Below are 57,495 nucleotides of genomic sequence, written 5' to 3'. Positions count from 1 at the left end.
GACGTTGCCTGCTAAGTCAACCGCTTCAATCGTAAACGAGTTTTGGCCGGATGAGACAGGTACTGTCACGCTTACAGTTTTTGATGATGCTCTCATCTCATAAGGCTCTTTGAGCGCTTGGCTATGGAGGAGATCACCATTTAAGAATAACTTAAGGTCGTCAAAATTATCTTTCACGGTCACATCGAAGGAGACTGTCTTTTGCTTTTTAGTGATTTTCTTAGGCAGTTTCCCGATGCTCAATGTGGCAGGCGTCGCATCGACGAAGATGACCCGTTGGAAGTTCGTAACATTGCCGGCAGCGTCTTCGGCGACAAACCGAACTTTATGGACGCCGTCCGTGTACGTACGCGTCGTGTTGAAGACGTATCGCTTCGTCTCCGCGTTCCATGTGAGCGGTACATCGATGTTGTCGACAGTGAACGATTGAATCGCCGATTGATCATCAACCGATCCGTTGATCGGAATGACTGACGTGTTGTAAGGCGTCAGCGCGAGCGGGGCGTCAACGAACACACCTGGTTTGTTTGCATCATTCGTAGTCGGGATGATACGGGTTTGGCTGTTACCTGCTTGGTCGGTCACACGAACACTCACTTCATCTGTATCGCTCAGCGGCGCCTCCAATGCAAACGTTGCGGCTTGACCGCCTTGTTTACCCATTGAGTTACCATTGAGGAAGTATTCGATCGAATAAATACCAGAGAAGTCGTCGGTCGCCTGGACCGTTAATTGATCCTCATTCCAGCGTGAGTTGAACGCCGGGTCCGTATAATCGACTTTGACCGGAATTCGTAGCGCTTGCGCTTGTTTTTTCGCATAGTCGATACCAGCCTCGATTTCATAGAAGTATTTGCCGGCAGGGGCAGGTTGTCCATTAATGTTTCCATCCCATGCATAATCTGCAGAGTAGTAGTACGGGTTATCGCTCCCGCCATCAAAGAAGTTCTTGCGCAGTTCCTCATCAAGACGGAGTGTGCGGACGACGTCACCGTTTTCATTCACAATTCGGAACTTGATGTCTTTGGCGTTGCGTAATAGCGAGAAGACAGGTGCAACGACATCTTTTGAGCCGTCCGCATCCGGTGAGAAGGCGACAGCGTCCGCATCAATCGATTCATCTAAGTTCAGACCAAGATAGTTACCGGTCTGATCGACCAGTCCTGCCACGTCGTAGAAAGATCCGTCTACATAAATCGTTTCGTCAAAAATCGGTGCTTGTCCCCAATCGCCTTCAAATCCTACGAAAGGAACGACGAGCGCAGGGTTGCCCTCTTGGCTCGTGCTATCAGTCAAGCGAATGAAGCCATCGACGAAGTACCCGTTTGTGAAGACGCTGTTCGCTGCCACGAGCCCCTCTAACGTTTGAGGATCGAGTACTTTTGCTTTTGAGACGTCAAGTTTGATGGTCAATTCAATTTTCTGTTTTGCCTTCAAATTAACTTTGTTTGTCTTTTTCCCATTGATCGTCAATATGGCCTCTTGCAGAGCTTGTGCTTCCATCGCATTTTGTACGACTCCGTCCGCGTTTTCGACCGCTAAGTCTGTTTGCAATGATGAGGCCACATTGTAGGATACGGGCTTAGTAGACAGATTCTCGACGACGATTTTAAATGTGGCCTTGCTTCGATCGAGTTCTTTCAAGGCGACTTTTGCTTCTTTTGAATCCTTCTCATAGGCGACGGCCGGCGAGGACACTGCCGCATGAAGTTGCATGAGCCCGGCTCCGCCGCGGCGAGGCGAGTAAGGAAGCGACTGTTTGAGTTGTAAGTTGTAAGGTCCGATGTCGGTGATCGATTTAGACGTATTCAACAACAGGTTTTTGGCCATCGTCACCCGTTGTTTTCCGCTCAGATTAAACTCTTGATCGACACGTTGCAAAACTAGCGCCGCGCCACCGGCGACGTGCGGGGCGGCCATCGATGTCCCGCTCATCAATCCGTACTGGTCGTCGTTGAGCGTCGAGAAGATTTGTCCGCCCGGGGCCGACAGTTCAGGTTTGAAGTCTAAGTTTGGTGTCACACCCCAAGACGTGAAAGCAGATAAGGCGCCGGCTGAACGATTGGCGACGCTGATCCGGTCACCTTTGAAATGGACAGACAGCGAAGTGGCAGCGTCTAACCGCTCTTTTAAATCATTGCCATCTTTAATGCTAAGCGAAGCCATCGGGAGGGACGGATTATCAAGCGCCATACTGACGTAATCCCCATGACCGACAGCGCCACGGACGATGACGCCTGCGGCACCATTTGCTTCGGCTGTCTTTTGAATGTTCGAATAGAAGTATCCTCCATCGCGGACCGCGAAAACGAGTTTTCCTTTCACATCTTTGCCCTCATAGTTCGCAGGTTGACCGTCTCCTACAGACACAATCTCAAATTCTCCTTGCTTGAAAGCGGGACCGTCTTGTTTTTTCCAGCCGATTTTTTTGGCGTCATCGCCTGCGCCCAGTGTGAAAGCGTCCAATTGGATTTGGTCGTTTTCAAGTGAAGCGACAGAAGTCGAAGCCGGACTGACACTTGGCGCACCGACAACACCTGTATCAGGATTCGAAGCATGCGGTAAGTCAAACCCGCTCCCGAAATAAGCCGAGTTTCCTGCAGAGATTGACATGAAAATACCGTTGTCGACCGCGCGTTGGACTGCTTGTTGTTCAGGTGATTCTGCATCGACAAAGCCTGCAGTGGAGCCCAAACTCATATTGATGACATCCGCGCCGAGCTTGATGGCGTCGTCAATTGCTTTAATATAAATGTCGCCATAAGTAGACGCATAGTTCGGGTCGTTGCTGAATACTTTCATACCGAGAACTTGCGCTTCAGGGGCGACTCCTTTTAGACCGCCAGTCGTCTCGTCACCGTTGGCCGCGACCGTGCCGGATACGTGCATGCCGTGCATCGAGGCCCCGGGTGAGTCGTCTCGGATGTCTGAGTTTTCATCAAAGTAGTTATATGCGTATGGGACTTTATCATTTATGTATGCACCAGGAAGGCCGAAAGTTTGAACGACTGTGTCGACTTCGCTCTTAGACAACTCTGCCTTGTCTTGTTCACTTAATTTGAAGTCACGATGTGTCGCGTCGATTCCGCTATCAATGACGGCAACGATCGTCCCTTCACCGGTATATCCATAATCGCCCCATGTCTGTTGGGACTGGACCATATCATTACTTGTGACCATATCTGGTTTTACTTCAGGTCGATCATACTCGTTGACAATATGGACGCTAGCGACCTCTGGGAGGGCTTCGACTGTACGAATGTCTGCCGGAGACAAAAATGTACTGAAGCCGTTGTAAACGGTTGTGAACTCTTCAATTGGTGTGGCGCTGACGCCTTCGTCTTTGATTGCGGATTTAGCTTTGGCTTGCTCGGACTTGACGAGTCGTTGCGCCCCGTCTTGCTCAGATTTAGACAGCTCGTTAAATTTTTTTCCTTTCTGTTCTGCTTTCACAATTGCCGGTTCCCCGACGAGTTCGACGACGACACGGACTTTTTTCTGTTTCTTCTCCGTGACCATCTTTGGTTTAGCAGGCGATTCAGCAGACACCGGAGCGGCACTGAGACCGATGAGCCCGGGGGTAAGTGCCAAACAGGCGGCAAGGGAGACGTTCGTATAAAGTTTCAGTCGTGACATGACAAAATTTCCTCCTCGATTGTTTAAAAATGTAAAAAAGTAACGATTAAAGAGAATGATAACGAAGACTAACGTAAAACTCCCTAGTTTTTTTAAAAATAAGGGTAATAAATTTGAACAAATTTAAAAATTCTGACAATTACCTTTGACCTATATTCCGTGAACCATATTGGTCCTATTCTCATCGGTTCCACTCAGATTTTAATTATTTGATTGAATGAGATGAGATAGAGTCGAGCAATCGAAACAATTCACTTGAGATTTTTTTTAAAAGTTGATATGGTCTGAATAGATAAAACATATAAAACTTATCGACATAGTCGGAATAAAGTGATGGGGTGGAGCAATGGGATTACAGTTCATGGACATTTTTAAGGAATGGGCAACGCAATACGACACGACCGTGGCCGGACATGACGAGCAATATAAAGAAGTGTTCGCAGGTTATGAGGAGATGTTGAGCGAAGTCGTGGATCATCTCGAAGGGAAGGTCATGGAGTTCGGAGTCGGGACCGGAAACTTAAGTATGAAGATTTTAGAACGTCACGAGCTGGTTGCGGTCGAACCGTCACCGGAGATGAGGGCAGTCGCCGCCGAGAAACTTGAGATTGATATTATCGACGGTGACTTTTTAAACTACCCGACGACAGAGCAGATAGATACGATCGTGTCGTCGTACGCGTTTCACCATCTGACGGATGAAGAGAAACGGACAGCGATTCAAGGTTACGTCGAGCAGCTCGATTCACCGCGATTCGTCTTACTCGACACGATGTTCGCCTCGCAAAAGGCGAAGCGAGACATTCTCGACTGGGCGAGCGTGAACGGTTACGACGATTTAATCGAAGACTTGAACCGTGAGTTTTATCCTTACACGCAAACAATCCAAGCAATGCTCGAAGCGAACGGCTATACGGTCTCGCTGACACAAAAAAATAAATTCGTCTGGCTCGTCGTGGCCACGAAACAATCTGGAGGAACTCAACCATGAAAAGTTACAAAGTCGAAAGTTTTAATTTGGACCATACAAAAGTACAAGCTCCTTACGTCCGTTTAGCGGGTGTGAAAAAAGGGACGGCCGATACGATCTATAAATACGACATTCGCTTCATCCAACCGAACGAGGGACTCATGCCGATGCGGGCCGTCCACTCGCTCGAACACTTGATCGCTGAAAATAGCCGCAGTCACTCGGAGCAAATCGTCGACGTCTCGCCGATGGGTTGCCAGACTGGTTTTTACTGGACGATGTTGAACGATGGAGACTACGAAGCGATGCTCAGCCTCGTCGAAGCGACGTTGCGTGATGCGGTCGCTGCTGAAGAGTTGCCGGCGCAAAACCCGATCCAATGCGGAAGTGCCAACCACCACGACTTCGAGGGCGCTAAAAAACTAGCGGCTGATATGCTCGCGAAACGTGACGAGTGGCACATCATCTTTAAGGACGAAGCGTAATATGCTCGTCAATAACGTCTATGAACTGATTGGGGACACGCCGCTGCTTGAGTTACGGACGTTGCCTGTCCCCAAAGGCGTTAAAATATACGGCAAGCTCGAGATGATGAATCCAGGCGGGAGTGTGAAAGACCGGCTCGGGCTTCATTTGATTGAACAAGCGCTTGAACGCGGCCAACTTGAACGAGGCGGTACGGTCGTTGAGCCGACGGCCGGAAATACTGGTATCGGACTCGCCCTCGCCTGTCAGCGATATGGGGTGAACTTGATGACGGTCACGCCTGAAAAGTTTAGTCAAGAAAAGCAAGCGCTCATGTCATTGCTCGGCGCGACTGTCATCAACACGCCGACGGAACTCGGGATGCATGGTGCGATCGAGCGGGCCAAAGAGTTGGCGGTTGAACATAACGCCTACTTACCTGAACAGTTTTCAAACCCCGATAATCCTGGTACGTACGTGGACTCACTCGCGCAAGAGTTGCTCCGCGACGTGCCGAACATCGATGTCTTCATCGCCGGCGCGGGCTCGGGTGGCACGTTCACCGGGGTCGCCGCGGTTTTAAAAAAACACGGCACACGCAACGTCGTTGTCGAGCCTGAAGGGTCCATCTTGAATGGCGGGCAACCAGGTCCCCATAAAACAGAAGGAATCGGTGTCGAGAAGTGGCCTCCGTTTTTAGATCGCGAACTTGTCGACGGGATCTATACGATCTCTGACGATGACGCGTTTTACTACGTCGCTCATTTGGCGAAGCAAGAAGGACTGCTCGTCGGAAGTTCATCAGGCGCGGCCATCGCCGCCTGTGTGCAAGAAGCAAATCGGATGACCGAAGGTGTCATCGTCACGATTTTACCAGACAGTGTCGAACGTTATTTAAGTCAAGGAATAGTCAAGGAGGCAGACCATGCGTACAAAAACAGCACTCATTCACGGCGGTAAGACAACAGATCCATTGACCGGTGCCGTGACACCGGCCATCTACCAAACGAGTACTTATAAACAAGATGGAATCGGCAATTTGCGGGACGGGTATGAGTATTCGCGGACGGCCAATCCGACGCGGACGGCGCTTGAGACGCTGATCGCCGACATCGAAGGCGGGGCGCGTGGTTTTGCGTTCGCTTCAGGGATGGCGGCCATCTCGACGATTCTCATGTTAATGAAATCAGGGGACCACGTCATCGTCGGTTCTGACGTATATGGGGGAACGTACCGTGTATTCAATCGAGTATTTCAATCACTTGGCTTGGAAGCATCTTTTGTCGATACGTCTGACGCGGCGGCAGTCCGCGAAGCCGTTCAACCGAACACGAAAATGATTTACGTCGAAACGCCGACGAATCCGCTCTTGAACGTCACGGACATGCGCAGTGTGCGTGACATTGCGACCGAGGCCGACGTCTTGTTCGTCGTTGACAACACGTTCATGACACCATATTTCCAAAATCCGATTGAGTTCGGTGCGGACTACGTCTTGCATAGCGCCACGAAATATTTAGGTGGACACAGTGACGTCGTCGCCGGTCTTGTCGTCGCCCGGACCGAAGAACTTGGGGAACGCTTGGCGTTCCTGCAAAACTCGGTCGGAGCCGTGCTCGGGCCGCAAGACAGCTTCCTCGTCGTGCGCGGCATCAAGACACTCGCCGTTCGGATGGAAGAGATCGAGACGAACGCGCTCGCACTCGTCGAGTTCTTGACGTCTCACGAGGCGATCAGCCGGGTGTTGCACCCGAGCATTGCCAGCGAGACGGCGAAACAAGTCCATCTGTCGCAAGCCCGTGGGTTTGGCGGGATGATCGCTTTTGACGTCGGATCGGCCGAAGCGGCAGAGACAGTCGTTGCGAAAACGAACTACTTCACGCTCGCTGAAAGTCTCGGTGCGGTCGAGAGCTTGATCAGCGTGCCGGCACGGATGACACATGCCTCGATTCCGGCCGAACGTCGGGCAGAACTCGGCATCACGGACGGGCTCGTCCGTATCTCTGTCGGACTTGAAGACGTGAACGATTTGATTGAAGACTTGGAGCAAGCACTTGCGGCCTTGACGACAATCACGAGCTGAATGAACGTGTGACACGAGGTGCGCTCTCAGAGCGCGCCTCTTTTGTCGTGTAGGGTGCTAGAAAAAATCGCTTGAATGTCCGAAACGCATCGACTAAACTGACGATAATTGATGAAGAGAGCGGGTGAACGGATTGAATAAAGGAGTCATGCCCACAATCGGTGCGTACGTCATGTGGGGCATCCTGCCGATCTATTGGAAATTTCTACAGGAAATACCGAGCAGTCAAATCCTCGCCCACCGTATCGTCTGGTCGTTTCTATTCATTTTACTCGTCTTGAAATGGACGAAACAGTGGACTGAATTCAATTATGCGCTCAGACATCGGGCGACGCGGAACGCCTTTATGTTGAACGGCTTTATCGTCAGTGCGAACTGGTTTGTCTACATATGGGCGGTCAATCACGGCTATATCATCGAGGCATCGCTCGGATATTATATCAATCCGCTCGTCAGCATGGTGTTAGGTGTCCTCGTTTTTCGGGAATCATTAAATCGAGTCCAATGGCTCGCGGTCGGTGTCGCGACGATCGGGGTGCTCGTCTTGACGTTCGGTTATGGGTCGTTTCCGTGGATCGCTTTCATATTGGCGAGTACGTTCGGGTTTTACGGGATGGTCAAAAAACGGCGGCCGCTTGCGTCGACGGTCAGTCTAGGCATCGAGACGCTCGCGGTCGTTCCGGTCGCGGTCATCTTCCTCGCTTTCGAAACGTCGCGCGGCGGGCTCACGATGACGGGCGAACCGATTGTTTGGGCCGCGCTCTTAGGCACGGGCGTCATGACGGCGTTGCCGCTCCTGTTGTTCGGTTACGGGGCGCAACATATCCCGTTCACGCTCGTCGGTTTTTTACAGTTCATCGCCCCGACGCTCAGTCTGGCGATCGGTGTCATCTTGTACGACGAACCGTTCACGACGTATCATATCTTCGCGTTCACGTGCATCTGGATCGCCATCTTTTTCTTCAGTTGGAACAGCTGGGTCCAAACGCGAAAACGCCGTCAACTTGCATGAAGTGAAAGCTGTTACATTTCTCAAAAACATGATAATATGTTAGATGTCAGACCTATATGTCAGAGGAGGAATTTATTATGGAATTAGCACGTTATATCGACCACACGGCCTTGAAGGCAGAAACAACGAAAGATCAAGTCACAAAACTATGTGCAGAGGCACTTGAGTACAAATTCGCGAGCGTTTGTGTCAACCCGACATGGGTCGCTTACGCTGCCGAGCAACTTAAATTAGATGAGGACGTCAAAGTTTGTACGGTCATCGGATTCCCGCTCGGTGCGAACACACCTGAAGTGAAAGCGTTCGAAACGAAAGATGCGATTGCTAACGGCGCAGACGAAGTCGACATGGTCATCAACATCAGCGCGATGAAAGACGGCGATTTCGATCTCGTCGAACGCGACATCCGTGCCGTCGTCGAAGCAGCGAACGGGACGCTCGTCAAAGTCATCTTTGAAACGTGCTTGCTTACTAAAGAAGAAATCAAAAAAGCGGCTGAGCTGTCAGTCAAAGCGGGTGCAGACTTCGTGAAAACGTCGACTGGATTCTCAACTGGCGGCGCTACCGTCGAAGACATCCGACTCATGCGTGAGACGGTCGGACCGGATCTTGGCGTCAAAGCATCGGGCGGCGTCCGTGATTTCGCAGGCGCACAAGCGATGATCGATGCGGGTGCAACGCGCATTGGCGCTTCTGCAGGAATTGCCATCGTCACAGGCGGGCGTTCGGACAGCGATTATTAATTGAAGTAGTAGTTGACCACACGACTTAATTTCACTATAATGTGGTATGACGTGTGAAACACGTTTCCTTAGTCGTGTAATTCGGAGGGAGGGAAAACTAGTGGAAACTCGTGTCCGTAAAAACGAATCGCTTGAAGACGCTCTTCGTCGTTTCAAACGCGGTGTTGCGAAAGATGGCACTCTTGCCGAAGTTCGCAAACGTCGTCACTACGAAAAGCCAAGCGTAAAACGTAAATTGAAATCAGAAGCTGCTCGCAAGAACAAGAAATTCTGATTGAAGTTTCTTTTGTAGAGAGGGTGTTGGCTCATGAGTCTGCAAGAACGCTTGACGGACGACATGAAGCAAGCCATGCGCGCTAAACAGAAAGATCGTCTCACGACGATCCGGATGGTCAAAGCGTCGCTCCAGAACGAGGCCATCAAACTTGGTCGACAAGATCTTACTGAGGAAGAGGAGCTCACGGTGCTCAACCGAGAGATGAAACAGCGCAGAGACTCCCTCCGAGAATTCGAAAGCGCTGGTCGTGAAGACCTTGCTTCTAAAGTAGCTGATGAAATTGTCGTACTAGAGGTCTACATGCCTAAGCAACTCTCTGAAGATGAAGTCACAGCAATCGTCGAGGCGGCAATTGCCGAGACGAACGCTGCGGGTCCGTCCGATATGGGTAAGGTGATGGGCGTCGTCATGCCACAAGTTAAAGGCAAGGCTGACGGTGGTCTTGTGAACCGAATTGTCAAACAACAATTGACGAATTAATGATAAAAGGCAGGGAACTTTGGAGAAATCCAAAAGTTTCTGCCTTTTTTTGCGTATTATGAAACCACATTCAATCTTGTTTCGTATACACTAGAGATAAGAGGTAGCTTTGGATTTGGAAGGGGGTAGCAATACGATGACATTTGGTCTCGGAGTGATTCTGACGGTGTTTTTCGTCGGGATTGTCCTTCTTGGAATTGAAGTGTTCGTTGCCGGTTTTGGATTGTTCGGGGTCCTCGGGATAGGCGCCGTCGTGGCGAGTTTGATTATGGCAGGTGCCACGATCGGGCAGCTTTGGCTGTCACTTGGTTTAGCGACGGCGCTTGTTGCGGGACTCGGGTTTTGGGCGTACCGTCGACTGCAGTCGAATCGCTCACTCATGTATAAAGGCTTGATTTTGACTGATTCGACGTCGACTGATAAGGGGTATTTGTCTCATGACGACCGGAAACGGTTGCTTGGGAAAGTCGGTGTCACATTGACGCCGCTTCGTCCAGCAGGTACTGCTGAGATTGAAGGCGAACGAATCGACGTCGTGGCAGAAGGTAGCTATCTCGATGAACAAACAAAAATTGAGGTGTATAAAGTCGACTCAGGACGCGTTGTCGTCCGACGCTTTGTAGAACCGAAGGAGGATGTAACAGAATGACACCAGAACTATTAAGCACGTTACTCATCACAGGTGGGGGATTGATCGCGCTCGCCGTGTTCTTCACGTTTGTACCGGTCGGCCTGTGGATTAGCTCGTTTGCTTCAGGCGTCCACGTCTCCATCTTCACATTGATCGGGATGCGACTTCGTCGTGTCGTCCCGTCTAAAATTATCAACCCACTCATCAAAGCCGTCAAAGCGGGTATCGGTTTGAACACGAACCAGCTCGAGAGTCACTTTTTAGCCGGTGGTAACGTCGATCGTGTCGTCAACGCTTTGATCGCGGCGCACCGTGCCGATATTGAGTTATCGTTCGAACGTGCCGCTGCTATCGACCTTGCCGGCCGGAACGTGTTAGAAGCCGTTCAGATGTCGGTTAACCCGAAAGTCATCGAGACACCGTTCATCGCGGGTGTGGCGATGGATGGGATTGAAGTGAAAGCGAAAGCCCGGATCACGGTTCGTGCCAACATCGACCGCCTCGTCGGGGGTGCCGGTGAAGAAACGATCATCGCCCGTGTCGGTGAAGGGGTCGTTTCGACGATCGGTTCGCAACATAATCATAAGCACGTGCTTGAGAACCCGGATATGATTTCACGTACCGTATTGACGAAAGGTCTCGATTCAGGGACGGCGTTTGAAATCTTGTCGATCGACATCGCCGACATTGATATCGGTAAAAACATCGGCGCGGTGCTTCAAACCGACCAAGCCGAGGCAGATAAGAAAATTGCGCAGGCGAAAGCCGAGGAACGTCGCGCAATGGCGATCGCCCGCGAGCAAGAGATGAAGTCGTCGGTCGAAGAAATGCGCGCCAAAGTCGTCGCGGCCGAGGCGGAAGTACCGCTCGCGATGGCAGATGCGCTCCGTAACGGCAAGCTTGGGGTCATGGATTACGTCAACTACTTGAACGTCCAAGCGGATACGCAAATGCGTAATGCGATCGGTCATCCAGTCGAATCTGATAGAGAGTAATCGATATGGATGGATTATGGATCTTACTATTAGCCGCCTTCGGGATCGCTTCTGCGGTCATGAAGCGACTCGAGAAATCGTCATCTACCGGAGAAAAGCCGCCGAGCACGGATTTGAAGCGGTATCTTGATACGGTCGGTGACATGATGAAAGAAGTCGATGGGCAACTGAACGATCCGCGAGATGAGCGGCAGAGCAAAGTACCGCAAAAAGTTCGTCGTCGTGTCGCGATTCCGGTCGAAAATTCAGACCGGCACGAGTTTGACCCAAATCGACACGCACCAAAGTCACGTGAGCCGCTCCCGAAAGTGAGCGCTGCGTTCGAACAGGCAGTCAAAATCCCTCCGATATCGGAAGCGACCGATTCACGACAGAAAGCGCAAACGCGCATTTCGATGAAGGAAGCGCGTCAAGCCATCGTCTGGAGTGAGATTCTTCAGCCGCCGGTCTCGAAACGCCGCCGTCGGTAATTTTTTAGCAGTGACTCGATGTCACTGCTTTTTTTGTGGCTTGAGATAACGGTCTTTCTTTCACGAACGGCATGATAGTGCTAAAGTAAAGAAGGAACAATCTATAGATGAGGGGGAGAAACGTCCATTGATTACGACAGATAAGATACCGTTCGTCATGGAACATGCGAGCGAAGCGCAGGCACTCCTCGGACCGAAAGACGAGGTGTTCCATGCGATCGAGGCCGAGCTTGCCGTCGCGCTTACGCCTCGTGGCGAAGAGCTGATCATCCAAGCCGATAGCGTGGAGACGCTCGAATTGACGAAAAGTGTGATCAGAACGTTGCAACAACTCGTTAAACAAGGTGCACGGTTGAACGAGGGCGATGCGATCAGTGTCATCCAACATATTAAGATCGGCAAAGGGGAAGAACTGCTCGAACATTATGGCCGCGTCGTTTTCACGACGAACAAGGGGAAACCGATCCGGGCGAAGACGGTCGGACAGAGCCGTTACGTCCGGGCCATCGAGAAACGCGACCTCGTATTCGGGATCGGGCCGGCCGGGACCGGGAAGACGTATTTGGCGGTCGTCCTGGCTGCGCTGGCGCTGAAAGAAGGCCAAGTGAAACGGATCATTTTGACGCGTCCTGCCGTCGAGGCGGGTGAGAACCTCGGTTTCTTGCCTGGTGACTTAAAAGAAAAAGTCGACCCTTACTTACGACCGCTCTATGACGCCTTGTTTGACGTCTATGGTGTCGAACACACGAACCGTCTGCTCGAGCGAGGTACGATCGAAGTCGCCCCGCTCGCTTACATGCGCGGACGGACGCTTGAAGATGCGTTCGTCATTTTGGATGAGGCGCAGAATACGACGAAAGAACAGATGAAAATGTTTTTGACACGGCTCGGATTCGGGTCGAAGATGGTCATCACCGGTGATTTGACGCAAGTCGATTTACCGAGAGGGAAAGCGTCGGGGCTTCAAGAAGCGCTCCATCTCCTCGAAGGGGTCGACGGGATTCACTTCGAGCACTTTAGCGCCTCAGACGTCGTGCGGCATCCACTCGTCAAAAAAATCATCAACGCCTACAGTACAGATATTACATGACGAAAGGGGGGGCACTGATGCAGCAAGCACGTCATTGGACGGTCGCCACAATCTCCGTCCTCTTTTTTCTCATCCTTGGCGCGATCCTTTACTTTACGGTGCGCCCATCAATCATCAGCGTAGAGCCGCTTGGCATCGCCGCACAGGATATCCGCTCCCCGATCACGGTCGAGGACAGGGTCGCGTCGGACCGTCTCAGACAAGACGCGACGAACGCAGTCGGGAGTCAGTTCTCATTACGCCGTGAATTCGCCGATCAACAGATTGCCAAAATCGAGCAATTGTTTGCGGCGTTCGAAGACACGGATGAGGACACTGAACTGTCTGACATCAAAAATCGATTGAACTCTACAGAAGTGAACGGCCTCCTCGAAGACGATGAGTTGAACTCACTCCTAGAGGCGACCGTGAACACGCGTCGTACCGTTGAAGACGTCGCCGTGACGGCGCTTCAAGAAGTCATGGCCAATCGGATCGAAACGAGTTCCGAGTCGATTGCCGAGGCGAGAGACCGGGCGTCGACGGTCATCGACCAATCACCGTTGTCGTTAGAATTCCGAGCGGTCGCGACGAGTTTGAGTGACCAACTGATCGTCCCGAACTATGTTTTCGATTCGGAAGCGACTCGTCAGAAAGAACAAGAGGCGATCGACGCCGTTGAACCGGTCATCATTCAAGAAGGGCAGCTCCTCGTCAACCAAGGGGAAGTCGTGACCCGTGAAATCTATCGGAAGCTCGAATTGACCGGTGCGATTGACCCGAACCGTTCGTTCGCGCCTTTGTTCGGTGCCTATTTGCTCAGCGGACTCTTGACGGTCGGATTTTTATTCATGCTGATTCGTTCAAAAATTCAAGAACTATTGCTCCGACCTAAAATTTTGATTACTGTCTATGGCCTACTATTGCTGCAACTAGGTATTTTCTTCGGCGTCGGTTATATCGGGATCGAGTTCACGACATATGCGTACGTCATCGCCCCGACGGCGTTCGTCGTCTTATTGCTCCGTATCTTAGTCGATGAACGGGTCGCGTTGGCTTCGGCGCTCATCACGATGATCGCTGGTTCAATTGTTGCGAGCTTTGGCCAAAATACGAGCTTTATGACGGTCGTTTACTTTGCGACCGGGAGTTTCTTGGCTGTCTTTTTGGTCGAACCGAAGATTCAACGGAAACGCTTGTTCCTTTCAGGCGTCTTGCTCGGAATCATCAACATCATTATGGTGCTCGCGCTCCTGTTCTTGCGGAACACGCAAGTGACGTGGGAAATGGTCGCCTATTTATCCGGTTTCGCGATCACGAGCGCCTTGCTGTCGATCGTTCTCACATTCGGCTTCTTGCCGTTTCTAGAGCCTTGGTTCGGCGTATTGTCGTCCGGACGCCTAGTCGAATTGATGAGCCCAACGCATCCGCTGCTGCGAAAACTGTTGATGGAGGCACCGGGAACGTATCACCATAGCATGATGGTCGCCAATCTCGCCGAGTCGGCGTGTGAGGCGATCGGGGCCGATGGTCTGCTCGCCCGGGTCGCGAGTTATTATCACGACCTCGGCAAGACGGAACGACCGCTCCACTTTATCGAGAACCAACAAAGCGGCGTGAACCCGCACGACCGGCTCACACCGGAAGAGTCGGCCGACATCATTATGGCGCATCCTTACGACGGCTCTGATTTGTTGCGGCGCTATAAACTGCCGAAAGAGATTATCGACATCGCCGAGCAACATCACGGGACGTCGCTGCTCAAGTTCTTTTATGTGAAAGCGAAAGAGTCACGAGACGTGTCGGAGTCACGTTTCCGTTACCCGGGACCGAAACCGCAGTCGCGTGAGGCGGCGGTCGTCATGATCGTCGATTCGATCGAAGCAGCGGTCCGGTCACAAAAACAGCCGACACCAGAACGGATACGCCAGCTCGTCAGCTCGATCATTCGCGACAAGCTTCAAGACGGCCAGTTCGAAGAGTGTGACTTGACGACGAAGGAAGTGTGGCGTGTCGGCGAGAGTGCATGCGAGACGTTGACCGGCTTGTTCCATGAACGGATCGAATACCCAGAACTAAAGAAAGAAGGCGAATTACATGCAAATCATCTCGAACGATGAACAAGGGTTGTTGACCGAGTCTCAGCTCGAGTTAGTCGAATCGATTTTAGTTCACGCGGCCTTGGCTGAACAAGTCGAAGAACCGAGTGAACTGTCAGTCACATTTTTAACGAATGATGAGATTCAAGTGATCAACCAGGAATGGCGCGGTAAAGACGCGCCGACGGACGTCATCAGCTTTGCTTTTGACGAGATGGGAGAAGAAGAGATGGACTTCATGCTCGATGAGGATGAACCCCGTCTATTGGGCGACATCGTCATCTCGGTGGAGCGATGCCGCGAGCAAGCGGCGGACTACGGTCATTCGTTCGAACGCGAACTCGGTTTCTTGGCGATCCATGGCTTTCTCCATTTGCTCGGATACGACCATATGACGCCAGAAGAAGAAGCCGAAATGACGGCGCGTCAGGAGCAAGTGCTCGCTCATTTTGAGTTGAAGCGAGGCGAGGTGTGAATCCGTTCTGGTTTGCGGTGCACGGAATCGTGCACGCAGTGCGAACCGAACGGAACATGCTGATTCACCTCATTGCAAGCTTGCTCGTCGGATTGTTCTGTTGGTGGCTCCCGACGACAACGCTTGAAAACCTCATCTTGTTCGGGTGGGTCGTGCTTGTCATCGCTCTCGAATTGATGAACACGGCCGTCGAACGGACGGTCGATCTCGTGACGAAAGACATCGAGCCGCTCGCCAAACAAGCGAAAGACGTAGCGGCGGGATCGGTTCTCGTCGCTTCGGGCGGAGCAGCCGTAACAGCGCTCGTCATTTTCGGGCCGTATTTATTCGCTTTATAATCAATGTATTGGAAATTTAGAAAGCAGGTGCACTATGTATCAAGAAGGTTTTAAATCAGGTTTTGTTTCAATTATCGGACGTCCGAACGTCGGGAAATCGACGTTCTTGAACCGGGTCATCGGTCAAAAGATCGCCATCATGTCAGACAAGCCCCAGACGACACGTAACAAGGTCCAAGGTGTCTATACGACAGACGACACGCAAATCATCTTCATCGACACGCCAGGGATCCATAAACCGAAGCACCGTCTCGGCGACTTCATGATGAAAGTGGCGACGAACGCGTTGCGTGAAGTCGACGCGATTTTGTTCATGGTCAACGTCACAGAGCCGCGCGGTGCCGGTGACGAGTTCATCATCGAGAAGTTGAAAGGACTCGACACCCCAATCATCCTTGTGATGAACAAAATCGATTTGATTCACCCGGACGAGATCCCCGCTGTCATCGAACAGTATACGAATCAACTTGATTTCGCGGCGTACGTTCCGATTTCAGCCTTGCAAGGCAATAACGTCGAACCGCTCATCGGTGAGATCAAGAAGCTGCTGCCTGAAGGGCCGATGTACTATCCGGCCGATCAAGTGACGGATCACCCGGAGCGCTTCATCATCTCGGAACTGATTCGCGAGAAAGTGCTCCATAACACGCGCGATGAGATCCCGCATTCGATCGCGGTCAACATCGAATCGATCAAGAAACGAGACAACTCGGACATGGTCGACGTCGAAGCCGTCATCATGGTCGAGCGTGACTCGCAAAAAGGAATCGTCATCGGCAAGAAAGGTGCGATGCTCCGTCAGGTCGGGACGGAAGCGCGTCATGACATCGAGCTCTTGCTCGGTACGAAAGTGTATTTGAACCTTTGGGTGAAAGTCCAAAAAGATTGGCGCAATAAGATGGGCCAACTCCGTGACCTCGGTTTCCGCGACGACGAGTATTGAGCCATGTTACAAAAAGTCACGGGCATCGTCATTCGGACCGTCAATTATGGTGAATCCAACAAAGTCGTGACAATCTTCACAGAAGAGCTCGGGAAAGTCGCCGTCATGGCACGTGGTGCGAAAAAGCCAGGGAGTCGGTTGCACGCATCGAGCCAACCGTTCGTCGAAGCCGTCTATATCTTCCCGTCGAGCCGCGGTCTCGGTCAACTCAAGTCGTCTGACGTGATCACGTCATACCCGGAAGTGCGAAAAGATGTCGAGCGGATGGCGTATGCCGTGTACTTGCTCGAACTCGTCGATAAAACTGTCGAAGATCGAGTCCCGAACCGGCCGTTGTACCGAATTTTGAATGACGCGCTCCAAGCGCTGAACGCCGGAATGGACCCAGAGATCATCACCCATCATTTCGAGCTCAGAATTATGTATCTGCTCGGTGTCGCCCCGGTCTTGACCGGTTGTGTCCGGTGTAACGATGTGACCGACCCGATGTTCTTTTCCGTGACGTCGGGCGGGTTTCTCTGTTCGCGTCATCAAGAGGCAGGGTCGATTCAGATGAGCGAGCGGCTGGCGAAGTTACTTTACTTGTTGAGCCGGCATGAGCTGTCAGAGTTTAGTAACGTCCCGTTGACGAAGGAGACACGTCTCCTGTTACGGCAACTGTTTGACGCCTATATGGACTCTTACAGCGGATTGAACCTCAAGACGAAACGAGTCCTCGATCAGATGCAGCGACTTTACTTGAACGATGATTGACAATTCATGCAAGGTTCGATACCATAATCTACGATTAGACAAATGAAATAGCGTGCGCTGTGAAGGAAAATGAGTAGTTCTTAAATCATGGGTAAAGCGAGTTCGGGAAGGTGAGAGCCGAACGCCATGAAGAGAGCGAATGGCGATTCCGGAGCGCCCCAATCCAAAGAGTGGCCTCGATACCGAGGCAAGTAGGGTGGAACCGCGGGTAATCCCGTCCCTATGTGCATGGCACATAGGGGCGTTTTTTGTCGTTTCAATACTTTTGGAGGTGTCACATATGAAGCACAAAACGGTGCAAGAAATCATTCTCACGTTGCAAAATTTTTGGGCGTCGAAAAACTGCCTGACGATGCAAGCGTATGACGTAGAAAAAGGGGCCGGGACGATGAACCCGATGACGTTTTTACGGAGTCTCGGACCAGAGCCGTGGAACGTTTGTTATACGGAGCCATCACGCCGTCCGGCTGACGGTCGATATGGGGAAAACCCGAACCGTCTGTATCAACATCACCAATTCCAAGTCATCATGAAGCCGTCCCCAAACAACATTCAAGAACTCTATTTGGAGAGTTTGGAGCTGATCGGCATCAACCCGCTCGAACATGATATTCGTTTCGTCGAGGACAACTGGGAAAACCCGACGTTCGGTGCGGCCGGACTCGGTTGGGAAGTATGGTTGAACGGGATGGAAATCACCCAGTTCACATACTTCCAACAAGTCGGCGGGATCGAGTGCGACCCAATCGCCGTCGAGATCACGTACGGCCTCGAACGTCTCGCGTCATATATTCAAGAAGTCGAGAGCGTGTTCGACCTCGTCTGGACAGACGGTTTCAAGTATGGCGATATTTTCTATCAGCCGGAGTTTGAACACTCGAAGTACACGTTCGAGCTGTCAGACGTCGATATGTTGTTCACGTTGTTCGATACGTATGAGAAAGAGGCGAAGCGGGCGCTCGAGGAAAACCTCGTCTTCCCGGCGTACGATTACATCTTAAAATGCTCGCACACGTTCAACCTTCTCGATGCGAAAGGCGCGATCTCGGTGACGGAACGGACCGGTTTCATCCAACGTGTCCGCAACATGTCGCGGGCATGTGCGGCCAAATTTATCGAAGAACGGGAACGCCTCGGCTTCCCACTCCTTAATCAAGAGAAAGCAGGTGCCTTGGATGCGTGACCTTTTACTAGAAATCGGACTTGAAGAACTACCAGCCCAATACGTGCTCCGCTCGGAGAAACAGTTAGGAGAGCGCGTGGCGGCGTTCTTGTCGGACGCTCGCGTCAACTTCGGAGCTGTCACGGTCTATTCGACACCACGTCGTCTCGCTGTACTCGTCCGTGACGTCGAGGAGAGTCAACAAGATTTGACGGAGACGCTCCGGGGACCGGCTAAAAAGATTGCGCAAGATGCAGACGGAAACTGGTCGAAAGCGGCAGCAGGATTTGCGCGTGGACGCGGACTGTCAGTCGACGACCTTTACTTCGCGGAAGAAAAAGGGGTCGAATACGTCTTCGCAGATCGTCACGAGTCAGGTCAGTCGACGGCTTCATTACTTGGCGGCCTTGAAGACGTCGTCCGCGGCATGACGTTCCCGAAAAATATGAAATGGGGTACGAGCAGCCTCCGTTACATGCGTCCGATCCGCTGGTTAGTCGCCATGTTTGGGACAGAACAGATCGATTTCGAGATCGAGGGCGTCAAAACAGGTAATGTGACACGCGGACATCGCTTCTTAAGTAAAGGCGACGTGACGATCTCATCACCTGACCGCTATGCGGCCACGCTCGAACAAGAGTTTGTCGTCGCATCGTACGACGACCGTCGAGAACGCATCGAGCGTCAAATCGAACAATTGGCGAACGAGCAAGGATGGACGGTGCCACTTGACGCATCGCTGCTTGAAGAAGTGACGAACCTCGTCGAGTGGCCGACAGCCCTGTTCGGTGAGTTTGATGCGAGCTACCTCGACCTTCCGGAAGAAGTGTTGATCACGACGATGAAAGAGCATCAGCGCTATTTCCCGGTCTATGTCGGTGACACGCTTCAACACTATTTTGTGACGGTTCGTAATGGTAACGCAGACCATCTGCAAAACGTTGCCAAAGGGAACGAGAAAGTCATCCGGGCACGACTCGCCGATGCCGTCTTCTTCTATGAGGAAGATAAAAAGACGAAGATTGACGACCAGCTCGACCGTCTCGACCGCATCGTCTTCCATGAGAAGCTTGGAACGACAGGCGCGAAAGTTCGTCGCGTCCAACAACTCGCGCTCACGCTCGCTCCACTGTTCAGTGCCGATGCTCAAAAAGTCGAACGCGCTGGAAAGATTCATAAATTCGACCTCGTTAGCCAGATGGTTTACGAATTTACCGAGCTTCAAGGCGTGATGGGAGAAAAGTATGCACTCCAACAAGGTGAGGACAAAGAAGTTGCGGCCGCGATCCGTGAGCACTATATGCCACGCTTCGCCGGAGACGCATCACCGGCCACACCGACGGGGGCCGCGCTCGCACTCGCGGATAAACTCGATTCGATTGCTGCGTTCTTCGGGGTCGGCATGATTCCAAGCGGTTCACAAGATCCGTTCGCTCTTCGCCGCCAAGCGCAAGGAGTCGTTCAAATTCTTGGAGATTGGCACGTCGATCTACCAGTCGACAAATTACTTTCACAAGTTGTCGAATCTCAGGTGGAAGCAGGACTTTACGATGCCGATAAAGAACAAGTCAAGGCGCAACTTAACGACTTCTTTATGCTCCGCTTGAAGTATCGTCTGCAAGAGAGACAAGTACGATACGATGTGATTGATGCCGTTCTCACGACTGGTCTGCCTGTCGAACAGCTCGACGCTCGCGCGGAGGCGGTTCAAAATATGCTGTCAGACGAGGCGAAACAGTTGATCGAGCAGTTGACGCGCGTCGTCAATATCGCTAAAAAAGGCGAACCAGGACTAGTGGATCCGGCCTTGTTTGAGAACGCTGAAGAGAAAGCCCTTCACGCCGCGGTCGAATCAACATTGCCTGAGACACATGAAGCGGTCGAAGTGGGCGACTACACGCGTGCCATCACATCACTTCGAGCGCTTGAACAACCGATAAGTGCTTATTTTGAAAATACGATGGTCATGAGCGACGTAGAAACGATTCGCCATAATCGTCTCAGTGAGATGAAGCGACTTGCTACGACGATCGAGCGTGTTGCTGACTTCAGCGCGCTCGTACTCTGATCAAACTAGAGGGGGTTGGCTATGCAGCTGAATGAACGCCAACAGAAGATTGTTGAGATTGTGAGAGTGAACGGACCGATCACGGGAGAGCAGATTGCTCAAGAGTTATCGCTCACCCGTGCCACGCTCCGCCCTGATCTTGCTATTTTGACGATGACTGGAATATTAGAAGCAAGACCACGCGTCGGCTACACGTTCGTCGGCAAACGAAATTCATCACTGCTCCGCGAAAAACTCGATTCGCTGACCGTTGGTGATTTCATGTCGTCCGCGAAAGTCGTCAGCAATGAAATGACCGTGTATGATGCGGTCGTCACGTTGTTCTTAGAAGATGTTGGGTCGTTGTTCGTCGTCGGAAAAGACAATGAGCTTGTCGGGGTGTTGTCTCGCAAAGATTTACTGCGGGCGGCCATCGGCAATCAGGACCTCGACCAATTGCCAGTCAACGTCATAATGACGCGGATGCCGAATATTACCGTTTGTGAAAAAGGTGAGACGCTTATTCGGGCCGGGATGAAGTTGATTGAGAAACAGATTGACGCCATGCCTGTCGTCGAAGAGAAGGATGGTTCGCTCATCGTGCTCGGTCGAATGACAAAGACGAACATGACCAAGGTGTTGATTGCACTTGCCAACGATGAATCGTTCTGAGGAGGAAATTGGTTTGACAAACAAACAACTTGTATTTGTCGTGAGTGACTCTGTCGGAGAAACGTGTGAGCTCGTCGTCCGGGCGGCAAGCATCCAGTTCCATGAGAATGCGATCGAGACACTCCGGATTCCTTTCGTCGAAGACGAACAGACGATTCATGATGTCGTCACGCAAGCTAGAGTCCAAGGAGCGGTGATCGCCTTCACGCTCGTTAATGAAGAACATCGCTCACTGCTCGTGTCGCTCGGTAAAACGTATGACGTCAAAACGATTGACCTGCTCGGCGACCTCCTAGACGTGCTCTCGGGAAAACTCGGGGAGAGCCCGCGTGAGAAACCGGGTCTGATTTATCGTCTGGATGAGGATTACTTCCGTAAAATCGAGGCGATGGAGTTTGCCGTCAAGTATGACGACGGACGCGATCCGCGTGGCTTGAAAAAGGCCGATATCGTCCTCGTCGGTGTGTCTCGCACGTCGAAGACGCCGCTGTCACAATATTTGGCGCTAAAACGTTATAAAGTCGCCAACGTCCCGCTCGTGCCGGAGTCGCGTCCGCCGGAAGAACTGTTTGAGCTGTCACCGGATAAGTGTGTCGGCTTGATCATTTCGCCGGATAAGTTGATCTCGATTCGAATGGAGCGTTTGAAATCGCTCGGTCTAAAACCGGAAGCGGATTACGCTCAACTCGAGCGAATCAATCGGGAACTCGAGTACGCGCGAGGGATATACGAACGAATCGGTTGCGAGGTCATCGATGTGACGAATAAGGCGGTCGAAGAGACGGCAGGAATCATCTTACGTCAGCTTGAACTGTCAAAAGATGACTGAGCGCTCGCATTAGTAATCGACGCGTGTTAACGGTATAATAGAGTATTGACACGATAGTGAAACGGAACGTGGTGAGCGTTCCGTTTCGTTGCGAGATTGGATAGGGAGTGGTGGAGTTGCCACGTATACCGGATGAAGTCATTGCGGAAGTGAAACAAGCCACGGATATCGTGGACTTGATCAGTGAACGCGTTGAATTGAAAAAACAAGGCCACCGTCTTGTCGGACTTTGTCCGTTCCACTCGGAAAATAGTCCTTCTTTTTCCGTATCGCCTGAAAAAGGCATGTATCATTGTTTCGGTTGCGGTGCTGGCGGGAACGTCTTTACGTTCGTCATGGAAACGGAAGGGTTGTCCTTCCCGGAAACGATTGAGCGCTTAGCGACACGGGCAAACATAGCTGTAGAAGGGGTGGCCGGTGACGAAGAGCTGACACGCGATCAAGTCGTTCGCAAACAAATGCGTGATGCTCATCGGATCATCGCCGACCTGTATCACGAGGTATTGATGAAAACCGAGGCCGGAGAAGTCGGCTTGACGTATTTACGTGAACGCGGTTTGGCTGAGGCGACGATCGGTCAGTACAAAATCGGATACGCCCCTGATCAACGCCGCTTCACCGTCGATTCGCTCGAGCGCAGAGGGTTCGACCTTGAAGTCATGGTCGAGGCAGGACTTATTTCTAAATCTAGATCCGGTGAATATTTTGACCGGTTCGAAGGAAGAGTCGTCTTTCCGATTGCGGATCGAGACGGCACGATCGTCGGATTTAGCGGCCGTGCGATTGACGACAGACAGCCCAAGTATGTAAATACGGCGGAGACACCACTCTTTAACAAGAGTGAGCTGTTATTTGGATTTTCACAAGCACGTGCATCGATGCGGAAACAAAAACGGGTGCTCCTCGTCGAAGGGAACGTCGATGTCCTCCAAGTCGCCCAAGCCGGGACGGCCGAGGTCGTCGCTTCACTCGGGACGGCATTTTCATCGCAGCATGCCCGGGCGTTGTCACGGATGGTCGATGAAGTCGTGATTTGTTACGACGGAGACCATGCCGGACAAGAAGCGACGCTAAAAGTCGTTCGCATGCTCGAGGCGTATCCGCTCGACGTCCAAGTGCTCATGTTGCCGGAGAAGACGGACCCGGATGATTATATTCGGACGAACGGTCGGGAGCAATGGCAACGTTTTGTCGAATCGGAACGCTTATCCGTCCTCGATTTCATGAACCGGACGCTTCGGCGCGGGAAAAATATGAATCGAGAAGGAGAACGGATCCGGTTTATTGAAGCTATGCTTGGGGAAATCAGCAAGACGGACAACTCGATTCGCCGCGATCTATATTTAAAAAAATTGGCGAATGAGTTTGACATTCCTGTCGAAACGCTAGCGAATCGAATGCCGCGACCGGTGTCGAGCCAAGTGCAGGCATCACCAGCGGTTCGTGAACCAGAACCAATCCGTAAACGATCGAGTAAGGCGAATGAACCACGTTTTGTGAAGGCTGAAAAATTATTGTTACGGGCGATGCTCAGTGGGCCGGAACGGGTTCGCTTCGTCCGCGACCGACTCGGTCTAGCATATCAAGACGAGATTCATCGCATGTTGGCGACGGCGTTTTATGAGATCGTTTCAGAAGACATGACGCTTGAGGAGTTTGAGCAGGTCATGCCGCCTTTTATGGAGCGTCACTGCGACCAACGTCCTGACTATGCCAACCGCTATGCAGAGATTCGCCTCATGTCTGCACCTGATGATCTGACTGAAGAGGTTTTAGATGAATACATTAAGGTGATAAACAGTTATGAGGAACAGCGTCAAATCGAGCGAGCAAAAAGGGAAATCGGGCAGGATGCCGAAAGTATAGTAGACCAGGCATCGAAGCTACAAGAATTGATTACCCGGAGTCGCCGCTTACGTGAACGATGAACGTGAAGGAAGTTTGGAAGGAGTTGAACTGCTAGATGGCAGAGAAGAAAAAAGAGGATTTATTTAACGCCATAGACGAACTTGAAAAGTTGGGGAAAAAGAAAGGTGTCGTATCGATGCAAGCGATCCAGGATCGCCTCAGCCATTTTGAGGTCGATTCAGATTTTATCGATAACTTCATTGAAGATTTAGAAGGCAAAGACATCCGTGTCACAGAAGATGCGGCCGATGCCGAGGAGACTCCTACGAAAAAAGAAGACGAAGAGGTCGACTTGAATGATCTGGCTGTCCCGCCAGGAATTAAAATCAACGACCCGGTCCGGATGTACTTGAAAGAGATCGGCCGTGTCGATCTGTTGAGTGCCAAAGACGAGACCGAACTCGCGAAGCGAATCGAGCAAGGCGATGACGAGGCGAAAAAACGTCTCGCTGAAGCCAACCTTCGTCTTGTCGTCTCGATTGCGAAACGTTATGTCGGTCGCGGTATGTTGTTCCTTGACTTGATTCAAGAAGGGAACATGGGTCTGATCAAGGCAGTCGAGAAGTTCGACTACATGAAAGGGTTCAAGTTCTCGACGTACGCGACGTGGTGGATTCGTCAAGCAATCACACGTGCCATCGCCGACCAAGCCCGGACGATCCGGATTCCGGTCCATATGGTCGAAACGATCAACAAATTGATCCGTGTTCAACGCCAATTATTGCAAGACCTCGGACGCGAGCCTGCTCCTGAAGAGATTGCCAAGGAAATGGAATTGACGCCTGAGAAAGTTCGTGAGATTTTAAAAATCGCGCAAGAACCGGTGTCGCTTGAAACACCGATCGGTGAAGAGGACGATTCGCACCTCGGTGACTTCATTGAAGATCAAGATGCGATGGCTCCTCAGGACGCAGCAGCCTACGAGCTGCTCAAAGAACAACTCGAAGACGTGCTCGATACGTTGACAGACCGTGAAGAGAACGTACTCCGTCTCCGCTTCGGCCTTGATGACGGTCGGACGCGCACGCTCGAAGAAGTCGGTAAAGTGTTCGGGGTCACGCGTGAGCGGATCCGTCAAATCGAAGCGAAGGCGTTACGGAAGCTCCGTCACCCAAGTCGCTCGAAACGCTTGAAAGACTTCCTCGATTAATCGTGTTTTTGAATAAAATGTGAAGTTTTAGAAGAAAGGAAGGAAAATGAGTGATTTTCCTTCCTTCTTTATTGTTTTTTGAGTAAAATAGTGATGGGTAGAAATTTGGAAAGAACATGAGGGGGAAATACAATGCGTAATCCATTGTTACCGTTTGCAGCGATTGCGATCGTCGCAATCATCGCTATGGTCTCATTATCGTATTTTGGCGTAAACCAAGCGCAACAAGCCGCTGAAGGTCCAGCCGTCACCGAGATGAACCCGGAAGACTTGTACGCTGCTAAAGGCTGCACAGGTTGCCACGGCGGAAATCTTGAAGGCGGCGTCGGTCCGGCGTTGACTGGGGTCGGAGAACGTTTGTCTGCTGAAGAAATCGCGAACATCATCGTCAACGGTAAAAATACAATGCCGGGCGGTCTCGCGTCTGCCGAAGAAGCCGACGTGCTCGCGACATGGTTGCTCGAACAATAAGGGTGAGACGTACTCCTTCTGGGGTACGTTTTTTGTTGTCCGGACATGAATATTTCGTTACCCTAAAGAAGAAGAAGTAGACAAAAGGAGTTGTCCCCATGCAAGAACAAGTCACGTTAGACCGGCGACTGAAACGAGTCGTCGATTTTATACCAGCTGGAAGCATTTTAGCCGATATCGGTTCCGACCACGCTTACGTCCCGTGTTATCTCGTACAGCAAGGAATCATCGACCGGGCCATCGCCGGAGAAGTGAATCAAGGTCCGATGGAAGCGGCCAAAGCCCAAGTCGAATTGATCGGCGCAGCGGACAAGATTGACGTCCGGCTCGGTGACGGATTGGCGGTCCTGAATGAGGACGAGGCGACATGTATCTCGATCTGCGGGATGGGCGGAAGCTTGATCCGGTCGATCTTAGAGAACGGACGGGATAAGTTAGGAGCGGTCGAACGACTCGTACTGCAACCGAACGTCGATGGACAGCAAGTTCGGGAATGGTTGCTTGTATCAGGTTTTACGCTCGTCTCGGAAACGATTGTCGAGGAAAACGATAAAATATATGAGATTCTTGTCGGTGAGCGGGGCACAGAAACGCGTTACAGTACAGACGAGGCGGAGCGGACGTGGCAGCTTATGTTCGGGCCGGACTTGCTGGAGACTCGTCCTGAACCGTTTAAATTAAAGTGGGGCCGGGAAGCGGACAAATTGGATTACGTGCTCGGTCAAATGGCCGCAGGCGCCCAAACCGAGGCGCTCGTCCGGAAGCAGGAGGAGTTCAAAACGTTACGCGACAAAATGAGAGAGGTGAGTCAGTGATGGCAAACGGAAATCATATCATCCAACTGTTTGAAGAGTTCGCGCCGAAACATCTCGCGGTCGAAGGCGATAAGATCGGACTGCAGATCGGTACGCTGAATAAACAAGTGAATCGGGTCATGGTCACGCTCGACGTGCTCGAATCGGTCGTCGACGAAGCCATAGAACAAGAGGTGGACTTGATTATCGCGCATCATCCACCGATCTTTAGCGCGCTCACCCAAGTGACCGATCGCAACGCCGCCGGTCGAATCGTTATGAAATGTCTGAAAAACGATATCGCCGTTTACGTCGCCCATACGAATCTAGACGTCTGTGAGGGCGGGGTCAACGACTGGATGAGCGAGGCACTCGGATTGCATGAGACCGAAGTGCTCGTCCCGACGTATGAAGAGCCGGTGTATAAATTGTCGGTCTTCGTCCCGGAGACACATCAGTCCGCCGTGTCTAAAGCGTTAGGCAAGGCCGGAGCCGGAAGGATCGGGAATTACGGCGATTGCCAATTCACGATCACAGGGAAAGGGCAGTTCACCCCGCTCGACTTGGCCGACCCGTACCTCGGACAAATCGGGAAAACGGAGCAAGTCGATGAAGTGAAGATCGAGACGATCGTTACCGAAAGTAAGAAAAAGCGGGTGTTAAAAGCGATGTTTGACGCTCACCCTTACGAAGAGGTCGCTCATGATTTGATTCGTGATGAGATTGCAGGCCCTGTCCTAGGTCTCGGCCGCATCGGTCGACTCGACAAACCGTTGACGCTCGCCGAATTTTCGGAACATGTCAAAGCAAGCTTTGGTGTCGAAGCGGTGCGGGTCGTCGGCGACTTGGACCGAACGATCAAAAAAGTGGCCGTGCTCGGTGGTGACGGCAATAAGTACGTCTCGGCCGCGCACTTCAAGGGAGCCGACGTCTACGTGACCGGTGACTTATATTTCCATGTCGCCCACGACGCGATGGCGCTCGGACTCGCCGTGGTCGACCCGGGTCATCACGTCGAGAGCGTCATGAAGCAAGGTGTCGTCGACGTCTTGCAACAGAAGTTCACGGCAGCAAAACTCGAGGTCGAGCTCCTCGTTTCCGCTACGGACACGAATCCTTTTAAGTTCCGCTAAGACCGAACACAACCCCCGCCCTTATGAGGACGGGGGTTGCTTGTCATTTGCGAAGCGCCTTCACTCTCGGCAAAATGTTTCGCAGTTCGAGATAAGGTGTCTTGTCGTGTGTGCTCAAGTCATCACGGTCGTACTGCGTCAAAAAGTCGATGACTTTTTTCGTGATCGGCGTCGGTGTCGACGCGCCCGATGTGACCGCGACCGTTTCGACGTCTTGAAGCCAATTGAGATCGAGCTCACTCAAATCACCGATGCGATAGGCATTCGTCCCGGCAATCTCTTTAGAGACTTGGGCGAGGCGGTTCGAGTTGTTCGATTTCGGATCACCGACGACGATGAGCAAGTCGCAGTCGCCGGCCTGTTCGGCCACGGCTTCCTGACGAACTTGTGTCGCGTTACAAATCTCGTTATGCACCTCGACGTGAGGATAGCGTTCTTGAATGAGGTCGATCAATGCCGAAACGTCCCATTGGCTCATTGTCGTCTGGTTCGTGACGAGAATGTTTGCATCTAACAAATGATCTGGCAACGCCTCAAAATCGCTCTCGTACTGGACGAGATGGACTTTTCCAGGGGCGACGCCCATCGCGCCTTCAGGTTCGGGGTGACCGTGCTTGCCGATATAGATGACTTCGTAGCCGGCCGCTGTCTTCTCACGAATTAAATCGTGCGTGACGAGAACGTCAGGACAAGACGCATCGACAATCGTCAGTCCTTTTTCGATGGCACGCTTCCGGACGAGCGGGGAGATGCCGTGGGCCGTAAACACGACGGTCCCTCTGTCGATTGTTTCAACTGCTTGCATCCGATCCTCACCGTCTACGGTCTTGACGCCTAAGTCTTCAAACGCTTGGGTGACGTGACGGTTATGGACGATCATACCGAGTATATGGATAGGCCGTGGTAAATCTGGGTTGGCCACGGCTTCATTCGCTAATTTCATGGCATCGACGACGCCATAGCAGTATCCGCGTGGGCTAATTTTTTTAACTTTCATTTCGTGATGAACGCTCCTTTCGCGATGCTTTCCTACGTATTAGTCTAACATTGTTTCGAAAATACGAAAAGAATTGCGTGTATTCATGCTATAATCTTAAGGTTAGAAAGGAGGGACACCGTGGAACGCTTGAGAACATTGCTTGAAGTTCGAAAATCGTACTTCTTTCAAATCACATTTATTATCTTTATCATTCTTGGACTCGTCATCTCATCACTAGCTTTCTCTGCCGATCGCGTGACGGTGTCCCGCGCGGAAGAATTGGCGAAAGAACAATTTGATTATGCGATTGATGGGAGTATCGAGAACCTCGAGACAAGGCTTGGGAAATTGTATGAAGACCTCGTCTACCTTGGTGCTTATGTTGGAAACGAACCTTTGATTGAAGAGCGGATTCGGACGGGTTACTTGAACCAACGAACGAGTTTCACTTCAATCTTTTACTATGATTTACGAGAAGATGAATTCACTTGGTATTCGCAACGGCAAGTCCCCGCGATGACGTTAAAGGCTGATCCGAAATTTAAAGAAGTCATCACTTCGAACGGCGACGATTTATTCATGAGTGACCCGGTATCGATTTCTGGTGATGCTGGCACGTATCTTTACGTACCCGTCATCGAGGACAACCGACCGATTGGCATGTTTGGTGGAAGCATCAGTGTGCTTAACTCGGACCTCTATCGGCGCATGCTCGAATCCACGAACGATGATATGATTCTCTACCTCTTAAATGAGCGGGGAGAAGTGTTATCGACATCGTTTAACCTCGTCACGGATGCGGAGCGAAGGTTGTCACGCTCAATCGTCGAAACGACGGATGAGTATGACGTTCGGACGATTTTAAGTACCGAAGACGATGTCATCATGTTCGAACCGGACGCTCGAGTGAACGGATGGAGCGTATTGGCCAAGCATAGCACGGATTCGGTTTATGAGGCGGTCTATGATACACGTTGGCAATATTTGATGATTACGCTCGTCACTTTCTTCTTAAGTATTTTAGTCGGTCTCCTTCTCTCGAAGACATTGACGAGCCCGCTGCTCGAACTCGTTCAAAACATCAAGAAACAACAGTCACTCGAACCGATTTTACTCGAACGCACCGGTTCAAAGGAAGTCCAGACGCTCCTCGATACGTATAACGACTACTCGAACCGGATGGAGACGGCTCGACGTGAGCAGTTGAGCCAACAACAGCTCTTGCTCCAACAAGAGAAGCTCGCCTCGCTCGGTCAACTCGCGGCCGGGATCGCTCACGAGATCCGTAACCCGCTCACACCTGTCCAAATCACCTTGCAGATGGCGAAAGAAGGTCATGGTAGTGAAGAAATGCTCGACCTTGCACTGTCCGAGCTCAATCGGGCTAACCATTTGATTACGACGATGCTCACGCTCGCCAAACCAGATCAATCCAAGCTTCAAGAAGAGTGGCTCGACATGACTGAATTTGCGAGTCGGCTCGAGTTCTTACTCGACGCCGAATGTTATAAACGGGTGACGAAGTGGGAACTGATTGTTCCGAATGAGATGCCGCCGTTCTACTGTTCGAGCGACATGCTCGTTCAAACCATCTACAACTTGTTTAAAAACGCCGTCGAAGCCGTCGATTCAAAAGGGGCGGACGGTAGCGTCACGGTCACGGTCCTCTTCACGGAGCGGGATTATCGGTTCTTGATTGAGGATAACGGAATCGGGATGACGAAAGATCAAGTGAACACGGTCGGGTCGGCGTTCTATACGACGAAAGAGAACGGCAACGGGCTAGGGCTGTACATGATTCGAGAATCATTAAAAGCCGTAAACGGTCAAATGGAAATCGAGAGCGTTGAAGGAGAAGGTACGGCGATGATGATTAAAATCCCAAGGCGGACAAACGTATGAAGGGCTTCCGCTATTACTGGCTTTGGATTCCCGTCATCTGGGCCATGACGATTTTATTGATCACGTCGATCCAGTTGCCGGAACGCGCGACGACGAACAATGAGGTCGGCTTCGTGTTCGTCAGTGAAAAACACGAACACGCCAATAAGTTGTTAGCCGCATTTGTACGAACGGCCAATCAAAAAGGGTTCATTCCGATTCCGACGACAAGTGAGGATTCACGTGTCTTAGAAAAAGAGAAATTGGATTCTTTGATCGAGCGCGGTGTCAAAGCCATCTTCGTGACGACGCTTGACGAGACGTTCATTCAATCATCGCTCGAAAAGGCGAGAGACAAAGGGATTCCGATTATCGCGATCGACCGGATGATCGACCACGATAGCGTGCTCACGTCCGTCGTGTCCGATAACGTTGAAATCGGGCGGATGGCCGCCAACCATATTGCCGCCAAACATACCGCACTCGATCGGCCGATCCGTGTCGTCGAAGTGAGGGGAACGGCAAAAGTCCGCTCGACCATCGATCGTAGCCTCGGGTTGACCGAGTACGATAAAGCCCATGACGACCTCGAGGTCGTGGCCTCGCTCACGGGTAACTACGATCCGTTCCAAGCCGAGATCGAGATGTCGCGCTGGCTCGAGGAAGACATCCCGTTCGACGCCGTGTTTTCCCATAACGACGACAATACGTTCGGGGTCGTGAGGGCGCTCGAGAGCAAGAGACTAAATGACAAGACAATCGTGTCGGTAGACGGTGTGACAGAGATTTACCCGTTGATTCATAGCGGGAAAGTCGATGCGACGGTCGTGCAATCCCCGAACGAAATGATTGAAGTCGGGTTCAAAGCGCTCGAACAGCATTTGAGCAGTAAAAAAATCTCGGCGCACTACTATTCATCGAGTTACTTGTATGAAGGACTCGGTAAAGATTAATTGACAAATAACTAGATTCCGCTATGCTAGGAAAAGTGGAAAGAAACAGGAGGTGTATCGATTGAACAGCTTCCAACAGTTCAAATTGTTACCGTTTATCGTCGATGCCTTGACAGAAAAGCGCATCACTAACCCAACGGACATTCAGGCACGGATTATTCCAGCCGCGATGAATGGCCGTGACATCATTGGAAAATCACAAACCGGGACCGGGAAGACACTCGCGTTCCTCTTACCTATTTTAGAATCGATCGACCCGAGCGAACATGAAGTCCAAGCGATCGTTGTCGCACCGACACGCGAGCTTGCCTGGCAAATCCACGAAGAGTTGAAAACACTCCTCGTGAAGCAGCCTGACTATATTAAGACGAGTTTGATCGTCGGCGGAACTGACCGTGAACGTCAAATCGACAAGATGAAAAACCCACCACAGTTGATCATCGGGACGCCAGGCCGTCTGCTCGACTTGATGAAAGTTCAGGCGTTGTTCCCGCATAAAGTCAAACATTTCGTCGTCGATGAAGCCGATCAAATGCTTGATATGGGCTTCTTGCCAGAAGTAGACCGCATCGCGCAGTCGCTTCCGGAAAGACTGCAAACGATGGTCTTCTCAGCGACAATCCCAGAGAAGCTTGAGCCGTTCTTGAAGAAATATCTTCACGATCCGCGCTACGCTGAAGCGAGTGCCGAGCACCGCGTCGCACCGAAGATCAAGCACCACGTCATCCCGGTCCGTCACCGCGACCGCAAAGAATTGACGGTCGAAGTGGCCAAAGCGATCAATCCGTTCGTCTGCCTCGTGTTCACGAACACGAAACAAGACGCGGATGAGCTCGAGAAGTCGTTCCGTGAGGCAGGCCTCAACGTCGGGACGCTTCATGGCGACATGCAAGCCCGTCGACGCAAGCAAGCGATCAAAGACATCAACGATGCAAAATATCAATACGTGATCGCAACCGACTTGGCTGCCCGCGGGATTGATATTAAAGGTGTGTCGCACATCATCAACTTCGGTATCCCGAAAGATCTCGACTTCTACACACACCGTGTCGGCCGGACCGGTCGTGCCGGTGCTACCGGAGAAGCGTATACGCTGTATGAAGATCACGAGAACGGCCCGATCAATCGACTTGAAGAGCGTGGTTTCGCGTTCACACATGTCGATGTCAAAGGCGGGACGCTCCAAGAAATCAAGACTCGTAAACGCCGCGTGACCGACCGTAAGATGAAAGTATCACACACGGCGCACAGCCGTATGGCCGGTGAGATCAAGAAGGCGAAGAAGAAAGTCAAACCAGGCTACAAGAAGAAGTTCAAGTATAAATTGAAAGAGACGGCTTCGCGCGAGCATATGCAACAACAGCGCACGGAACGTCGTGAGACCCGTAAGAAGAACAGACGGTAATCACTAAAAAGAAGAATCGACTTCATGGAGTCGGTTCTTCTTTTTGTGTACACTAAAGGCAGAAGATTGCGAAGGAGAGTTGACTATGTTAAAAATTGGTTCACACGTTTCGGTTTCAGGTAAGAAGATGCTGCTCGCTGGCAGTGAGGAAGCCGTCTCGTACGGTGCGACGACGATGATGGTCTATACGGGCGCGCCTCAAAACACGCGTCGTAAACCGATCGAGGAGTTAAATATCGAAGCGGCGCTCGTCCACATGGCGGCGCATGACATCGAGGAGATCGTCGTCCACGCCCCATACATCATCAACCTGGGCAATACGACGAAACCCGAGACGTTCGAGCTCGCGGTCTCGTTTTTGGCGGCTGAAATCAAGCGGGCCGAAGCGCTACTAGTCGCCCGCCATGTCGTCCTTCACCCAGGCGCCCATGTCGGTGCCGGCGAAGACGTCGGTCTCGCTCGCATCATCGAAGGCTTGAATGAAGTGCTGACCGGAGACGAGACGGTGAAGATCGCCCTCGAGACGATGGCAGGAAAAGGAAGCGAACTCGGGAAGACGTTTGAAGAACTCGCGACGATCATCGACGGAGTGACGCATAACGACCGGCTGTCGGTCTGTTTCGACACGTGCCACGTCCATGACGCCGGGTATGACCTCGTGGGGGACTTAGACGGCGTGATTGCCGAGTTTGACCGCATCGTCGGAATCGACCGACTCGGCGTCATCCACGTCAACGATTCGAAAAACGTGCGCGGGGCGAGAAAAGACCGCCACGAAAATATCGGCTACGGGGAGATCGGTTTTGACGCGTTGAACCGAATCATCCATCATGAGGCGTTCGCGCATTTGCCAAAAATTCTTGAAACACCTTACATTCCAATCAGCGAGAAGACGAAAGTCGCGCCGTATAAGCAAGAGATCGACATGTTCCGATTAGGCGCGTTCGACGCCGAATGGCGCGAACGATTCGCGCTCGCGCATCAATAAGCGATGAGCGTGCTAAAGATCGATCCAGAGACGTATGACGTATTTGCGGCGCTCCCGACATACTTTCGCGAGCAGAGCCCGTTTTACATTGAAGGAAGCATTGAGGGACCAGCCTTGATCGAAGTCGTTGGATATGGGATCGTCGCGGAAGTCGAGATTATGCTCGTCGAGACGACGACGCGCCCCGACGACCGGTATTGGCGAACGCGTCCCGACGATGAAGTTCGAGACTATTGTCTCGTCGATTTAGTCGGCCTTGATTTTCATCATCCGCTGCTCAAGAGTGGTATGTACGACGTGTCGACGTCATATGCGACGTTAAAAGATATGTGGGACCGAGGTTATCAAGTCCCATCCCAACGCTGGACACGGCAAACGTACGAGACGCATCTAGCCAGGGAACGACTGATGCACCACATCGCTTCCGTCACGGCTTGTACGAGCTGTGGAGTCGACTTGATAGACAGGTATGGGGCGATGGCCCATCGTCTGCTAGAGTACCATCTTGAAGGAGACAGCGGGATGTGGGTCTGTCCGACTTGTCATAAGGCGATCCATCATGCAGAGTAACAAAAAGAACGATGCCCGCGGGCATCGTTCTTTTTGTTTAAAATGGCCAGTTCGCAAGCGCGAATTGGTAAACTTTCATCCCGAGAAAGACGCCAAAGATTCCAATGACGCCAGGCAAGACCGGGGGGGCAGGCAACGGCAACTTCAAGGCAGTGAAAATCATGCCACAGATGAGGCCGGCGAGCAACGAGAGTAAGATTTCTTGCATGAATGATTCCTCCATATTCGAAAATGAAAGCGTTTCAACTAACTGAACGAACTAATTATACAATGTTCTTTCTCGTTTGAGAAGTCTAACATCAGTCATCAGTCATTTTCTCATTTTCGGCCCGGAGGCGAAGGACTTCACGTTCGGCCCAGTTCGACGGCTCCCGTTCGAAGACGCTCGGGATGTTGTTCCAACGGCCGCCTGTATATTGATGGATGATGATCTGCGATTGAATTTTCTCTTGGCCAGGTTCTTGCTTGATGTAGACGTAACTGCCATCGGCGCGTTGGATCCGCGCTTTGACGTTATCGACGAGCTGTAGCGCGAGCATGTCTTTAATGTATGACTTATGACCCGCATCTAGGATCGGGAACAAGATCTCGATGCGCTTTTTCATATTTCGGGTCATCCAGTCCGCAGACGAGCAGTATAAGTCTTCTTTCCCGTTTTGGTAGAAATAGAAGATGCGAGAATGTTCTAGATAGCGGTCGATGATCGAGACGACACGAATATTGTCCGAGACGCCTTTAATGCCCGGCCGCAGGCAACAGATGCCGCGAATGATCAAATCGATCTTGACCCCGGCCTGAGACGCGTCATACAGCTTCGTGATGATCGACTTGTCGGTGAGCGAGTTCATCTTGGCGACGATGCGACCGTTCCCATACTTCTCATGCAGTTTGATCTCGTCTTGAATCTTGTGGAGGAAGAAGTCGAGCATGTCGTCAGGCGACGTCTCGAACTCGTGCCAAGACGGTCGTTCACCGTAACCGGAGAGCCAGTTGAAGAAGTTGGTCGCATCTTCGGCCAAGTCCTCGTTCGTCGTCAATAAGCCGATGTCCGTATAAAGCTTCGCCGTCGAGTCGTTGTAGTTACCGGTACCGAGGTGGACGAAGCGTTGGAGGACACCTCCTTCTAGAATCCGTACGACAAGCGTGATCTTCGAGTGCGTTTTTAACTCTTTATAGCCGTAGATGACGTGGGCCCCGGCTTTTTCGAGCTGTTTCGCCCATTGAATGTTCTTCTCTTCATCGAACCGAGCCTTTAGTTCGACGAGGACGGTGACTTGTTTGCCGCTCTCAGCAGCGTCAGTGAGCGCTTTAATGATCGGTGAATCGCCAGACACACGGTAAAGCGTCTGCTTGATGGCCAAGACGTTCGGGTCTTTCGCGGCCTGGGCGATAAAGCGGACGACCGGGTCGAACGAATGGTATGGGTGATGGAGCAAGTAATCCTTTTTTAGGACGGCCTTGAACAAGTCCTTGCCGGGCTCGAGTCCTTCCGGGACGAACGGGATGAGCGTCTCGTTGATCATCTCATCATACTCGATCCCGATCTTATTATAGATGCCAAACAAGAACGTCAAATCGATCGGTCCGTCGACGACGAAAATGTCGCGGTCGTGCAGATCGAGGACGTCTTGCAGCATAAACAACAGTTCTTTACTGAGTGAACGTTGTTGGACCTCGAGGCGGATGCCGACGCCGTAACGGCGTTTCTTCAATTCTTTCTCGATCTGTTTCAACACATCGTGACTGCCTTCTTCATGGAACGGCATGTCAGCGTTGCGGGTGATCCGGAACGGCATCGTCGACTCCACTTCAAAGCCTTTGAAGAGCGAATCGATGAATTGGATGATGACGTCTTCGAGCAACATCAAATCGGCATGTTCTTCGTCTTCTGTCGGCAGTTCGAGAAAACGCGGTAGGACGGCCGGTACTTGAACGAGGGCGAGTCGCTTTTTGCCTTCTGAGGTCGACGAGATTTCGACGGCGATATTGAGCGATTTTGACAACAGCATCGGGAACGGGCGATACGCATCGACCGCGATCGGTGTCAAGACCGGGAAGACGTGGGTCCGAAAATACAGTTTAACAAAATCAAGTTGCTCTTTGTTCAAGTGCTTCGGACGTAAAAAGCGGACGTTTTCTGTTCCGAGTTGTTTGACGATTTTTTTATACGTCGCATATTGGACTTCGACGAGTTCTTGAGCTTTGATTGAGATCGCTTTAATTTGCTGCTTCGGTGTCAGCCCGGCCTTGTCCTCCGGTTGGTTGAATCCGGCTAGCACCTCGTCTTTCAGTCCTCCGAAACGGACCATGTAGAACTCATCGAGGTTTGCACTGAAGATGCCGAGAAATTTGAGGCGTTCCATGAGCGGATTGCGGTCATCGATCGCTTCTTGGAGCACGCGCTCGTTAAAGCTGAGCCAGCTCAATTCGCGGTTGTTAAAATGTTCTGGTAAGTAAGTCGTCATAAAGTGATCCTCTCCTCTACGCGTAACTCGATCGTCGTTTCGATCGCGCGTTCTAAATGCTTTTTGTGACGGATGCCGCGCTGCAATTCAAAGCGCGGGGACGTCGATGTATGAAGGGTGAAGGCAAGCCCGTCGTCTGTTGTCTCGATGTCGATGTTCTCGACGACTTGACGCTCGGTCAAATCGAGCGCGTCGACAAGTTTGACGATTGATCCAATCAGCTCTAGACTCTTCAACATTTTCGAGTCGAACCATTCAGGAAAGCCCTCGATATGCTGTTCGAGCAGGCGCCGTGACTTGTAAGACGTGACGAGCGCCAGGGCGAGCCGGTCTTCGTTGTTCATGCCTTTAAAGTCATTGGTCGTGATCAAATGGAACGTGTGGTCGCTCTTGTTGTTATGGTCGATGTATTCACCGACGTAAGCGAGACGGCAAGCCGCTTCTAACAGTCCCGGTTCGAACGGTTTTGGTTTGATCGTCTTCGCCTCGATCAAGCCCATATAAATTTGACGGGCCAGATGGACGAGATGCCGATGCCGGACCGGATCGACGTCGTATTGTTTCTCGAAGTGGCGGAAACTTTCTTCTTTGACATCAGCGAAACGGATCTCGTTGTTCTCTTTTAAATAGTATTCATAAAATAGCCCTTCCCGCAGACCGTTATTGCTCATCGTAAACTCAGGCACTTTTAAATAGCGGGCCAGTTCATCGATTGCGGTCACGGCCGGAGCGATGATGTCCATCCGATCTTTTGACAGGCCATCGAGTCGTCCGAGTTGTTTCGTCGACATGTCGATCAGTTCATCGACGACCTCGTGAAGCCGGTCGGCACCAAGTGTATATTGATGGATGCCTTCAAGCGGGAAGTGGGACAACGACTGTTCGACGCGGACGAGGTTTCGGGCGGTCCCGCCGACACCGACGAGCGGAACACCGTGAGGGACGAGCCAATCGATGTCTTTGAACGCTTTCTTCAAGAACGCGGTCAGTTGTTTCCGCTCATCTTTCGAGAGCGTGTCGCCTGACATAAAATCGTTCGTCAACGTGACGGCACCGAACGGGAAACTATGATAAAAGACGAGCTCGCGGTCTTTGAAGTAAGTCACTTCCATTGAGCCGCCGCCGATGTCGACCGAATAGCCGTCTTCGATATAAGTCGAGTTGACGATGGCCGAGTATCCGTAATACGCCTCTTCATAGTCACTCAACAAGCGGATCTCCATCCCGGTCGCGTCAAGGACCTCGTTTAAAATCGCTTCAGAATTGCTGGCGTTGCGGATGGCTGCGGTCGCGACCGGCAACATCTCTTTGACGCCATGATGCTTGTTCAGACTGATGAAATGGTCGAGTGTCTCGATTAACGATTGGATGCCCATTTCGGACAGTTCGTTCGCATCGGTGATGTGACTCGAGAGCCGAGCGACTTCTTTCACGTTCAACCGTTCGAAATATTGGCCGTGTCGATTCACTTCAAAAATGACGTTGCGAATCGAGTTTGACCCGATATCAATGACTGCTAATTTTTTTTCCACGGTAAATCCCCCTCTGCGATACCTCTAGTGTACAACGAACACTAGACAAACTCATCTTGATTTTGTGTGAAGACGTGACGACGAGCGCCTCGATCTTCTCAAACTTGAAGCATTTAATAATATTCTGTATAATACAGACGCTGAGCAAGTAGAAATGATTACGATTTATCAAACGAGAGAAGGGTAGCTCATGACGACATCTGTCGTAAAATTAGATCATGTTTCGTATTATTATGATGGCACGGCCGCACTTCGGGACGTGTCCATCGATATCAAGCAAGGTGATTTCGTCGCCATCGTCGGCGAGAACGGGTCAGGCAAGTCGACGTTGATTCGGACGATCCTTGGGTTATTGAGCCCGCAGACGGGAACGGTCGAACTGTTCGGTCGCCCGCAAGGCCAATTCAAGGACAAGTCACGTATCAGTTACGTTTCCCAAAAAGCGGCGTCATTTAACTCTGGATTTCCGGTGACGGTCGAAGAAGTCGTCGCCATGGGCCGGTACGGACGGTTAGGCCTGTTCAAGAGATTGAACATGGAAGACAAGGCCGCCATTCAAAATGCGCTCGAGACGGTCAACATGTGGCAGTTTCGGAATCGCAAAATCGGAAGCCTGTCCGGTGGGCAACAGCAGCGTGTGTTCATCGCCCGGGCCATCGTCAACCAACCCGATTTGCTCATCTTGGATGAGCCGACGGTCGGGGTCGACCAAAAGCATCTGCGGGACTTTTATGAAGTGCTCCACTTGTTGCGCGAGCAGACGTCGTGCACGTTCATCCTCGTCACGCACGATTTAAACGTCGTCACCGACCTCGTCACGAAAGTCGTCCATCTGGACCGGGGGCGTATGGCCTGTAACTGTGGGTTGAAAGAGTATAGCAAACTAGGAGAACTTGCCGCCATCAAGCCGTATCCCGTCAAGGTCCTCGTTCATGAAGGTATGTCATGATTGCCGACTTGTTAACCTATAGTTTTTTGCGTTATGCGTTCATAGCGGCCGTCGTCATCGGGTTTACGGCCCCGTTGATCGGTTCTTTCGTCGTCGTCAGACGGATGAGTCTGATTGCTGACGCTTTGTCACACGTGACGCTCGCCGGCATCTCCTTGAGTTTGTTTCTCGGACAGTATGTCTTGTTCTTCTCTGACTTGAATCCGCTCTATCTCGGGACGCTCGTCTCGGTGCTCGCGGCGCTCGGTCTCGATTGGCTCCGCAATAAGTACGTCCATTTCCAAGAGCTGTCGATCCCGATCATGATGTCGGCGGGGATGGGGCTGAGCGCGATCTTCATTTCGTTGTCGCGCGGCTTCTCGGTCGATTTGTCGACGCTGTTGTTCGGTTCGATTTCAGCGGTCAGTCCGTCTGATATCGGTTTGATTCTAGCTGTCGCGCTCATCACGGTCATCGTCATCGTCGTGTTTTATAAACAGCTCTTGTTCTTGTCGTTCGATGAAGAACAAGCGAAAGTGTCCGGATTGCCGAGCACGTTGTTACACATGTTGTTCATGTTCGTCGTCGCGCTCGTCATCGCCGTCAGTATGCGGATCGTCGGCACGCTGCTCGTCTCAAGTTTGATCACGTTACCGGTCGCGGCCGCGCTCCGGTTCACGAACAGTTTCAAACAGACGATTGTTTGGGCAATCGTGTTCGGTGAGCTTGCGACGATTGGGGGACTTGTCCTCGCCTACGAACTAGACGTCGCCCCGGGCGGTGTCATCGTCTTGCTCGCCGTCTTGATTTTGGCTGCCGTCATGTTGTTTGAGAAGATCGGCTCGTTACGGAAGAAGGAGGTACTCCATGAAACAGACTGAACAAATCGAACGGTTGCAATCGTCATCGTTGAAAGTGACGCCGAAACGGATTGAGATGTACGCTTATTTGGCGGCCGAAGAACGCTACGTCAGTGCGAAAGATGTCCTGGATTATATGTGTTCGAAACATCCGACGATGAGCTTTGATACGGTCTACCGGAACTTGAAGTCGTTTGCGGAGGAAGGGTTGCTCGAAGCGACCGAGTTGAACGGTGAGAAAGCGTTCCGGGTCACGTGTGGCTCATCGCACCACCACCATCATTTGATCTGCCGCGGGTGCGGCAAGACGAAACTGCTCGAACTTTGCCCGATGCGTTACGTAGAGACGCTTGACCCCGATTTTGAGGTCATCGATCATAAATTTGAGATTTACGGGTATTGTAAACAATGTAAGTAAAGAAGTTGATTACTTCAACTTCTTTTTTTGTGTACATATGGGGAGGGAGTGAGTCGATGATTTATACGGCAAGCGATATCAAGCGAGCGGATGAACGGGCTTTTGCGCACGGGACGACGCCCGAAGCCTTGATGGAGCGGGCGGCGCTGGCCTTGACGAATCGTTTGGTGATTCGAGCAGAGGCGTCCGTCCTCGTCGTCTGTGGACGAGGGAATAACGGGGGCGACGGTTGGGTCATCGCCCGTGAACTGCACCGTCGTGGGTATGACGTCAGCGTCTGGGCACCACTCGGCGAGCCGAAATCGCCAGAAGCCTTGACGCACGCCGTGTCCGCGAAGCAAAGGGTCACGGTTGTAGATGATCCGAGACGGGCGGACTATATCATCGACGCCTTGTTCGGAGTCGGCCTTGACGGACCGGTCACAGGGAAGGCGAGAGACGTCATCACATGGATACGCGACCAAGCGGCGACGGTGATCGCGGTCGATGTTCCGTCCGGTGTGCCGAGCGACGAGACGAGCCGGTTCGACGGTCACGCGATCAAAGCCGATCAGACGTTGACGTTACATGGTTACAAGCGAAGTGCGTTCTTGAATCAAACCGCACCGTTTTACGGGAAAGTCGAACGAATCGACATCGGATTGCCTGAGACGTCGAACTGGCGCGTGTTGACGGAGACTGATTTTGACCGCGGTCTGCTATCCCGTGATCGATATGGCCATAAATCGACTTACGGTCACGGTCAGCTCGTCGGCGGGAGCCGCCACTTGATCGGGGCACCGTTTCTAGCAGCGCAGGCCGCCCTTCGGAGCGGACTCGGACTACTCGATGTGGCGGTGCCGGCCGAAGCGATGGCACTGGTTGCGACGTTACCCGAGGCGATGTATTACGAGATCGATTCCATACCGGATGCACGGTACGCGGCGACGGCGATCGGTCCCGGCATGGTCGAGGATGAACGGTTGACGAACGCTTGGCAAACGATCAAGAAACGGACGACGCCGATCATCGTCGATGCCGGTGCGCTGACACAGGAACACTTACAGGCGTCGGGCCAATTGACGCTGACCCCTCATCCAGGTGAACTTGCGCGTTTGACCGGACAGACGGTCGAAGCGATCGAGGCAGACCGCTTCACGGTCGCATCAAACTTTGCGAGGAAACACGGTGTTCATCTCATTTTAAAAGGGACGCATACGTTGATCGTTTCCCCAGATGGGACTGGTGCCGTCAATACGGTCGCAGCCCCGGCCCTCTCAAAAGGCGGGAGCGGTGACGTGTTGACCGGCATATTGCTCGCGCTTTGGGCCCGGAGTGCGCGGATTGAGCCGAAGCAGCCCCCGAACGAACAAGCCGTCCTATGGCATGCGTTAGCCGCTAGGTCGGCGAGTGAACGGATCCATCCGGCAAGCGTTCTCGCGAGCGATGTCATCGAGGCGATCGGACGGGTATGAAAAAAAGAGGAATCCAGCGGCGGATTCCTCTTTTTTATAGGGTGATGATGGATTTTGTAGTCTCGAAGCGGTCGACGAGATGGAGTGCCTCGTTCCAAGACGTGATGCGTTTCACCCCGTCCGGTAACGGTCGACGATTATATGGGGCGTCGAACAAGAGCACCGGAATCAATGTCTGTTCATGGATCGAGATGGCATTCTCATAGCGATCCTCCATGAACAAGTCGAGCGCGAGATCTTTGACGACGCCGACTTTGTCGTGACTGCCTGTCATAATCAATGAGTCGAGCGGGAGTTCATGCTGTTTGATCCAATGCTCTGTGACGGAGCGGACGGCCTCGCTGCGAGCCGTCACGTAGTGAAGTTGGTGCGTTTTCCGAATGTGCCAGAGCACTTCATTCACTTCAGAGTGAGGGAGTGAACGCCGATAGATGGCTTCTTCATGACCTTGCTCGATCATGAACGTCCAAAAATCATGTTGTGTCATATTCGTGTACGTATGGAGCTCGTATTCGGTCGCCTGATGATAATCGATGGCGTAGCCGAGCATGTCGTTCATATAGTGAAAGCAACTTTGCGGATCCGTGACGGTTCCATCTAAATCTATCCCAATGTGCATCTTGATTCCTCCTTGCCATAACACTCATTGTATCAAAAGCCCGCTCGGTTGCAACCGAGCGGGCGAGAGATTAGTTAGATTGGTTGGCAAGTTGTTGTTCTTCAAGCTCACGCGCGGCAATTTTCTCGGCGACGATGGCGTCGATTTCTTTCTTCAACTCTTCGACCATCGTTGCTTCCGGTACTTTACGGATGATTTTCCCGTGACGGAAGAGCAGGCCTTCGTTACGAGCCCCGGCGATGCCGATGTCCGCCTCACGTGCTTCACCCGGTCCGTTGACCGCGCAGCCGAGGACGGCGACTTTGATGTTGACGTTAATGTTTTGGATGTACTCTTCAACTTCTTTCGCAATCGAGATCAAATCGATTTCGATACGGCCGCATGTCGGGCAAGAGATGAGCGTCGCGGCGTTAGCGGCTAGGCCGAACGACTTGAGCACTTCTTTGGCGACTTTGATCTCTTCGACAGGATCGTCAGACAGCGACACACGAACCGTCGAGCCGATCCCGAGAGAGAGGATTGCGCCGAGTCCAGCCGCTGATTTGAGTGATCCTGAGAACAGCGGTCCTGATTCAGTTATCCCGACGTGGAGCGGGTAGTCAAACGTCTTCGCGGCGAGCGTGTACGCCTCGAGGGCAAGGTTCACGTCAGACGCTTTGAGCGAGATGATCGTGTTGTAAAAACCGAGGTCCTCTAAAATCTTGACGTGATGCATCGCACTTTCGACCATGCCTTGGGCTGTCGGATATCCGTATTTTTCGAGGAACTGCTTCTCGAGCGATCCGGCGTTGACACCGATGCGGATCGGGATCCCTTTCGCTTTAGCAGCGTTAACGACCGCTTCGACTTTCTCACGGCGGCCGATGTTACCAGGGTTGATCCGGATCTTGTCGACACCGCTTTCGATAGCTTTCAACGCCAATTTGTAGTCGAAATGAATATCGACGACGAGCGGGATGTTGATGCGGCTCTTGATTTCAGCGAGCGCGTCGGCCGCTCGCTCATCAGGACAAGCGACGCGGACGATTTGGCAACCTGCTTCTTCCAGACGTAAAATTTCGGCGACAGTTGCTTCGACGTCGTGCGTTTTCGTCGTCGTCATCGACTGAATGACGACTTCATCAGAACCTCCGATGATGACGTTGCCGACACGAATCGGACGAGTTAATGAACGGTGTAAAATTTCTGACATATACGTAATCTCCTTCTTTTGGAAAGGTTCCAATCGATTTAGATGGTTGGTTTCTTTCTTATCATAACGAAATGCTTGTGAAAAAGCACCCGGCAAGCGCTCCTGAGATGTGCTCTTTACAAAGTCTAACGTTATCTTAACAGAGCCTTCATAATTTTCCACCGTCTCAAGACCGATATATCAGACGAATAGTAACTTGGGAAAGGTGAGGATTAGATGTGTTAAAGCGATTGCAACAGCTGTGGAAGCAGCGGCGTCCCGAAGGAGTCAAAATTGAACGGCGTCTCCAATGGACGTTGATGCCGCTTGTCGTCATCCTGTTTTTGACGACGTTCGGTTGGTTCGCGCTGAAAGCGGAACACCTGTTGACAGCTGAAGTCGAGAAGCGCTTACTCCGAGAAGCGACAGTCATGCGCGAGACGGTCAAAACGACGTATGGGGCATACCTATCAAATGAAAAAGGGTTGGTACGCTCGTTGAAGTCGACGTATATGCAACAGGCGTCAATTTTATCAGCGGACGGACTCGAGGCCGGTCAGTATTTGATACGAGACGAGCAAGTCGAGCAATTGACAGGAAAAAAAGCGAGCAAGCAGCTTGAAGACAAATTTAATGAAGTGACAGTGAACGAACTCGCAGTCATCGAACGAGGCGACTTCTTCTTAGCAACGGTTCCAATCCCAGAACTACAAGCTCATTACGTATTGGCTGTCACGAGACAATCGGTACTTGGGTCGATGTGGGAACTTCGACAGGCGCTTTTCGCTGTGATTGTCATAGCGATGGGAATTATTATTTATTTATTTTCTCGGATGATCCGTCGCGAAGTCAGACCGTTATCGCAGTTTGCGACGCGACTGCGTGAGGCGGTAGAGACACGTGCTTTCAAAGAAGTAGACTTAGGAGCCAAGTCGTTCGAGATTCGTAGTTTAGAGCGTGAATACAATACGTTCATCGGTCTGTGGAAAAAATCGTTGCTGACGATGGACGAGACGTCTTTGGCGTTCGAGACGAGCTTGCCGACGTTCATGCGGCAACTTGCATCAAATGAACAACAAGTTGTCGCCTTTAAAGAAGTCGCAAGTACGGTCGAACAGACGAGTCGATCGTATCAGGCGTTCACCAGCGAATCGACGCATCGCTTTACGGACATTGCGGCCCATGTCACGGCACTCAAACAAGATATTTCGGCTGTCGACTTGAGAGCGGTAGCGCTGCAACAAACGATTTCGAGCGAAATTGCCTCGTTTGCTTCGGTCAGAGGCGTGAGCGAGCAGTTCAAAGAGAAGGCGGGCGGTATTCAAGAACGTTTACGCGACAGCGCGGAAACGTCAGAACGAGCCGACGAAGCGCTACAGACGATTTTGTCGGTCGCGGCAGCCACGAAGATGTTGGCACTGAACGCCTCGATCGAAGCGGCTCGTGCCGGGGAACACGGAAAAGGGTTTGCTGTCGTCGCTCATGAAGTCGGTCAGCTAGCGAAAGTGACGAATGAATCTTCGATACTTGCCGTTGCGGCGATCGGACAAATCAAATCCGAACGGGAAGAAATTTTTAGCGATATGATTCGCTTCGGCGACGATATCCTTCATCTAGGTGAGACGTTGGACCGAGTTGAAGCAGGGATTGCGAAAATCAATCACGAAGTGCGCGACCAGATGCTTGAGTTCCAATCGATCACGGATCAGACGGCCGCAACGGGAAGCCAGTTGCTCCACATGGCGGAAGCGAACGAACAACTGAAAGAAATCGGCTTGGCGCTCGAGCGGAAGTTGAACGAATTGTACGAAGGGGTCGAAGTATGGACGGACGTTCAAGCAACGTTACAAGCAGCCGGGACAGACCTCGGTCATCAAAGTCGACGCCTGCAGGAAGTACTTACTGAACTTGCACCGAAGACGTGATAAAACTCGGGACAGCGCGTGTTAGCGCCGTCCCGAGTTTTTTTGTTTAAGCGGAATTTGGAGTAGCGGGACGGTCAAGAAGACGATCGTGACGACAAAGCCGAGCCATAGAAGTGCGGGCACGGCGTGATACAAGGCGACGAGCACGAGCGTCGGGACGAGTGTCATCGCGACCGCGTAAGGCCAAGCTTGCCGATACGGCCACGGTTTCTTCATTCGAAGTCTCGTCACGAGTTGGACGAACAAGGCGGCGACGGCGACCCACATCATATAGAAGAAGAAGATGGCGAACCCGTGTAAAAACAACCACATCGGTGCGAAAAAATCGGGTCGCAAGACGAGGTAATCTAAGACAGTCGCGACGATTGTAAAGACGAGGCTCGCCAACATATAAGCGTGCAGCGGAGCCAGACGGAGCCGTAGCGTTTGCTTCGTAGGTAGCAGGCTATGGCGGATAAACATTGATGTCGTTTTAAGCATACATACAAAACCCCATTCTGTTATAGTACAAAAAACTAAAATCACACAAAGATAAGACAGTTAGTTAATAAAACCTTAACATTAAACGTATTTACATCGACTCAGGGAAGAAGGCATAATGAGTAAGGCAATAAGAACCAATTAAACACAACCAATTCACAATCAAAAGGGGTACAAAAATCGTGGAATACAATTTGCAAGAAATGTTATTCATGTTTTTTGGAGGATTAGGAATCTTCCTGTTCGGTATCAAATCGATGGGAGACGGCCTTCAAAAGTCTGCAGGAGATCGACTCCGCGACATCCTTGATAAGTATACATCGAATCCGTTCCTCGGAGTACTAGCCGGGATCATTGTCACGGTCTTACTTCAAACATCAAGTGGAACAACCGTCATTACGGTCGGCCTTGTTAGCGCCGGTTTCATGACGCTCCGTCAAGCGATCGGGGTCATCATGGGTGCGAACATCGGGACGACGGTAACGGCGTTCATCATCGGGATTGACATTGGTGCTTATGCACTTCCGATTATCGCAGTCGGTGCGATTCTGTTGTTCTTCTTTAAACGAGAGAAATTCCAACACCTCGGACAAATCTTCTTCGGATTCGGGATGCTGTTCTACGGTCTTGAACTCATGGGAGACGGGATGCGCCCGCTTCGTTCGAGTGAATATTTCATTGATTTGACGCAATCGATGAGTGACAACCCGTTCCTCGGCGTCATCGTCGGTACGGTGTTCACGGTCATCGTGCAATCGTCTTCTGCGACGATCGGGATCTTGCAAGAACTATACGCTGGGGGCTCGATCCAACTCGATGCGGCACTGCCTGTCTTGTTCGGGGATAACATCGGGACGACGATCACGGCGATTCTCGCTTCGATCGGTGCCTCGGTCGCGGCCCGTCGTGCGGCGGCAGCCCACGTCATCTTTAACTTAATTGGGACAGCAATCTTTATGATTTTATTATTGCCGTTCACACAATATATTTTATGGATCACAAATGTATTGGCGATTGAGGACAAAATGCAAATCGCTTTCGCCCATGGAACGTTCAACGTCGTCAATACGTTCGTCCAGTTCTGGTTCATCGGGACGATTGCTTGGGTCGTGACGAAGCTCGTACCAGGCGAAGATTCAATCGTTGATACGAAAGCGCAACACTTGGACCCGATCTTCATTCAACAGTCGCCTTCAATCGCGGTCGAGCAGGCCAAATATGAAGTCATCCGCATGGGTGATTTCGCGAAGCTCGGTCTTGACGAAGCACGCAGCTATTTGGCGTCAGGAGACAAGAAACACGCTGAGAAGTCGGCACATATCGAAGAAGCTCTTAACTCATTGAACTCTAAAATCACGGATTATCTCGTCAAATTGGCGGCTGTTGATTTGACAGAGCACGAATCTCAACAGCATAAGACGCTCATGCATGCGATCAACGACATCGAGCGAATCGGTGACCACGTCGAGAACATCATCGAGTTGATCGACTATAAGACGGCAACGCGCATCACGCTCTCGCCGGATGCTCAAAAAGAGTTGACGGAAATGTACGATCTGACACGGTCCACACTCGAGAAGTCACTTCAAACACTCGCGAGCGGTGATATGGTCGAAGCACGTCAAGTTATCGAAATGGAAGCGAAACTCGACATGCTCGAGCGCCAGTTCCGCAAAAATCATGTCGTTCGTTTGAACACAGGTGAATGTAACGGCCAAGCTGGTATGTTCTTCGTCGATATGCTCTCGAACCTTGAGCGGATCGGTGACCATGCGATGAACATCACAGAAATCACACTTGAAGATGCAACGAACGAAATATCGGTCTAACGTTTCAAAAAAGTCTTTCTACTTAAGTTATAGGTAGAAAGACTTTTTTGCGTACGTGTGACTTTTCATTGACAGTAGAGGCTTCCTTCAGTATATTATTACTGTATAACAACGTGGCGGTGTAGCTCAGCTGGCTAGAGCGTACGGTTCATACCCGTGAGGTCGTGGGTTCGACTCCCTCCGCCGCTACCAATAAGGACCCTTAGCTCAGCTGGTTAGAGCAGACGGCTCATAACCGTCCGGTCGTAGGTTCAAGTCCTACAGGGTCCATCGAGGGCAGCTTTCTAATGAAAGCTGCTTTTTTGTTTACATTTTTGTTTCTAAAAGTGAAGACGCGGGTAAATATCCGTTAGCATTTTGTTTTTGAAAAATATGAAACGAGGCGAAGCGAGATGGAACGAAATCATACGATGATGCAATTTTTTGAATGGCACGTCCCGGCTGACCAAAAGCATTGGAAGCGATTGAAAGAACGGGCTTCTAAATTAAAAAAAGCAGGAATCACCGCACTTTGGTTGCCACCGGTCACAAAAGGTCAAAGTGATGAGGATACGGGATATGGTGTCTATGACTTGTATGATTTAGGCGAGTTTGATCAAAAAGGAACAATCGCCACAAAATACGGGACGAAGCAAGAGTTGCTTGAGGCGACGAAACACGCCCAAGAGCTCGGGATGCAAGTATATATGGACGTCGTGTTGAACCATAAAGCCGGAGCCGACGCGACCGAGAAGTTCGACGTGTTAGAAGTCGACCCGGAAGACCGGACGAAAGTATTGTCGGAAGAACCGTTTGAGATCGAAGGTTGGACGAAGTTTGATTATAAAGAACGAAACGGTAAGTACTCGTCGTTCAAATGGAACTTCCATCATTTCAACGGCACGGACTATGACGCGGCGAGCGAGCATAGCGGTATCTTCTTCATTTTAGGCGATAACAAAAAATGGAATGACAACGTCGATAGTGAGTTCGGCGTATACGATTATTTGATGTTCGCGAACATCGACTATCATCATCCGGAAGTCCGGGAAGAAGTGTTAAGTTGGGGCAAGTGGTTCATCGAAGAGACGAAATGTGATGGCTTCCGTCTCGATGCGATCAAACATATCAACTATGATTTCGTCAAAGAGTTCAGCCAAGCGATGAAAGATGAAAAAGGCGAGAACTTTTACTTGGTCGGTGAGTTTTGGAAGTCGGAGCTCGAAGATTGCCGCGCCTTTTTAGACAACATCGACTACCACGTCGATCTGTTCGACGTGCCGCTCCATTACAATTTGCAGCGTGCCTCGATCGAAGGCGCATCATTTGATTTGCGGACCATCTTTGACGACACACTCGTCCAGTCCCATCCGCTTCACTCGGTCACGTTCGTCGACAACCATGACTCACAGCCGGCCGAGGCGCTCGAGTCATGGGTCGAAGATTGGTTCAAACAGAGTGCTTACGGTTTGATTTTACTCCGCCAAGACGGTTATCCGTGTGTTTTCTACGGGGATTACTACGGCATTAACGGGCCCCACCCGGTCGAAGGGAAGAAGCTGGCCATCGATCCGCTTCTGTACGCCCGTCGTGAAAAAGCGTATGGGCAACAAGACGACTACTTCGATAACGAGCACGTGATTGGTTGGGTCCGACACGGCAGTGAGGACATCGAGCGTTCAGGTTGTGCCGTCATCATCTCGAATAACGAAGAGGCGGAGAAACAGATGTACGTCGGGGAGCATCGTGCCGGTGAGAAATGGGTCGACTTGACGCAGACGATTGATGAAATCATCGAGATTGACGAAGATGGAAAAGGGGTATTTAAAGTAGCGGCAGGATCAATCTCGGTCTGGGCGTTGCCGGACGAAGATGTAGAATAAGCCTTTACAATTGAGTAAGCCGTCACAAATCTGTTACATTTAAAACGAACGTTGTTCAAACCAATTTAAAGGGGGATTTTAGTTATGGCTAAATTTGAATTACCACAACTTGATTACGCATACGATGCACTCGAACCACACATTGACGCTCGCACGATGGAAATCCACCATTCGAAACACCACAACGCTTACGTCACGAACGTGAACAATGCACTCGAAGGAAAAGACGTAGAGTACTCTTCACTTGAAGACTTGCTCCAAAAACTCGATTCGCTTCCTGCTGACATTCAGACAGCTGTTCGTAACAACGGCGGCGGGCATTGGAACCACTCGTTCTTCTGGAAGTTGTTGAAGAAAAACGAGAACGGGACGCCAACGGGCGAACTCGCAACGGCGATCGATGAAGCGTTCGGCAGCTTCGACGCGTTCAAAGATGAGTTCACGAAAGCCGCTACAACTCGTTTCGGTTCAGGTTGGGCTTGGCTCGTCGTCAAAGGTGGCAAGCTCGAAGTCACGTCGACACCGAACCAAGATTCACCGATCATGGAAGGCATCACGCCGATCCTTGGACTCGATGTTTGGGAGCACGCATACTACTTGAACTATCAAAACCGTCGCCCGGACTACATCCAAGCGTTCTTCCACGTCATCGACTGGGATTACGTCGCGAAGCTTTACGCTGACGCCAAATAATGACAAAATCCCGAGATTCGGTTGAATCTCGGGATTTTTTCTACATTTCATTAATTTGTAAACAAATTATGATATAGTAAAAATCGGGTCTGAAAATAGAAATACAGAAAAGTATTATATAGAAGCAACTGAAAGTGGAAGGAGATAACTGAATTGGCTAGACACCGTGTGAAAGTGCCGAAAAAACGGCGTAACCACCTTCCGTTACGATTAAATTTATTGTTCTTTATCGTCTTCATCTTGTTTGCGACATTGATCTTTCGGTTAGGCGTCGTCCAAATCGTCAACGGAGAGTTGATCGCCCGAGAGGTTCAAAAGACCGAGTCGAGCAAGATCAAGTACGAGGTGCCTCGCGGCAAAATCTACGATCGGAACGGGCAAGTGTTGGCCGACACGATCTCGAACTATTCGGTCATGTACCGTCGCTCCCAAGTGACGAAAACGGAAGAGCGTCTCGATGTTGCGGTCAAACTTGCTAAGATTGTCGACATTCCGGAGAAAGATCGCAAAGTGACCGAACGGGATCGCAAGGACTATTGGATCGCCATCGATCCCGAGCGTTCGCAAGAACGAGTCCAATCGCTTCTCGCCGAGCTGCCGGAAGAAGAGCGGGCCGCCTTGTCGAACCAAGAAGTCGATCAGTTGCTGCTTGATTCAATCACGCAAGCAGAGATCACGTTCGATGATGCGACCGAAGAGATCATCGCCATCAAACATAATATGGAGAGCGGGTACGCGTTAGACCCGCAAGTCATCAAGATCGGCGCGTCGCCGAAAGAGATGGCTTTGATCGAAGAAAACTTGGAGCTGTTGCCCGGCGTCAGCGTCGAACCATACTACCAGCGGGCTTATCCGTTCAAAGAGACGTTCCAAAGCTTCCTCGGAAGCTATCGTCAAATCCCGGCCGAGCAACGGGCCTCGTATCAGGCAAAAGGCTACGGGTTGAACGACCGGGTCGGGACGTCTTATCTCGAGCAGCAATATGAAGATATTTTGCGCGGGACCCCGGCTTATGACGTGTTCACGACGTACAAAGGCCAACCGGTCGGTGAGCCTACGCGCGTGAGCGGTAATCCCGGAAAAGATATCATCTTGTCGACGGACATCGAATTCCAAAAAGAAGTCGACGAGATCTTGAAGAAGGCGATCCGCGCCGGACGTTCGGGGAGCCCACACTTCGACCGGGCATTCGTTGTCGTCATGAATCCGAAGACGGGCGAGCTGCTCGCTTTGTCTGGGCAAGAGTTAGATCTTGAGACGAACGAGTTTAAAGACGTCTCGACAGGAACCGTGCTTCGGGCGAGTCAAATCGGCTCGACGATCAAAGGTGCGACCGTCGCCTTCGGACTTGAAGAAGAAGTCATCAAGCCGGGCGAATACATTTACGACGCGCCGATCCGCATCGGGTCTTCGCTCAAATCGTCTTACCGGAACATGGGGAACATCAACGACCTTGATGCGCTCGCCATGTCATCGAACATTTACATGTTCCAGATCGCGCTCAGGCTCGCCGATTATTACTCGACCGGCCAAATCGTCGGTGACAACGTCACCGAGGCGTTCAATACGATGGAGCACTACTACAAACAGTTCGGACTCGGGATCGAGACGGGCATCGATCTTCCTTACGAGTCAATCGGTTTCCGGAGCGTGCCGGACCGTGTCACACTGTTGATGGATATGTCGATCGGTCAGTTCATCTCGTATACGCCGATCCAACTCGCGCAATATACGTCGACGCTCGCCAACGGCGGGTATCGGGTGCAACCGCATCTTTTAAAAGAAATCATTGAACCGGGCTCGCTCGATGAGATGAATAAACAAGTCGTCAGCACGTTCCAGCCGAAAGCGCTGAACAAAGTCGATATCCGCGACGAGTTCATCCAGCGTTCGCGTCAAGGCTTCCGTCAAGGGGTCGAGACCGGGACGTCACGGATTCTCCAACAGACGGGGATGACGGCGGCAGGTAAGACCGGGACCGCGCAAGCGATCGCGGAAGGGCCGGACGGCCAAGCGAAACGAAACGCGAACGGGGAGCCGATCAAGACGCTCAACTCGAACCACGTCGGCTGGGCTCCGTACGACGACCCAGAGATCGCGTGGGCGATCATTATGCCAGGTCTTGAGGCAGAAGGCGTCAACACGCGCGTCGCCCATGACATCATGAAAGTATATTTTGATTTAGAAGACGTCCAAGCACAGCTCCAGTAAAGAAGTCACTTCGGTGGCTTCTTTTTTTATCTTTACAATTCTTTTACGTTCCGTTTATTTATCGTTAATAGTAGTTTATTAGGATGTTAATTGTAGGACAGAACAACAGATCCACAACACAAATCAAAGCAAACTCAAGGAGGACGTCAGAAATGTCTTGGATGAAAAAATCAGCTTTACTCGCTTCAATCACTTCGGTGGCCATCGTCGGTGCCGCGTGTGGAAACAATGAAGAAGAAAACGGAGGAGCCGAAGGGGACGCACTTTCAGGTAAAGTCGTCATGGACGGTTCGTCTACCGTATTCCCAATCATGGAAGCGGTCGCTGAAGAGTATTCAGCTGAACAGCCAGACGTTGAAGTAACGGTCGGTGTATCTGGAACGGGCGGCGGTTTCAAACGTTTCGTGACCGGTGAGACAGACTTCTCGAACGCATCACGTGAAATCAAAGAAGAAGAAGCGGCTGAGGCTGAAGCGAACGGTGTCGAGTACACAGAAATCGCGGTCGCGCTTGACGGATTGGCAATTGTCGTCAACCCTGAGAACGATTGGGCCGATGATATCACAATGGATGAGCTTAACAAGATGTGGACAGACACAAACGTGAAGACATGGAAAGACGTCCGCTCGGACTGGCCAGATGAAGAGATCTCATTCTTCTCACCTGGTAAAGACTCAGGTACGTTCGATTACTTCAACGAAGCAGTTCTAGATGATACAGACGTTCGCCAAGATGCACAGTTGTCAGAAGACGACAACGTCCTCGTAACAGGAGTTGCCGGAACAAAAAATGCGATCGGTTTCTTCGGATACGCGTACTACATTGAAAACGAAGGCACGTTGAAATCGTTGAAAGTAGACGGCATCGAGCCGACAGCTGAGAACGTGACGTCGTTCGAATACCCACTCTCACGTCCAATCTACACGTACGTGAACAACGCATCGATGCAAGAAAAGCCACAAGTTGTAAACTTCGCACGCTTTATGAACGAAAATGCCGGAGCACTTGCTGAAGAAGTCGGCTATGTCGCGATGGAGCAGGCAAGTTACGATGAGAACGCTAAACTGATTGATGAACTCGCTGGTGAATAAATAGAGCAAATGGCAGAAGGTGAGAGATTCTCTCGCCTTCTCGCCATGCTTTCTAGTATGAAGAGGTAGGGAGCGATAAACGAGATGAACGAATCAAAAAATGAGTTCTCGATTCGAGAGATGATTAACGCGAATAAGCAAAAAAAATATAGTACGACGAACGTGTTTGACAAAATCATGCCGTTCTTATTATTCTTGAGCGCATTTGTCTCGGTCGTCACGACGATCGGGATTGCTTTGACGCTCGGCTTCGAACTGTTCAAGTTCTTTGAAAAAGTCCCGGTACGCGACTTCCTCGGCTCGACCGAATGGTACCCGCTCAGTGCGGACCCGAGTTTCGGTGTTTGGGCGCTCGTCATGGGCACACTCCAAATCACGCTCATCGCGATGATCGTGGCGGTGCCGCTCGGACTCGCGTCGGCCATTTATTTGAGCGAGTACGCGTCTGAACGGGCCCGGACGATTCTCAAGCCGATCCTTGAAGTCCTCGCCGGTGTTCCGACGATCGTCTTCGGGTTCTTCGCCTTGTCATTCGTCACACCGATCTTGCAGTCGCTCATTCCAGGGTTGAAGATCTATAACGCCCTCAGTCCGGGGATTGTCGTCGGCATCATGATCATCCCGATGATCGCGTCGATTTCGGAAGACGCGATGAGTGCCGTTCCGAAAAAGATTCGGGACGGGGCACTCGGCCTTGGAGCGACACGTCTAGAGGTCGCCCTCAAAGTCGTCATGCCGGCCGCGCTCTCAGGGATCATCGCTTCGATCGTCCTCGGGATGAGTCGAGCGATCGGTGAGACGATGATCGTCACGATCGCGGGTGGGTCGCAACCGAACTTCGAGTTCAACCCGCTCAACGCGATCCAAACGATGACGGCGTATATCGTCCAAATCGCCAAAGGTGACGCCGGTTACGGGACAATCGAATACTATAGTATCTATGCGGTCGGTGCGCTTCTATTCATCTTTACGCTCGTGATGAACTTGTTCGCGAACTGGGTGACGCGCCGCTTCAGAGAGGAGTACTAATATGGCTTTGCCGAACAGTGAGTTCAAGAATACGAAGAACTATATTGACCATGAGACCGTATCGCGACGGATTAAAAGTCGTCTACGATTGAACGAAGTATTTAAATACATCTTTTTAGCGGGGCTCGTTTTCGCCTTGCTCGTCTTATCGACACTTATTTATGACGTGATCTCAAAAGGTGGCGGATGGGTCAATCTCGACTTCCTCCGCAACTTCCCGTCACGCCGCGCCGAACAGGCCGGTCTTTATCCGGCTTTGATCGGGACGCTTTGGCTCATGATGCTAATCGTGCCGATGGTGTTTATCATCGGTGTCGGTGCCGCGATTTATTTGGAAGAGTACGCACCGAAAAACCGGCTCACGTCGTTTATCGAAGTGAACATCTCGAACTTGGCGGGTGTCCCGTCGATCGTGTTCGGTTTGCTCGGATTGACGTTCTTCGTCCGGACGGCCGGATTTGGCAGCTCGGTCATGACGGGTGCGCTGACGCTCGGTCTGATGAGTTTGCCGATCGTCATCGTCGCGTCACAAGAAGCGTTACGGTCCGTTAAGATGGAGTTGCGTCACGCGTCGCTCGCAATGGGTGCCTCGAAATGGCAGACGACGTTCAACGTCGTGTTACCGTCAGCCATTCCAGGGATCATCACCGGGATCATCTTGGCTGTATCCCGGGCCATCGGCGAGACGGCACCGCTCATCATGATCGGGGCGGCGACGTTCATCTCGACGACACCGAGCAATGTGTTTTCAGACTTCACAGCACTCCCGATTCAAATTTACAGCTGGACGAGCCGTCCACAAGCTGAATTCCAAAACATTGCCGCTGCCGGCATCATCGTCTTGATGACACTGCTCATCACGATGAACTCGGCCGCAATCTATATCCGCAACAAATATACAAATCGACATTAAGTCGCAGCAGTAAACGAGGAGGACTCTCGAGATGATGAAACAAACAGAGCTTAAAGGAGATCACAACGTGAATACAACGACGACCCAACCGAACGAGACCGTGATGCAAAAAGACAGCGCCTATGTCGTGAACAACTTGAACTTGTGGTACGGCGACGATCAAGCGTTGATCGACGTCAATCTCGACATTAAGAAAAACGAAGTGACGGCCATCATCGGTCCGTCTGGTTGTGGGAAGTCGACGTTCATCAAGACGTTGAACCGGATGGTCGAACTCGTCCCGACGGTGCGCACGAACGGGGAGATTCTTTACCACGGCCGTAACATCTTTGATCGTGACTATAGAGTCGAAGACCTCCGCACGTCGGTCGGGATGGTGTTCCAGCAGCCAAACCCGTTCCCGAAATCCGTGTACGACAACGTCGCGTACGGACCGCGTACGCACGGGATCAAAAACAAAAAAGTGCTCGACGAGATTGTCGAACGCTCACTGCGCGGCGCCGCGATCTGGGAGGAAGTGAAAGATCGCTTGAACGAGAACGCCTACGGTCTCTCAGGTGGTCAGCAACAGCGCCTTTGCATCGCCCGGACACTTGCGATTGAACCAGACGTCATTCTTATGGACGAGCCGACGTCAGCGCTTGACCCGATCTCGACACTTAAAGTCGAAGAGCTCGTTCAAGAGTTGAAAGAACAATATTCGATCATCATCGTCACGCACAACATGCAACAGGCAGCACGTGTGTCTGACAAGACGGCGTTCTTCTTGAACGGGGAAGTCGTCGAGTTCGACGCAACCGATAAAATCTTCTCGAATCCAACGGACAAGCGGACTGAAGATTACATTTCTGGCCGGTTCGGTTAAGAGGGGGAGATTACTATGGCACAAAATCGCGCATTTTTTGATGTTAAATTACACGAACTAGAAGAGAAAGTCGTTCGCTTGGCGAACTTGACGATGCGCCAGACGGCGACGGCAATCGAGGTACTTGAGAAACGAGACCTCACGCTCGCCCAGACGGTCATCGACAACGATAATGAACTAGACGACCTCGAACTTGAAATCAACGACCAGGCGATCCTCTTGATTGCCAAACAACAACCGGTCGCGACCGATCTTCGTCGCTTGATCGTGACGATGAAGTCCGCGACCGATCTTGAAAGGATCGCGGATTACGCGACGAACATCGCCAAAGCCGTGACGCGAATCGAGCACGTCCCGTACTTGCTTGACATTAAGCCGCTTAAGCAGATGGCCGAACAGTTGATCGATATGCTTGAACTCGCCACCCGTGCCTATCGTAAAGGTGAAGCCAGCCGGGTCCGTGAGTTGAATGAGATGGACAAAGTCATCGATGATCTCAACTTACAGGTGATCAAGCAATATATCGGAAGTCTACCGACGATGACGGTCGGAACGAACGATGTTTATGAGTTTGCAAACATCGCCCGCTATCTCGAACGGATGGGCGACCATGTGACCAATTTCGGGGAACATTTGATTTTTCTCGAAAAAGGGAAGCATTATGATTTAAATCAGTGATAAAAGTGGTAAAGAACAACAGGTCTGTTGTTCTTTACTTTTTTTTGTGCAGGAGTTCACTGAAAAAGAACGAATACGTAGAGCATATGGA

At 51.4% G+C, this 57,495-nt stretch carries 53 protein-coding genes and 2 tRNA genes; 47 read left to right on the top strand and 8 right to left on the bottom strand.

Features of this window, described 5'->3' with window-relative positions:
• Positions 1-3,636 (bottom strand): S8 family serine peptidase (locus tag A6395_RS02790; protein ID WP_071397779.1); only part of this gene is annotated, 3,636 nt, incomplete at its 3' end.
• 346 nt (positions 3,637-3,982) lie between these two features.
• Between A6395_RS02790 and A6395_RS02785 the strand changes: the two genes are divergently transcribed.
• The 26 genes from A6395_RS02785 to A6395_RS02660 all read left to right on the top strand — a co-directional run bounded on the left by A6395_RS02785 (position 3,983) and on the right by A6395_RS02660 (position 27,605).
• Positions 3,983-4,627 carry a class I SAM-dependent methyltransferase gene (locus A6395_RS02785; protein WP_071397778.1) on the top strand — a complete coding sequence of 215 codons (645 nt, stop codon included), beginning with the start codon at positions 3,983-3,985 and terminating at the stop codon, positions 4,625-4,627.
• On the top strand, positions 4,624-5,091 hold the full coding sequence (locus A6395_RS02780; protein WP_016508081.1) for an S-ribosylhomocysteine lyase: 468 nt from the start codon (positions 4,624-4,626) through the stop codon (positions 5,089-5,091). Before A6395_RS02785 ends, A6395_RS02780 begins: the two co-directional genes overlap by 4 nt.
• Position 5,092: 1 nt before the next feature.
• Positions 5,093-6,031, top strand: a complete 939-nt coding sequence (locus A6395_RS02775) for a PLP-dependent cysteine synthase family protein (RefSeq protein WP_071397777.1) — start codon at positions 5,093-5,095, stop codon at positions 6,029-6,031.
• Entirely contained in the window at positions 5,997-7,154 is a 1,158-nt protein-coding gene (locus tag A6395_RS02770; protein WP_071397776.1) for a bifunctional cystathionine gamma-lyase/homocysteine desulfhydrase, read from the top strand. Before A6395_RS02775 ends, A6395_RS02770 begins: the two co-directional genes overlap by 35 nt.
• 148 nt (positions 7,155-7,302) lie before the next feature.
• Entirely contained in the window at positions 7,303-8,166 is an 864-nt protein-coding gene (gene rarD, locus A6395_RS02765) for an EamA family transporter RarD (protein ID WP_071397785.1), read from the top strand.
• Between the two features lie 77 nt (positions 8,167-8,243).
• A complete protein-coding gene (deoC, locus tag A6395_RS02760) occupies positions 8,244-8,909 on the top strand; it encodes a deoxyribose-phosphate aldolase (RefSeq protein WP_070326989.1) in 666 nt (221 codons plus the stop codon).
• A 79-nt stretch (positions 8,910-8,988) separates the two neighbouring features.
• Positions 8,989-9,183, top strand: a complete 195-nt coding sequence (gene rpsU / locus A6395_RS02755; RefSeq protein WP_286203271.1) for a 30S ribosomal protein S21 — start codon at positions 8,989-8,991, stop codon at positions 9,181-9,183.
• A 33-nt stretch (positions 9,184-9,216) separates the two neighbouring features.
• Positions 9,217-9,666, top strand: a complete 450-nt coding sequence (locus A6395_RS02750) for a GatB/YqeY domain-containing protein (protein ID WP_016508074.1) — start codon at positions 9,217-9,219, stop codon at positions 9,664-9,666.
• Positions 9,667-9,802: 136 nt separating this feature from the next.
• Complete coding sequence (locus A6395_RS02745; RefSeq protein WP_070326992.1) at positions 9,803-10,315, top strand: NfeD family protein; 513 nt, start codon at positions 9,803-9,805, stop codon at positions 10,313-10,315.
• The gene (gene floA, locus A6395_RS02740) at positions 10,312-11,292 is read left to right on the top strand and encodes a flotillin-like protein FloA (protein WP_016508066.1); all 981 of its coding nucleotides are present in this window, start codon (positions 10,312-10,314) and stop codon (positions 11,290-11,292) included. The genes A6395_RS02745 and floA overlap by 4 nt, the downstream gene beginning before the upstream one ends.
• A gap of 5 nt (positions 11,293-11,297) precedes the next feature.
• A complete protein-coding gene (locus tag A6395_RS02735) occupies positions 11,298-11,762 on the top strand; it encodes a hypothetical protein (protein ID WP_071397775.1) in 465 nt (154 codons plus the stop codon).
• Between the two features lie 127 nt (positions 11,763-11,889).
• Positions 11,890-12,852 carry a PhoH family protein gene (locus A6395_RS02730; protein WP_370246302.1) on the top strand — a complete coding sequence of 321 codons (963 nt, stop codon included), beginning with the start codon at positions 11,890-11,892 and terminating at the stop codon, positions 12,850-12,852.
• A 17-nt stretch (positions 12,853-12,869) separates the two neighbouring features.
• Positions 12,870-14,951, top strand: coding sequence for an HD family phosphohydrolase (locus A6395_RS02725; protein WP_233589563.1), 2,082 nt, complete (start codon positions 12,870-12,872; stop codon positions 14,949-14,951).
• Positions 14,929-15,405 carry an rRNA maturation RNase YbeY gene (gene ybeY, locus A6395_RS02720; RefSeq protein WP_070326995.1) on the top strand — a complete coding sequence of 159 codons (477 nt, stop codon included), beginning with the start codon at positions 14,929-14,931 and terminating at the stop codon, positions 15,403-15,405. The genes A6395_RS02725 and ybeY overlap by 23 nt, the downstream gene beginning before the upstream one ends.
• Entirely contained in the window at positions 15,402-15,743 is a 342-nt protein-coding gene (locus A6395_RS02715; RefSeq protein ID WP_070326996.1) for a diacylglycerol kinase family protein, read from the top strand. The genes ybeY and A6395_RS02715 overlap by 4 nt, the downstream gene beginning before the upstream one ends.
• Positions 15,744-15,777: 34 nt before the next feature.
• Positions 15,778-16,686: a GTPase Era gene (gene era / locus A6395_RS02710; protein WP_070326997.1), complete on the top strand. Its 909-nt coding sequence runs from the start codon at positions 15,778-15,780 to the stop codon at positions 16,684-16,686.
• 3 nt (positions 16,687-16,689) lie between these two features.
• Positions 16,690-17,439 carry a DNA repair protein RecO gene (gene recO / locus A6395_RS02705; protein ID WP_071397773.1) on the top strand — a complete coding sequence of 250 codons (750 nt, stop codon included), beginning with the start codon at positions 16,690-16,692 and terminating at the stop codon, positions 17,437-17,439.
• A 280-nt stretch (positions 17,440-17,719) separates the two neighbouring features.
• Entirely contained in the window at positions 17,720-18,622 is a 903-nt protein-coding gene (glyQ, locus tag A6395_RS02700) for a glycine--tRNA ligase subunit alpha (protein ID WP_016508054.1), read from the top strand.
• Positions 18,615-20,669 carry a glycine--tRNA ligase subunit beta gene (gene glyS, locus A6395_RS02695; protein WP_071397772.1) on the top strand — a complete coding sequence of 685 codons (2,055 nt, stop codon included), beginning with the start codon at positions 18,615-18,617 and terminating at the stop codon, positions 20,667-20,669. The genes glyQ and glyS overlap by 8 nt, the downstream gene beginning before the upstream one ends.
• A gap of 21 nt (positions 20,670-20,690) precedes the next feature.
• Complete coding sequence (ccpN, locus tag A6395_RS02690; RefSeq protein ID WP_070327000.1) at positions 20,691-21,320, top strand: transcriptional regulator CcpN; 630 nt, start codon at positions 20,691-20,693, stop codon at positions 21,318-21,320.
• Complete coding sequence (locus A6395_RS02685) at positions 21,307-22,149, top strand: pyruvate, water dikinase regulatory protein (RefSeq protein WP_071397783.1); 843 nt, start codon at positions 21,307-21,309, stop codon at positions 22,147-22,149. The genes ccpN and A6395_RS02685 overlap by 14 nt, the downstream gene beginning before the upstream one ends.
• Before the next feature lie 110 nt (positions 22,150-22,259).
• A complete protein-coding gene (gene dnaG / locus A6395_RS02680) occupies positions 22,260-24,077 on the top strand; it encodes a DNA primase (RefSeq protein ID WP_233589561.1) in 1,818 nt (605 codons plus the stop codon).
• Between the two features lie 35 nt (positions 24,078-24,112).
• Complete coding sequence (rpoD, locus tag A6395_RS02675; protein WP_016508087.1) at positions 24,113-25,207, top strand: RNA polymerase sigma factor RpoD; 1,095 nt, start codon at positions 24,113-24,115, stop codon at positions 25,205-25,207.
• A 132-nt stretch (positions 25,208-25,339) separates the two neighbouring features.
• Positions 25,340-25,678, top strand: coding sequence for a cytochrome c550 (gene cccA / locus A6395_RS02670; RefSeq protein ID WP_071397770.1), 339 nt, complete (start codon positions 25,340-25,342; stop codon positions 25,676-25,678).
• A 98-nt stretch (positions 25,679-25,776) separates the two neighbouring features.
• Positions 25,777-26,493 (top strand): tRNA (adenine(22)-N(1))-methyltransferase, encoded by a 717-nt coding sequence (locus A6395_RS02665; protein WP_071397769.1) that lies wholly within the window; start codon positions 25,777-25,779, stop codon positions 26,491-26,493.
• Positions 26,493-27,605, top strand: coding sequence for a Nif3-like dinuclear metal center hexameric protein (locus tag A6395_RS02660; RefSeq protein WP_071397768.1), 1,113 nt, complete (start codon positions 26,493-26,495; stop codon positions 27,603-27,605). The genes A6395_RS02665 and A6395_RS02660 overlap by 1 nt, the downstream gene beginning before the upstream one ends.
• Positions 27,606-27,648: 43 nt before the next feature.
• On the opposite strand, the gene A6395_RS02655 is transcribed toward A6395_RS02660, so the two are convergent.
• A complete protein-coding gene (locus A6395_RS02655) occupies positions 27,649-28,602 on the bottom strand; it encodes a 4-hydroxy-3-methylbut-2-enyl diphosphate reductase (RefSeq protein WP_071397767.1) in 954 nt (317 codons plus the stop codon).
• 120 nt (positions 28,603-28,722) lie between these two features.
• Here A6395_RS02655 and A6395_RS02650 point away from each other — a divergent pair, with 120 nt between their 5' ends.
• The 5 genes from A6395_RS02650 (at position 28,723) to A6395_RS02630 (ending at position 34,381) form a co-directional block, all read left to right on the top strand.
• The gene (locus A6395_RS02650) at positions 28,723-30,486 is read left to right on the top strand and encodes a sensor histidine kinase (protein WP_071397766.1); all 1,764 of its coding nucleotides are present in this window, start codon (positions 28,723-28,725) and stop codon (positions 30,484-30,486) included.
• A complete protein-coding gene (locus A6395_RS02645; protein WP_071397765.1) occupies positions 30,483-31,418 on the top strand; it encodes a sugar ABC transporter substrate-binding protein in 936 nt (311 codons plus the stop codon). The genes A6395_RS02650 and A6395_RS02645 overlap by 4 nt, the downstream gene beginning before the upstream one ends.
• A gap of 61 nt (positions 31,419-31,479) precedes the next feature.
• The gene (locus A6395_RS02640; RefSeq protein ID WP_071397764.1) at positions 31,480-32,823 is read left to right on the top strand and encodes a DEAD/DEAH box helicase; all 1,344 of its coding nucleotides are present in this window, start codon (positions 31,480-31,482) and stop codon (positions 32,821-32,823) included.
• 85 nt (positions 32,824-32,908) lie between these two features.
• Positions 32,909-33,811 carry a deoxyribonuclease IV gene (locus A6395_RS02635; protein WP_071397763.1) on the top strand — a complete coding sequence of 301 codons (903 nt, stop codon included), beginning with the start codon at positions 32,909-32,911 and terminating at the stop codon, positions 33,809-33,811.
• A 3-nt stretch (positions 33,812-33,814) separates the two neighbouring features.
• Positions 33,815-34,381, top strand: coding sequence for a hypothetical protein (locus A6395_RS02630; protein ID WP_071397762.1), 567 nt, complete (start codon positions 33,815-33,817; stop codon positions 34,379-34,381).
• A 37-nt stretch (positions 34,382-34,418) separates the two neighbouring features.
• Here A6395_RS02630 and A6395_RS02625 read toward each other — a convergent pair whose 3' ends face one another.
• The 3 genes from A6395_RS02625 to A6395_RS02615 all read right to left on the bottom strand — a co-directional run bounded on the left by A6395_RS02625 (position 34,419) and on the right by A6395_RS02615 (position 38,378).
• Positions 34,419-34,589, bottom strand: coding sequence for a DUF1427 family protein (locus A6395_RS02625; RefSeq protein ID WP_021065708.1), 171 nt, complete (start codon positions 34,587-34,589; stop codon positions 34,419-34,421).
• A gap of 91 nt (positions 34,590-34,680) precedes the next feature.
• A complete protein-coding gene (locus A6395_RS02620) occupies positions 34,681-36,846 on the bottom strand; it encodes an RNA degradosome polyphosphate kinase (protein ID WP_071397761.1) in 2,166 nt (721 codons plus the stop codon).
• On the bottom strand, positions 36,843-38,378 hold the full coding sequence (locus A6395_RS02615) for a Ppx/GppA family phosphatase (RefSeq protein ID WP_071397760.1): 1,536 nt from the start codon (positions 38,376-38,378) through the stop codon (positions 36,843-36,845). The genes A6395_RS02620 and A6395_RS02615 overlap by 4 nt, the downstream gene beginning before the upstream one ends.
• 190 nt (positions 38,379-38,568) lie before the next feature.
• On the opposite strand from A6395_RS02615, the gene A6395_RS02610 reads away from it, so the two are divergent.
• The 4 genes from A6395_RS02610 to A6395_RS02595 are packed head-to-tail and all read left to right on the top strand — an operon-like array spanning position 38,569 to position 42,038.
• Complete coding sequence (locus A6395_RS02610; RefSeq protein ID WP_071397759.1) at positions 38,569-39,327, top strand: metal ABC transporter ATP-binding protein; 759 nt, start codon at positions 38,569-38,571, stop codon at positions 39,325-39,327.
• Positions 39,324-40,187: a metal ABC transporter permease gene (locus tag A6395_RS02605; RefSeq protein WP_071397758.1), complete on the top strand. Its 864-nt coding sequence runs from the start codon at positions 39,324-39,326 to the stop codon at positions 40,185-40,187. Before A6395_RS02610 ends, A6395_RS02605 begins: the two co-directional genes overlap by 4 nt.
• Positions 40,174-40,584, top strand: coding sequence for a Fur family transcriptional regulator (locus A6395_RS02600; protein WP_071397757.1), 411 nt, complete (start codon positions 40,174-40,176; stop codon positions 40,582-40,584). Before A6395_RS02605 ends, A6395_RS02600 begins: the two co-directional genes overlap by 14 nt.
• A 56-nt stretch (positions 40,585-40,640) precedes the next feature.
• On the top strand, positions 40,641-42,038 hold the full coding sequence (locus A6395_RS02595; protein ID WP_071397756.1) for a bifunctional ADP-dependent NAD(P)H-hydrate dehydratase/NAD(P)H-hydrate epimerase: 1,398 nt from the start codon (positions 40,641-40,643) through the stop codon (positions 42,036-42,038).
• Between the two features lie 34 nt (positions 42,039-42,072).
• On the opposite strand, the gene A6395_RS02590 is transcribed toward A6395_RS02595, so the two are convergent.
• Together A6395_RS02590 and ispG are read right to left on the bottom strand one after the other, a co-directional pair.
• Complete coding sequence (locus A6395_RS02590; protein WP_071397755.1) at positions 42,073-42,657, bottom strand: hypothetical protein; 585 nt, start codon at positions 42,655-42,657, stop codon at positions 42,073-42,075.
• A gap of 70 nt (positions 42,658-42,727) precedes the next feature.
• Entirely contained in the window at positions 42,728-43,849 is a 1,122-nt protein-coding gene (gene ispG, locus A6395_RS02585) for a flavodoxin-dependent (E)-4-hydroxy-3-methylbut-2-enyl-diphosphate synthase (RefSeq protein ID WP_071397754.1), read from the bottom strand.
• 218 nt (positions 43,850-44,067) lie between these two features.
• Here ispG and A6395_RS02580 point away from each other — a divergent pair, with 218 nt between their 5' ends.
• The gene (locus A6395_RS02580) at positions 44,068-45,753 is read left to right on the top strand and encodes a methyl-accepting chemotaxis protein (RefSeq protein ID WP_071397753.1); all 1,686 of its coding nucleotides are present in this window, start codon (positions 44,068-44,070) and stop codon (positions 45,751-45,753) included.
• Between the two features lie 21 nt (positions 45,754-45,774).
• On the opposite strand, the gene A6395_RS02575 is transcribed toward A6395_RS02580, so the two are convergent.
• Complete coding sequence (locus A6395_RS02575) at positions 45,775-46,215, bottom strand: hypothetical protein (RefSeq protein ID WP_252100501.1); 441 nt, start codon at positions 46,213-46,215, stop codon at positions 45,775-45,777.
• A 200-nt stretch (positions 46,216-46,415) separates the two neighbouring features.
• Between A6395_RS02575 and A6395_RS02570 the strand changes: the two genes are divergently transcribed.
• The 11 genes from A6395_RS02570 to phoU all read left to right on the top strand — a co-directional run bounded on the left by A6395_RS02570 (position 46,416) and on the right by phoU (position 57,404).
• The gene (locus A6395_RS02570; protein ID WP_071397752.1) at positions 46,416-48,062 is read left to right on the top strand and encodes a Na/Pi cotransporter family protein; all 1,647 of its coding nucleotides are present in this window, start codon (positions 46,416-46,418) and stop codon (positions 48,060-48,062) included.
• A gap of 115 nt (positions 48,063-48,177) precedes the next feature.
• A tRNA-Met gene (locus A6395_RS02565) sits at positions 48,178-48,254 on the top strand.
• A gap of 4 nt (positions 48,255-48,258) precedes the next feature.
• Positions 48,259-48,332 (top strand) — tRNA-Ile (locus A6395_RS02560).
• A gap of 122 nt (positions 48,333-48,454) precedes the next feature.
• Entirely contained in the window at positions 48,455-49,924 is a 1,470-nt protein-coding gene (locus A6395_RS02555) for an alpha-amylase (protein WP_071397751.1), read from the top strand.
• Between the two features lie 84 nt (positions 49,925-50,008).
• Positions 50,009-50,617 carry a superoxide dismutase gene (locus A6395_RS02550; protein WP_071397750.1) on the top strand — a complete coding sequence of 203 codons (609 nt, stop codon included), beginning with the start codon at positions 50,009-50,011 and terminating at the stop codon, positions 50,615-50,617.
• Positions 50,618-50,770: 153 nt separating this feature from the next.
• Positions 50,771-52,828, top strand: a complete 2,058-nt coding sequence (locus A6395_RS02545; RefSeq protein WP_084812911.1) for a peptidoglycan D,D-transpeptidase FtsI family protein — start codon at positions 50,771-50,773, stop codon at positions 52,826-52,828.
• A 152-nt stretch (positions 52,829-52,980) separates the two neighbouring features.
• Positions 52,981-53,919 (top strand): PstS family phosphate ABC transporter substrate-binding protein, encoded by a 939-nt coding sequence (locus tag A6395_RS02540; protein ID WP_071397749.1) that lies wholly within the window; start codon positions 52,981-52,983, stop codon positions 53,917-53,919.
• Between the two features lie 84 nt (positions 53,920-54,003).
• On the top strand, positions 54,004-54,948 hold the full coding sequence (gene pstC / locus A6395_RS02535) for a phosphate ABC transporter permease subunit PstC (protein WP_071397748.1): 945 nt from the start codon (positions 54,004-54,006) through the stop codon (positions 54,946-54,948).
• 1 nt (position 54,949) lies between these two features.
• On the top strand, positions 54,950-55,861 hold the full coding sequence (gene pstA / locus A6395_RS02530; protein WP_071397747.1) for a phosphate ABC transporter permease PstA: 912 nt from the start codon (positions 54,950-54,952) through the stop codon (positions 55,859-55,861).
• A 103-nt stretch (positions 55,862-55,964) separates the two neighbouring features.
• Positions 55,965-56,726 carry a phosphate ABC transporter ATP-binding protein PstB gene (pstB, locus tag A6395_RS02525; protein WP_233589588.1) on the top strand — a complete coding sequence of 254 codons (762 nt, stop codon included), beginning with the start codon at positions 55,965-55,967 and terminating at the stop codon, positions 56,724-56,726.
• A gap of 15 nt (positions 56,727-56,741) precedes the next feature.
• The gene (gene phoU, locus A6395_RS02520) at positions 56,742-57,404 is read left to right on the top strand and encodes a phosphate signaling complex protein PhoU (RefSeq protein ID WP_071397746.1); all 663 of its coding nucleotides are present in this window, start codon (positions 56,742-56,744) and stop codon (positions 57,402-57,404) included.
• Positions 57,405-57,495 lie beyond the last annotated feature (91 nt).

The sequence above is a fragment of the Exiguobacterium sp. SH31 genome (assembly GCF_001816105.1).
GTDB classification, from domain to species: domain Bacteria; phylum Bacillota; class Bacilli; order Exiguobacteriales; family Exiguobacteriaceae; genus Exiguobacterium; species Exiguobacterium aurantiacum_A.
The sequence above is the reverse complement of the archived record's forward strand: the minus strand, read 5'-3'. Positions and strand labels throughout refer to the sequence as shown.

Bases quoted from the DNA above. Each gene is read 5' to 3' on its own strand.
- rarD (WP_071397785.1), top strand. From the start codon at position 7,303: ATGCCCACAATCGGTGCGTACGTCATGTGGGGCATCCTGCCGATCTAT.
- ccpN (WP_070327000.1), top strand. From the start codon at position 20,691: ATGCAGCTGAATGAACGCCAACAGAAGATTGTTGAGATTGTGAGAGTG.
- A6395_RS02780 (WP_016508081.1), top strand. From the start codon at position 4,624: ATGAAAAGTTACAAAGTCGAAAGTTTTAATTTGGACCATACAAAAGTA.
- phoU (WP_071397746.1), top strand. From the start codon at position 56,742: ATGGCACAAAATCGCGCATTTTTTGATGTTAAATTACACGAACTAGAA.
- floA (WP_016508066.1), top strand. From the start codon at position 10,312: ATGACACCAGAACTATTAAGCACGTTACTCATCACAGGTGGGGGATTG.
- A6395_RS02770 (WP_071397776.1), top strand. From the start codon at position 5,997: ATGCGTACAAAAACAGCACTCATTCACGGCGGTAAGACAACAGATCCA.
- A6395_RS02745 (WP_070326992.1), top strand. From the start codon at position 9,803: ATGACATTTGGTCTCGGAGTGATTCTGACGGTGTTTTTCGTCGGGATT.
- A6395_RS02595 (WP_071397756.1), top strand. From the start codon at position 40,641: ATGATTTATACGGCAAGCGATATCAAGCGAGCGGATGAACGGGCTTTT.
- A6395_RS02725 (WP_233589563.1), top strand. From the start codon at position 12,870: ATGCAGCAAGCACGTCATTGGACGGTCGCCACAATCTCCGTCCTCTTT.
- A6395_RS02600 (WP_071397757.1), top strand. From the start codon at position 40,174: ATGAAACAGACTGAACAAATCGAACGGTTGCAATCGTCATCGTTGAAA.
- pstC (WP_071397748.1), top strand. From the start codon at position 54,004: ATGAACGAATCAAAAAATGAGTTCTCGATTCGAGAGATGATTAACGCG.
- A6395_RS02620 (WP_071397761.1), bottom strand. From the start codon at position 36,846: ATGACGACTTACTTACCAGAACATTTTAACAACCGCGAATTGAGCTGG.
- rpoD (WP_016508087.1), top strand. From the start codon at position 24,113: ATGGCAGAGAAGAAAAAAGAGGATTTATTTAACGCCATAGACGAACTT.
- era (WP_070326997.1), top strand. From the start codon at position 15,778: ATGTATCAAGAAGGTTTTAAATCAGGTTTTGTTTCAATTATCGGACGT.
- A6395_RS02605 (WP_071397758.1), top strand. From the start codon at position 39,324: ATGATTGCCGACTTGTTAACCTATAGTTTTTTGCGTTATGCGTTCATA.
- cccA (WP_071397770.1), top strand. From the start codon at position 25,340: ATGCGTAATCCATTGTTACCGTTTGCAGCGATTGCGATCGTCGCAATC.
- glyS (WP_071397772.1), top strand. From the start codon at position 18,615: ATGCGTGACCTTTTACTAGAAATCGGACTTGAAGAACTACCAGCCCAA.
- A6395_RS02665 (WP_071397769.1), top strand. From the start codon at position 25,777: ATGCAAGAACAAGTCACGTTAGACCGGCGACTGAAACGAGTCGTCGAT.
- A6395_RS02575 (WP_252100501.1), bottom strand. From the start codon at position 46,215: ATGTTTATCCGCCATAGCCTGCTACCTACGAAGCAAACGCTACGGCTC.
- pstA (WP_071397747.1), top strand. From the start codon at position 54,950: ATGGCTTTGCCGAACAGTGAGTTCAAGAATACGAAGAACTATATTGAC.
- ybeY (WP_070326995.1), top strand. From the start codon at position 14,929: ATGCAAATCATCTCGAACGATGAACAAGGGTTGTTGACCGAGTCTCAG.
- A6395_RS02750 (WP_016508074.1), top strand. From the start codon at position 9,217: ATGAGTCTGCAAGAACGCTTGACGGACGACATGAAGCAAGCCATGCGC.
- A6395_RS02540 (WP_071397749.1), top strand. From the start codon at position 52,981: ATGTCTTGGATGAAAAAATCAGCTTTACTCGCTTCAATCACTTCGGTG.
- A6395_RS02625 (WP_021065708.1), bottom strand. From the start codon at position 34,589: ATGCAAGAAATCTTACTCTCGTTGCTCGCCGGCCTCATCTGTGGCATG.
- A6395_RS02635 (WP_071397763.1), top strand. From the start codon at position 32,909: ATGTTAAAAATTGGTTCACACGTTTCGGTTTCAGGTAAGAAGATGCTG.
- A6395_RS02735 (WP_071397775.1), top strand. From the start codon at position 11,298: ATGGATGGATTATGGATCTTACTATTAGCCGCCTTCGGGATCGCTTCT.
- A6395_RS02555 (WP_071397751.1), top strand. From the start codon at position 48,455: ATGGAACGAAATCATACGATGATGCAATTTTTTGAATGGCACGTCCCG.
- recO (WP_071397773.1), top strand. From the start codon at position 16,690: ATGTTACAAAAAGTCACGGGCATCGTCATTCGGACCGTCAATTATGGT.
- deoC (WP_070326989.1), top strand. From the start codon at position 8,244: ATGGAATTAGCACGTTATATCGACCACACGGCCTTGAAGGCAGAAACA.
- pstB (WP_233589588.1), top strand. From the start codon at position 55,965: ATGCAAAAAGACAGCGCCTATGTCGTGAACAACTTGAACTTGTGGTAC.
- A6395_RS02610 (WP_071397759.1), top strand. From the start codon at position 38,569: ATGACGACATCTGTCGTAAAATTAGATCATGTTTCGTATTATTATGAT.
- glyQ (WP_016508054.1), top strand. From the start codon at position 17,720: ATGAAGCACAAAACGGTGCAAGAAATCATTCTCACGTTGCAAAATTTT.
- A6395_RS02645 (WP_071397765.1), top strand. From the start codon at position 30,483: ATGAAGGGCTTCCGCTATTACTGGCTTTGGATTCCCGTCATCTGGGCC.
- A6395_RS02685 (WP_071397783.1), top strand. From the start codon at position 21,307: ATGAATCGTTCTGAGGAGGAAATTGGTTTGACAAACAAACAACTTGTA.
- A6395_RS02775 (WP_071397777.1), top strand. From the start codon at position 5,093: ATGCTCGTCAATAACGTCTATGAACTGATTGGGGACACGCCGCTGCTT.
- ispG (WP_071397754.1), bottom strand. From the start codon at position 43,849: ATGTCAGAAATTTTACACCGTTCATTAACTCGTCCGATTCGTGTCGGC.
- A6395_RS02785 (WP_071397778.1), top strand. From the start codon at position 3,983: ATGGGATTACAGTTCATGGACATTTTTAAGGAATGGGCAACGCAATAC.
- A6395_RS02630 (WP_071397762.1), top strand. From the start codon at position 33,815: ATGAGCGTGCTAAAGATCGATCCAGAGACGTATGACGTATTTGCGGCG.
- A6395_RS02655 (WP_071397767.1), bottom strand. From the start codon at position 28,602: ATGAAAGTTAAAAAAATTAGCCCACGCGGATACTGCTATGGCGTCGTC.
- A6395_RS02550 (WP_071397750.1), top strand. From the start codon at position 50,009: ATGGCTAAATTTGAATTACCACAACTTGATTACGCATACGATGCACTC.
- A6395_RS02660 (WP_071397768.1), top strand. From the start codon at position 26,493: ATGGCAAACGGAAATCATATCATCCAACTGTTTGAAGAGTTCGCGCCG.
- A6395_RS02590 (WP_071397755.1), bottom strand. From the start codon at position 42,657: ATGCACATTGGGATAGATTTAGATGGAACCGTCACGGATCCGCAAAGT.